A 57,671-nucleotide genomic window follows, 5' to 3' on the forward strand; every position below is an offset into this window, starting at 1 on the left:
GTTCGTGCTGTTTTTCGAAGTCGATCCGGCCGGTGTCGACGTCAACGTGCACCCGACCAAACACGAAGTACGCTTCCGTGACGGACGGATGGTTCACGATTTTCTTTATGGCACCTTGCACCGCGCTTTGGGCGATGTACGGCCGGATGATCATTTGGCGGCGCCGGTGGCGACGGCCATTGTTCGCCCGACCGGCATCGATGCGGGGGAATTCGGTCCCCAAGGCGAAATGCGCCTGGCGGCCAATGCGCTGCTGGAACAGCCTCAGGCACAACCGTCATTCAACACCGCTGCGGGTTCCGGCGCTGGCGCCGGTTATCAGTATCAGTACACGGCGCGTCCCCAGTCGGGCGTGCCTGCGGCTGAAGCCCAGGCGGCGTATCGTGAATTTTTTGCGCCGTTGCCTGAAGCCAACGCCGTCGCACTTCCGGCCGGTCAGGACGATATTCCTCCGCTGGGTTATGCGCTGGCGCAGCTCAAAGGCATCTACATTCTTTCGGAAAACGCCCAGGGCCTGGTGCTGGTGGACATGCACGCCGCGCACGAGCGGATCATGTACGAACGCCTGAAAGTCGCCATGGCCAGCGAAGGCCTGAGCGGTCAACCGCTGTTGGTGCCGGAGTCTTTGGCTGTGAGCGAGCGCGAAGGTGACTGCGCCGAAGAAAACGTCGCGTGGTTCCAGCGTCTGGGCTTTGAATTGCAGCGTCTGGGCCCGGAAACGCTGGCCATCCGGCAGATTCCAGCCTTGCTCAAGCAGGCGGAAGCCAATCGATTGGTGAGCGACGTGTTGTCGGATTTGATGGAATACGGCACCAGCGACCGGATTCAGGCGCACCTGAACGAATTGCTCGGCACCATGGCCTGCCACGGCGCGATTCGGGCGAATCGGCGTCTGGCCCTGCCGGAAATGAACGGTCTGCTGCGTGATATGGAAAACACCGAGCGCAGCGGTCAATGTAACCATGGCCGGCCGACCTGGACCCAATTGGGCCTGGACGATCTGGACAAACTGTTCCTGCGCGGTCGTTGATGAGCCAGCTCCCTCCTGCGATTTTCCTGATGGGCCCGACAGCAGCGGGCAAGACCGACCTGGCCATCGAGCTCACCAAAGTCTTGCCTTGCGAGTTGATCAGTGTCGATTCGGCGCTGGTCTATCGCGGCATGGACATCGGCACCGCCAAGCCCTCGAAAGAGATTCTGGCCGAATTCCCCCACCGTCTGATCGACATTCTCGATCCGGCAGAGAGCTATTCCGCTGCGGATTTCCGCCGTGACGCCCTCGAAGCCATGGCCGACATCACCGCACGCGGCAAAATTCCGCTGCTGGTGGGTGGCACAATGCTCTATTACAAGGCTTTGGTTGAAGGTCTGGCGGACATGCCAGCCGCGGATCCTGAAGTCCGCGCGCAGATTGAAGAAGAAGCCGCACGCCTTGGCTGGCAAGCCCTGCATGACCAATTGGCACTCATCGACCCGCAATCCGCGGCACGTATTCACCCGAACGATCCCCAGCGCCTGAGTCGAGCACTGGAAGTTTATCGCGTCAGTGGTCAGAGCATGACCGAGCTGCGGCAGCGACAAAGTGCGCAAAGTACTGAAGCAGCCGCTTCGGGACTGCAACAATTGCCCTATACTGTCGCGAACTTGGCCATTGCTCCGGCAAATCGCCAGGTACTGCACGAGCGAATTAAACAAAGATTCACTTTAATGTTGGAACAGGGATTCATTGACGAGGTCGTAGCCCTGCGTGAGCGAAGTGACCTGCATTCAGGGTTGCCGTCTATACGTGCGGTAGGCTACCGACAAGTCTGGGACTACCTGGATGGCAAGCTGACGCAAGCCGAGATGCAGGAGCGTGGAATCATTGCCACGCGCCAATTGGCAAAGCGTCAGTTCACCTGGCTGCGCAGTTGGGCTGATTTACACTGGCTGGACAGCCTGGATTGCGACAATCTGCCGCGCGCCTTGAAATACCTGGGGACCATCTCCATATTGAGCTGAGTCCTTGCAATTGCCGTCTATCCTTGGGGGTGTGACGGCCACAAGCCATCTGTTTACCTATTTTTTTATATTGAATCCTTAAAGGAGTGCGGCACATGTCAAAAGGGCATTCGCTACAAGACCCTTACTTGAATACTTTACGTAAAGAGAAAGTTGGGGTGTCGATCTACCTGGTCAACGGGATCAAACTGCAAGGCACGATCGAGTCTTTCGACCAGTTCGTTATCCTGCTGAAAAACACCGTCAGCCAGATGGTTTACAAACACGCTATCTCTACAGTGGTGCCGGTTCGTCCAATTCGTCTGCCTAGCGCAACCGAATCCGAGGCAGGCGACGCTGAGCCAGGTAACGCCTGATAGGAGTCTCCTTTGTTCTTTGAGCGCCACGGTGGTGGTGAGCGAGTGATCCTCGTTCACTTGGATGGACAGGACCCTGAGGCGCGCGAAGACCCGCAGGAGTTTCAGGAATTGGCTAATTCGGCCGGCGCCGAGACCGTTGCGTTTTTTAACGTGCCGCGTCATCGGCCAACCGCCAAATACCTGATCGGTAGCGGCAAGGTCGAGGAACTACGCGACCTGGTCCATGCCGAAAAGGCAGATCTGGTGATCTTCAATCACATCCTCACGCCCAGTCAGGAACGTAACCTCGAACGTGTTTTCGAGTGTCGCGTGATCGACCGCACCGGCCTGATTCTCGATATTTTCGCCCAGCGCGCCCGTACCCATGAAGGCAAGCTCCAGGTAGAACTGGCCCAGCTTGACCACATGAGTACCCGTCTGGTTCGTGGCTGGACTCACCTTGAACGTCAAGGTGGCGGTATCGGCATGCGTGGCCCGGGTGAAACCCAGCTGGAAACTGACCGCCGCTTGCTGCGGGTTCGCCTGCGACAGATCAAGGGCCGGTTGGAAAAAGTGCGCAGCCAGCGCGAACAGTCGCGACGTGGTCGTACGCGTGCGGATATCCCTACCGTGTCTTTGGTGGGGTATACCAACGCCGGTAAATCCACTCTCTTCAATAACTTGACGAAATCCGACGTGTACGCGGCTGACCAGTTGTTTGCCACGCTGGACCCGACCTTGCGCCGTCTGGAACTGGACGACCTGGGGCCGATTGTCCTGGCTGACACTGTGGGTTTCATTCGCCACTTGCCCCACAAGCTGGTCGAGGCATTTCGGTCTACCCTCGAAGAGTCGAGCAACTCCGACCTGCTGTTGCACGTGATCGACGCGGCCGAACCGGATCGCATGTTGCAGATCGAGCAGGTGATGGTGGTGCTGGGCGAGATTGGTGCCCAGGACTTGCCGATCCTCGAGGTCTATAACAAACTCGATTTGCTTGAAGGCGTTGAACCACAAATCCAGCGCGACGAAAACGGCAAGCCTCAACGGGTCTGGCTGTCGGCGCGTGATGGCAGTGGTCTGGAACTGCTTGAACAAGCCATTGCCGAGTTGCTGGGCAGTGAGTTGTTTATCGGTACCTTGCGCTTGCCGCAACGATTCGCTCGCCTGCGTGCGCAGTTCTTCGAACTCGGAGCGGTGCAGAAAGAAGAACACGACGAAGAAGGTGTCAGCTTGCTGGCCGTTCGATTGCCGCGCTCGGAGCTCAATCGGCTGGTCAGCCGTGAAGGCGTTGTGCCGACAGAGTTCATCGAGCAACACACTTTGCAATAAAAGCCTGAGAAAGCGGTTGTGCCGTGGTGACAGGCATTCTGTAGCATTGGTCGGCGCGCCGTGGGTGCGTCTTTGCTTTATCAGATGGAGAGCGCTATGGCTTGGAATGAGCCGGGTGGCAACTCGAACAATCAGGATCCTTGGGGTGGCAAGCGCCGCAATAACGGCGACCGCAAGGGACCACCGGATCTCGACGAGGCCTTCCGAAAGCTGCAGGAAAGCCTGAATGGGTTGTTCGGTGGTGGTAAGAAACGTGGTGACGACGGCGGTGGTTCGGGCAAGAGTGGCGGCTTCGGCGGCCTGCTCGGCATCGGCCTGGTCGTATTGGCGGCCGTGTGGCTGTACAGCGCGGTCTACGTGGTCGACGAGCAGGAGCAAGCCGTGGTGCTTCGCTTCGGCAAGTACTATGAAACCGTCGGCCCGGGCCTGAACATCTATTTCCCGCCGCTCGATCGAAAGTACCTGGAAAACGTCACGCGTGAGCGTGCCTATACCAAGCAGGGTCAAATGCTGACTGAAGACGAAAACATCGTCGAAGTGCCGCTGACCGTGCAGTACAAGATCAGCAACCTGCAGGACTTCGTGCTGAGCGTAGACCAGCCGGAAATCAGTTTGCAGCACGCGACTGAAAGTGCCTTGCGCCATGTGGTGGGTTCCACTGCGATGGACCAGGTGCTGACCGAAGGTCGTGAATTGATGGCCAGTGAAATCAAGGAGCGTCTGCAACGCTTCATGGATACATACCGCACCGGCATCACCATTACCCAGGTCAACGTACAGAACGCAGCGGCACCGCGTGAAGTGCAGGAAGCTTTCGATGACGTGATTCGCGCCCGTGAAGACGAGCAGCGTTCGCGCAACCAGGCTGAAACCTACGCCAACGGCGTCGTGCCGGAAGCCCGTGGCCAGGCCCAGCGCATCCTTGAAGATGCCAATGGTTACCGCGATGAAACCGTCTCGCGCGCCAAGGGTGAGGCCGATCGCTTCACCAAACTGGTCGCCGAGTATCGCAAGGCACCTGAAGTCACCCGCGAGCGTCTGTATCTGGACACCATGCAGGAAGTCTTCAGCAATACCAGCAAGGTTCTCGTGACCGGCAACAAGAATGGCCAGAGCAATCTGCTGTACTTGCCGCTGGACAAGATGGTCGAAAGTGGTCGCAACACCAGCACGTCCGTGCCTGGCGCGGCTGCCACCAGCAATGAAGCGAATGCACGTGCGGCAGCTGATCTGCAGCAACAGCCAGCACGTACCAGGGAGAGTCGCTGATGAGCAATAAATCGCTGATCACCCTTATTGTCGTCGTCGTTGTAGCGATCGCAGCCTGGAACTGCTTCTACATCGTGGCTCAGACCGAGCGTGCGGTGCTGCTGCAATTTGGTCGTGTGGTTCAGGCCGATGTTCAGCCTGGCCTGCATGTGAAAGTGCCTTACGTTAACCAGGTGCGTAAATTCGACGCGCGTCTGATGACGCTGGATGCACCGACACAACGCTTCCTGACGCTGGAAAAGAAAGCGGTCATGGTCGATGCCTACGCCAAGTGGCGGGTGAAGGACGCCGAGCGCTTCTACACCGCAACTTCCGGTCTCAAGCAGATCGCTGACGAGCGTCTTTCCCGTCGTCTGGAGTCGGGCCTGCGTGACCAGTTTGGTAAGCGCACGCTGCATGAAGTGGTTTCTGGTGAGCGCGACGCGTTGATGTCCGATATCACTGCCTCGTTGAACACGATGGCGGAAAAAGAGCTGGGCATCGAAGTGGTCGATGTTCGGGTCAAGGCCATCGATCTGCCGAAAGAAGTAAATCGCAGTGTGTTCGAGCGCATGAGTTCCGAGCGTGAGCGTGAAGCTCGCGAGCACCGCGCCAAGGGTAACGAGCTGGCGGAAGGCATTCGTGCCGACGCCGATCGTCAACGCCGCGTGCTGCTGGCTGAAGCCTATCGTGAATCCGAAGAGGTTCGCGGTGATGGCGATGCCCAGGCCGCTGCGATCTACTCCAAGGCCTACGGCCAGGATCAGGAGTTCTACGGTTTCTACCGTAGCCTGCGCGCCTACCGTGAAAGCTTCGCGAACAAATCCGACGTCATGGTCCTGGACCCAAGCAGCGACTTCTTCCGTTACCTGGAAAAAGCCAAGCCTTGATACGACGTTGACCTGAATCATCCCCCGCCTGGCGGCTAAAGCCTCGGGCGGGGTGATCCTTTGGGAAAACGTGTGTATGATGCGGCAGCCGGGAAATTCCCGGCTTTTTTGCGTCTGCACGTTTGATTGCTGTTGTTTATGCAGGCGCCCGAGTCGAATGACTCGACAGGTTTTTCGAGGAAAGTGATTGGCGAAGCTTATTTTCAGGCTTTTCGCCGCGTTGTTCATGCGTGGCTTGTCAACAAGGCCGATCATTTTCTGCTTCACTCAAGGCTCGCCCAAAGGCTGGCCGCCCGGACCATAGGGGAATGGCGTAATGGCAACGGTAGACCGCTGGCTGCTGCCAGATGGCATCGAAGAAGTACTGCCACCGGAAGCGGCGCGCATTGAAGTCGCGCGTCGTCAGGTGTTGGATCTGTTCCAGAGCTGGGGTTACGAGTTTGTCGTGACTCCCCATATCGAGTACCTGGAATCCCTGCTGACCGGTGCCGGCCAGGACCTCGATCTGCGTACCTTCAAGGTCATCGACCCGCAATCGGGTCGGCAGATGGGTTTCCGTGCCGACATCACGCCGCAAGTGGCGCGCATCGACGCGCACACCCTGCGTCGCGAAGGTCCGAGCCGCCTGTGCTATGCCGGCAGCGTGCTGCACGCTCAGCCACGCGCCTTGTCGTCCTCGCGCAGCCCGATTCAGCTGGGCGCCGAGTTGTACGGCGATGCCAGCCCGAGCAGCGACGTGGAAGTCATCAGTCTGATGCTGGCCATGCTGCAACTGGCCGATGTGCCGGATGTGCACATGGACCTCGGTCATGTGGGGATCTACCGCGGCCTGGCCCGCGCGGCCGGTTTGTCCGGTGAAGTTGAACAACAGTTGTTCGATGCGTTGCAACGCAAGGCCATCGACGAGGTCATTACCTTGACCGAAAGCTTGCCTGCCGATCTGTCGGGCATGCTGCGGGCGTTGGTTGACCTGTGTGGCGGCCGTGAAGTGCTGGAAGCTGCGCGCGTACGTCTGGCAGATGCACCGGCGCCAGTGTTGGCGGCTCTGGATGACTTGCTGGCGATTGCCGAGCGTCTGTCCACGCGTTTCCCTGAATTGCCGCTTTACTTCGACCTTGGCGAGTTGCGCGGCTACCACTACCACACCGGTGTGGTGTTCGCGGTGTTCGTGCCGGGCGTTGGCCAGTCCATTGCCCAGGGCGGTCGTTACGACGACATCGGCGCCGACTTCGGTCGTGCCCGTCCGGCAACCGGCTTCTCTACCGATTTGAAAACCCTGGTGACCCTGGGGCGTGCTGACATCGAGCTACCGTCTGGCGGTATCTGGATGCCTGACAGTACGGATGCGGCACTCTGGCAGCAGGTTTGCCAGTTGCGCAGTGAGGGTCAGCGTGTCGTTCAGGCCTTGCCTGGACAACCTTTGGCCGCCGCCCGTGAAGCGGACTGCGACCGGCAATTGATTCAGCAGAACGGGCTTTGGCAAGTATCGCCACTGGCTTCTTGAGTTTTCCTGTCGGCCCGTGGCCGGCACCAAGTTTGCGCGAATGAGGACAAGTGTTATGGGTAAGAATGTCGTAGTCCTGGGCACCCAATGGGGTGATGAGGGCAAAGGCAAGATCGTTGATCTGCTGACCGAACATGCTGCCGCCGTAGTGCGCTACCAGGGTGGCCACAACGCTGGCCACACCCTGGTGATCGATGGCGAAAAAACTGTCTTGCACCTGATCCCGTCGGGTGTACTGCGCGAAGGCGTGCAGTGCCTGATCGGCAACGGCGTGGTGGTTGCACCGGACGCCTTGCTGCGCGAGATCGTCAAGCTGGAAGAGAAAGGCGTGCCGGTGCGTGAGCGCCTGCGTATCAGCCCGTCCTGCCCGCTGATCCTGTCCTTTCACGTTGCGCTGGACCAGGCCCGTGAAAAGGCCCGTGGCGAGCTGAAGATCGGTACCACCGGTCGCGGCATCGGCCCGGCCTACGAAGACAAGGTTGCTCGTCGTGGCCTGCGTGTTGGCGACCTGCTCAACATGCCGCGCTTTGAAGACAAACTGCGTGAACTGGTGGATTACCACAACTTCATGCTGGTGGGTTACTACAAAGAGCCAGCCATCGAATTCGACAAAACCCTGGCCGAATGCAAAGCATACGCTGAGCTGCTCAAGCCGCTGATGCTGGACGTGACGGCCGAGCTGCACGATCTGCGTCGCGCAGGCAAAGACATCATGTTTGAAGGCGCCCAGGGTTCGTTGCTGGACATCGACCACGGTACCTATCCGTACGTGACCAGTTCTAACACCACCGCTGGCGGCGTTGCTACCGGTTCGGGTGTTGGCCCGATGTTCCTGGACTACATCCTGGGCATCACCAAGGCTTACACCACGCGTGTAGGCTCGGGTCCATTCCCGACTGAACTGTTCGACGAAGTCGGTGCGCACCTGGCCAAACAAGGTCACGAGTTCGGCGCGACGACCGGCCGTGCCCGTCGTTGTGGCTGGTTCGACGCCGTTATCCTGCGTCGCGCTATCGATGTGAACAGCATCTCGGGCATCTGCCTGACCAAGCTGGACGTGCTCGACGGTCTGGAAACCATCAACATCTGCGTCGGCTACAAAGATGCAGAAGGTAAAGTTGTTGCCCCGACTGATGCTGACAGCTACGTGGGTCTGCAGCCTGTGTACGAAGAAGTGCCGGGCTGGACCGAGTCGACCGTGGGTGCCAAAACCCTGGAAGAGTTGCCAGCGAACGCACGTGCCTACATCAAGCGTGTTGAAGAGCTGATCGGTGCGCCGATTGACATTATTTCGACGGGCCCGGATCGCAACGAAACCATCGTTCTGCGTCACCCGTTCGCTTAATAAGCCGTTGATGTAAAACACAAAGGGCCCTTAATCGGGCCCTTTGTCGTTTTTGCCTGTTGGACGGCATGACCTTTGCTGTGATCTTCATTAAGAGCACGTCTTCTGGCGTGCCATCAATTTAATGGCGTCCAGGCAGAGGGATATCAAGTGTCGGCGGTTCTCTCATTGTTACAAAGCCGTCTATTGCGGCCGGTGTTCGTTACCCTTGGTATCGCCCTTTTGGTGCAGGTGCTGGTGGCTGTTGCTCTGACTCGAAGCACAGTGACTGCACTGGAAGCCGATCTGGGTGTGCGCCTTGGGGCGGACAGTCAAAAGCTCTCTGGTGAGCTGGAGCAGGCAGGGCGTGAAGTCACGTCGAGCCTCGACAACCTCTCCACCAGTACACGCCAGCGCCTCACGGCCGGTTTGTCCTCGAAGCTGGAGGAAGAACAGGCTCAGCTGCGTGCCACGCTGGAAAAGGATCTGAAGGATTCCGCCAATGATATGGCGCAGCTCCTGGCCTCGGTCGCACCCCGCGCCATGTGGGACAGCGACGTGCCAACCCTGTCCGAATTCGCCCGCCGCGCCCAGCGCAATCCGAACGTGCTGTTCGTGGTTTATGACGACGCAACGGGGCAGCATCTGACGCGCTACCTCAATCGCGAAAACCCGATCAACAAGGCCCTTCTGGAGAAAGGCCAGGGCGAGCGCGCACTGGACAAAGTGCTGGATGCGGCGAAGAACGATCCTTCGGTCTACTACCTCGAAGCCTCGATCAACCCAAATGGCGTGGAAATCGGCAAGGTTTTGATGGGCGTTTCCACCGCCTCGGTGGAAACCGATCTGGCCGCGTTGGACAAGCGCTTCTCGGCGCTGATCGCCAGCAGTGATCAACTGGTCGGCGATAGCCTCAAAGGTGCGGCAGCTGACAGCGCCACCGCGATGCGGGCTCGCCTGACCTCCGCTCAGTCGACCGCCTCGGAAATGAAAGCCAACACCACCAGTACCGTGCAGGAAGCTGCAGCGACCTTGCGCTGGCGCATCGGCATGGGTCTGGCGCTTGTGGGTTTCGGCGTACTGCTGTTGCTGGCCGTGGTCCTGGGTCGTCGTGTGGTCAACCGCTTGAAGATGCTGATTGCCGCGATGGACGACCTGGCGGCAGGCGAGGGTGATCTGACCAAGCGCGTGCAGATCAACAGCAAGGACGAGATTGGCGACATGGCGTCGGCGGTCAATCGCTTTGTGGACAAGTTGCAACCCATCGTGCGTGAGGCGGGCGATGTGGCCCAGCGCACGGGCGTTGAAATTGGCGCCATGACCTTGCGTAACGCTGGTGCCGACGCGGCCGCGGGCATGCAGCGTGACGAGGTTGCCGAAAGTCTGCGCGCGTTGTCGCAGATGGCTGATGAAGCGCAGTCTGAAAGTCATGCCATGCAGGCAGCCTTGCAGCAGGTGGTGGACATCCGTTCTGCGACCGATGAAAACACCCGGACCTCGGCGAAAGTCGGCAGCTTGATCGAGGCGTTGGCCGGACAGGTCGATACCGGGGCGAAAGTCATCGAGCGACTGGCGCAGCAGAGTGAACAGATTGAAGTGGTGCTCACCGTGATTCACGGGATCGCCGAGCAGACCAACCTGCTGGCGCTGAACGCTGCCATTGAAGCAGCGCGTGCCGGCGAGACCGGCCGCGGCTTTGCCGTAGTGGCGGACGAAGTACGGGCATTGGCGAGCAAGACCCAGAGTTCCACGGGCGACATTCAGGCGCACATCGTGGCCTTGCAGCAAGGTGCACGTGAGGCGGTTGCCGCGATCGGTCAGGCCGGGCGTCAGGCCAGCGAAGGTCTGCTGGTATTGCGTGACAGTGCGCGGTTGCAGCAGTCGGTGCAGGTGTCGGTCGAGCAGGTGCATGCGGCCATTGGCCTGGCAACGCAGGCAGCAGCGCATCAGGCGCAAGGCGCGCAGGCGGTGCGGGGTCGGGTTGAAACCATTCACGCGCAGGCTGAGAAAGCAGCTCAGGCGGTGGTGGAGACTACGGCGAGCGGCAAGGTGCTGGACGGGTTGGCAGCGCAGTTGAAGGCGAGCCTGGGGCAGTTCAGGGCCTGATAAGGTCTGAAGATCAAGAGATCGCAGCCTTCGGTAGCTCCTGCACAGGAATATGCGTTTCCCTGTAGGAGCTGCCGAAGGCTGCGATCTTTTTTGCTTTGTTAGCGGCTCAGGTACATTCGCGTTGTAAGCAGATAAACCGGTAGCCCCGACACCAATATCAACAACGCCGCATAAGGCGCCGCCGCCGCAAACTCTACGTTCGCGGTATGCGCCCAAACTTCCGTCGCCAACGTATTAAGTCCGGTCGGACTCAGCAGCAACGTCGCCGTCAGCTCCTTCATCGCGTCCAGAAACACCAGCGCAAACGCCGCGCCGAGTGCCGGGAAAATAATCGGCAGGGTCACCCGGCAAAACGCACTGAAGGATGAGGCCCCCAGCGTGCGAGCCGCCTCTTCCAGCTGCGGCGCAGCCTTGTTCAATGCCGTACGAATCGGCGCCTGAGCCAGCGGCAGAAACAGCAGCGCATAAGCGATCAGCAGCAACGCCGAGGTCTGGTACAGCACCGGCACGTAGTGCAGCGCGAAATACACCAGCGTCAGCGCAATCACCAGTCCTGGCAGCGCATGCAGGAGATACGGCAATCGCTCGGCCCAGATCGCCAGTTGGCCTTTGTAGCGCACCACCAACAAGCCCACCGGCACCGCCAGCACCAGGCACAACGCTGCGCCACCCAGCGATAGCGCCAGAGAAGAAAGCAGTGCCTCGCTGATCGCTGCCACCGGGAACGCCGCTGAAGAACCGACCGCCAGCCAGTACGCCAGCATCCCCAAGGGAATCCCGCTGCCGATGATCGCCAGTGCCAGGCAATAAATTTGTCCGGCGACAGCCCAGGGCCCTAATCGAACCTGTTCCGCTTGTCGTGCGGCGCCCTGGCCGGTGCGCACGTGCCGGCCTTTACCGCGGACTCGCAGTTCAAGCCATAGCAGCATCAGGCATAGCGCGAGCAACACAGCGGAAAGCATCGCCGCGTTGGCGTTGCTGAATTCCAGTTCGAACTGCTGATAGATCGCCGTGGTGAATGTCTGCAAGCCGATGATCGACAGCGCACCGAATTCCACGAGCATGTGCAGGGCAATCAGCAACGAGCCGGCAAGCAGCGACGGCCAGAGCAGTGGCAGGGTGATTTTGAAGAATACACCCCAGCGATTCTGTCCAAGCGTCCGTGCGGACTCCTCGAGAGAGGGGTCAAGATTGCGCAGGGTCGCCGCAACCGGTAAAAAAATCAGCGGATACTTGGACAGGGTCATCACCAGGATCGCCCCGCCCAAACCTTCGAAGTGGGCGCTCAACGAAACCCAGGTGAAGCTGCTGACAAAGGCCGGCACCGCGAACGGCAGGCACAGGATCACGCCCCACAAACGCCGTCCGGGCAAGTTGCTGCGCTCAAGCAGCCAGGCCAGCGAGAGGCCGATCACGCCACAGGCAACCGTCACGCCCACCATCAATGCCAGGGTATTGCGCAGCAGGCCGAACACATAAGGTCGCCACAACAGATGCAGTGCCTCGGCCCAGCCGGCCTGCCAGGTCTTGAGCCCGACGTATGCCAGCGGTAAAAGACTGAGCACCACCAGCAGCAAAACCGGTAACAACAGCCAGATCGAAGGCCGCTTGCGCCGTGGCACGTAAGCCCCGCGAGACGCAGGGGCTGATAACGATGCGCCCATCAGTTCAAGCCAACGTCACGTTCCAGGTCCAGGGCTTCTTCGGCGTTGCCAAGGTCGGCCGGCGTGACTTTCGGCGCTTGCAGTTCGCTGAACGGCTTGAGGCCGCGATCCGATTGCATGCCTTTGTGCAGCGGGTATTCGGCGGTGGTCTGGGTGATCACGCGCTGACCTTCTTCGCTGGCCATGTAGGCGAGGAATTGCTGGGCTTCTTTTGGGTGTTTGCTGGATTTCAGGACGGCAGCGCTGGAAACGGTGATCAGTCCGCCGACGTCGCCGCCGGTGAAGTAGTGCAGTTTCGAGTCGAGCTGGCCTTTTTCACGCTGCAAGGCGAACCAGTAGTAATTGTTCACCAGCACGGTGGCGACTTCGCCGTTTTCCACGGCTTTCAGCGCCACCATGTTATTGCTGTAAGTCTTGCCGAACGCACGCAGGCCGGTCAGCCATTCTTCGGCTGCGTCCATGCCGTGCACCTTGATGATCGCCACGGCTTGTTCCTGGAACGCGCCGCTGGTGGGCACGAAGCCGACCTTGCCTTGCCATTTCGGGTCGGAGAATTCCATCACCGATTTCGGCAGGTCTTTTTCATCGATGAGCTTGGGGTTGAATGCAACGACGCGGACTCGTGCAGTAATTCCGATCCAGGTGCCATTGCCGGCGACGTAGTCTTTGGGCAGGACGGCGAGGGTGGCGGCATCGGTTTGTGCCAGCAGGCCCTGTTCGCCCAGTTTGTTCAGCGGCGGCGATTCTTCGGTGTAGATCACGTCGGCGGGGGAGCGATCGCCTTCTTCGACGACCTGGCTGGCAAGCTGGTTGCTGCTGCCTTTGCGCACATTGACGTGGATGCCGGTCTTGGCTTCAAAGGCTTTGGCGACGGCGTCGCCGACTTCCTTGTGTTGGCCGTTATAGAGTGTCAGGGAAACTGGATCAGCCGCCTGGGTGAGGGAGGTGGCGAGTGCCAGGCCGAGCAGGGTGAAGGTCAGGCCGCGGCGCAGGGTATTTCGAAACATCATTCGCAGGGTTCCTCACTGTCGCATTGCAAAATCTTGCAACAATGATAAACGATATTGGTTCTCAAGTGCGCCTTGCGGCGCTGGAAGGGTTTTGCTAGAGGGGGCTGGTTCAGATCTGTGTGGCGAGGGAGCTTGCTCCCCTCGGCTGCCAAGCAGTCGTTGATCCTGAGCGCGCGGTGTCAATTTTGAAATAGGTCGGGAGCGCTTCGCTCTCCAGCGGGAGCAAGCTCCCTCGCCACAAAAGCCTTCATGTATTTTCGAAAGCCAGAAACGCAAAAACCCGCTTTCGCGGGTTTCTGTGAAATTCAAGGTCGTGACCTTGAATTTGAATTGGTGCCCAGAAGAAGACTCGAACTTCCACGACCTTGCGGTCACCAGCACCTGAAGCTGGCGTGTCTACCAATTTCACCATCTGGGCATAATCTTCAGCGTTGCCGCTGTTGATGTGGCGCACTATACGGAGAGCGTTTTGATCTGTAAACCCCTGATTTGGTTTTAATAAATCAGAAGCCTGGAATGCAAAAACCCGCTTTCGCGGGTTTTTGTGTGAGCCTTGAAATTGAACTAATCTCAAGCTCGAAATTGGTGCCCAGAAGAAGACTCGAACTTCCACGACCTTGCGGTCACCAGCACCTGAAGCTGGCGTGTCTACCAATTTCACCATCTGGGCAGTATCGACAGCGCTAGTGCGTCGTCGATGGCGCGCACTATACGGAGCGTCTTTTTAACTGTAAACCCCTGGCATCAAAAAAACCTGAAAAATATTACCAGTGGCATTCAAGTAAGCTTTTCGGTGTCGATAAAGGGCTTTAGATGGGCGCTCATAGCCTGAAATTTCCCGTTTCATTACGCCTATGCCAAACTAACCCGCATATAGACAAGGTGAAAACTCTCTAATGGCCGATTGGCAGTCCCTCGATCCCGAGGCCGCTCGTGAAGCGGAAAAATACGATAACCCTATTCCTAGCCGCGAACTGATCCTTCAGCACCTTGCTGATCGGGGTTCGCCTGCTAACCGCGAGCAACTGGTCGAAGAGTTTGGTCTGACCACAGAAGACCAGATCGAAGCCCTGCGCCGCCGCCTGCGCGCCATGGAGCGCGACGCTCAACTCATCTATACCCGTCGCGGCACCTATGCGCCGGTGGACAAGCTCGACCTGATCCTGGGCCGCATCAGCGGTCACCGTGACGGCTTCGGTTTCCTGGTCCCGGACGACGGCAGTGACGATCTGTTCATGAGCCCGGCGCAAATGCGTCTGGTGTTCGATGGTGACCGTGCCCTGGCGCGTGTTTCCGGCCTGGACCGTCGCGGTCGCCGTGAAGGCATGATCGTCGAAGTGGTCTCCCGCGCTCACGAAACCATCGTCGGCCGTTACTTCGAAGAGGGCGGTATCGGCTTCGTGGTGGCGGACAATCCGAAGATCCAGCAGGAAGTGCTGGTCACGCCGGGCCGCAATGCCAACGCCAAGATCGGTCAGTTCGTCGAAGTGAAGATCACTCACTGGCCGACCCCACGCTTCCAGCCGCAAGGCGACGTGGTCGAGGTCGTGGGCAACTACATGGCGCCGGGCATGGAAATCGACGTTGCCCTGCGCACCTACGATATTCCTCACGTCTGGCCTGAGGCGGTGCTCAAAGAAGCCGCCAAGCTCAAGCCTGAAGTTGAAGAGAAAGACAAAGAGAAGCGCATCGACCTGCGTCATCTGCCGTTCGTGACCATCGACGGTGAAGATGCGCGCGACTTCGATGACGCGGTTTACTGCGAAGCCAAGCCTGGCAAGCTGCGCCTGTTCTCCGGCGGCTGGAAGTTGTACGTGGCGATTGCCGACGTTTCCAGCTACGTGAAGATCGGTTCGGCACTGGATAACGAATCCCAGGTTCGCGGCAACTCCGTTTACTTCCCGGAGCGCGTCGTGCCGATGCTGCCCGAGCAGCTGTCCAACGGCCTGTGCTCGCTGAATCCGCACGTCGATCGCCTGGCCATGGTCTGCGAAATGACCATCTCCAAAACCGGTGAGATGACCGACTACTGCTTCTACGAAGCAGTTATTCACTCCCATGCCCGCCTGACCTACAACAAGGTCAGCGCGATGCTGGAAACGCCGAAACTCACCGAGGCGCGTCAGCTTCGTGGCGAGTACAACGACGTTCTGCCGCATCTGAAGCAGCTTTACTCACTGTACAAAGTGCTGCTGGCCGCTCGTCACGTGCGTGGCGCGATCGATTTCGAAACGCAGGAAACCCGGATCATCTTCGGGACCGAGCGCAAGATTGCCGAAATCCGCCCAACCGTTCGTAACGATGCGCACAAGCTGATCGAGGAATGCATGCTGGCGGCCAACGTGGCCACCGCCGAATTCCTGAAGAAGCACGAAATTCCTGCGCTGTATCGCGTCCACGATGGTCCGCCGCCGGAGCGTCTGGAAAAACTGCGTGCCTTCCTTGGTGAGCTCGGCCTGTCCCTGCACAAAGGCAAGGATGGCCCGTCGCCGAAGGATTACCAGGCCTTGCTGGCGAGCATCAAGGACCGTCCGGATTTCCATCTGATCCAGACCGTCATGCTGCGCTCGTTGAGCCAGGCGGTGTACAGCGCTGATAACCAGGGCCACTTCGGCCTGAATTATGAAGCCTATACCCACTTCACCTCGCCGATCCGTCGCTACCCGGACTTGCTCACGCACCGGGCGATCCGCAGCGTCATCCATTCCAAGCAGAACACCCCGCACGTTCGCCGTGCCGGCGCGATGACCATTCCGAAAGCGCGCATCTATCCGTACGACGAAGCGGCGCTGGAACAGCTCGGCGAGCAATGCTCTATGAGCGAACGCCGTGCCGACGAAGCGACCCGCGACGTGGTGAACTGGCTCAAGTGCGAGTTCATGAAAGATCGCGTGGGCGAATCGTTCCCGGGTGTGATCACTGCCGTGACCGGTTTTGGCCTGTTCGTCGAACTGACCGATATCTACGTCGAAGGCCTGGTGCACGTCACCGCGCTGCCGGGCGATTACTACCACTTCGACCCTGTGCACCATCGCCTCGCCGGTGAGCGTACCGGTCGCAGCTTCCGCCTTGGCGACACCGTTGAAGTGCGCGTGATGCGCGTCGACCTCGACGAGCGCAAGATCGACTTCGAGATGGCTGAAAAAACCATCAGCGCACCGATCGGCCGCAAGAAGCGCGGGACTGAAACCGCTGCACCTGCTGCGAAAACGGCTGCTGAGCCGGCGCCGGCGAAAACCGGTCGTCGTCCTGCCAAGGAAAAGGCGGTCGAAGCCTATCGCCCGAGCGATGCTGCGGCGAAAAACGCTGAGCTGCGTAAAAGCCGTGAACTGAAGCAGGCGTTGCTGTCTGAAGCGAAAAGCGGTGGTAAAGCGGCGTCTGGGGGAAAGACCGGGCGGTCGGCGCCTGACAAGGCTCCCGGCAGCAAGCCAAGCAAGCACCGTAAAGGCCCGCCGAAAGCGGGCTCGGCCCCAGCCAAAAGCGGCGGGGCGCGTAAACCTAAGGCCAAGTCATGAGTCAGTTGGAAAAAATCTACGGCGTACATGCGGTAGAAGCATTGCTGCGTCACCACCCGAAACGCGTCAAGCAGATCTGGCTGGCTGAAGGCCGCAGTGATCCGCGGGTTCAGACGCTGATCCAGCTCGCTGCGGAAAATCGCGTAGCTGTCGGCAACGCCGAGCGTCGTGAACTCGATGCCTGGGTTGAAGGTGTGCACCAGGGCGTGGTGGCGGACGTGAGCCCGAGCCAGGTCTGGGGTGAGGCGATGCTCGACGAGCTGCTCGATCGTACCGACGGGGCGCCGCTGCTGCTGGTGCTTGACGGCGTGACCGATCCGCACAACCTTGGCGCTTGCCTGCGTTCGGCCGATGCGGCCGGCGCGTTGGCGGTGATCGTTCCGAAAGACAAGTCGGCCACGCTGACCCCGACGGTACGAAAAGTGGCCTGTGGCGCAGCGGAAGTGATTCCGTTGGTCGCGGTGACAAACCTGGCGCGTACCCTGGAAAAGCTCAAGCAGCGCGGCTTGTGGGTCGTCGGTACGGCGGGCGAGGCTGAGCAGAGTCTGTATCAGCAAGACATGACCGGCCCGACCATTCTGATCATGGGCGCGGAAGGCAGCGGCATGCGTCGCCTGACTCGCGATCTTTGCGACTACCTGGTGCACCTGCCGATGGCCGGCAGCGTCAGCAGTCTCAACGTGTCCGTGGCGACTGGCGTTTGCCTGTTCGAAGCCCAGCGCCAGCGCAGCGTCAAGGCTGCAGCGGGCGGCAAAAAGTCTTAAAGCGGTTGTAATCCCTGTGGGAGCGGGCCTGCTCGCGATAGCGGTGTAACATTCAGCATAAATATTGAATGTTGCGTCCTCATCGCGAGCAAGCTCGCTCCCACAGTGGTTTGTGTCAGGGCGAAAAGGAACGGTGTGAACGAACTGTTCAAATAATCACCAATTGCCTTGCACCTCTTCTGTCCCTTCTCTACAATTGCGCCCCTTGCTGTGACGGCAGGCACGCATGTGTCTATCGCAGGCAAGTCCATAAGTGTCATTCACTCCTTGTCTGACCGCTTTTGAGCGGCAGGCTACAACCCGTAAGGAGCATTCATGCGTCATTACGAAATCATCTTTTTGGTCCACCCGGATCAAAGCGAGCAAGTCGGCGGCATGGTTGAGCGTTACACCAAGCTGATCGAAGAAGACGGCGGCAAAATCCACCGTCTGGAAGATTGGGGCCGTCGTCAACTGGCCTACGCAATCAACAATGTTCACAAGGCTCACTACGTGATGCTGAACGTTGAGTGCACTGGCAAGGCCCTGGCCGAGCTGGAAGACAACTTCCGCTACAACGATGCAGTGATCCGTAACCTGGTCATCCGTCGCGAAGAAGCCGTTACCGGCCAATCCGAGATGCTCAAGGCTGAAGAAAACCGCAGTGAGCGCCGTGAGCGTCGCGACCGTCCTGAGCACGAAGGCGCTGAAAGCGCTGATAGTGATGACAGCGACAACAGCGATAACGCTGACGAGTAATCCACGGACCTTTTAAGGAGCCTATCAAATGGCACGTTTCTTCCGTCGTCGTAAATTCTGCCGCTTCACCGCTGAAGACGTGAAAGAGATCGATTACAAAGATCTCAACACTCTGAAAGCCTACGTATCCGAGACCGGCAAAATCGTTCCAAGCCGCATCACCGGTACCAAAGCACGTTATCAGCGTCAGCTGGCCACCGCTATCAAGCGCGCCCGCTTCCTGGCCCTGCTGGCCTACACCGACAGCCACGGCCGCTGAGACCGGGCAGTCGACACGTAGCAAAGGATTGAAAGCATGCGTGCCTTAGCTGAGTTCATCATGCGCGGCCGTATGCAGGCCACTCTCGTAGTGGCTGGATGCGCAACATTGCCGTTGTTGTATTGGTTGGGTGCTGCCGCCGGATGCCTTGTGCTCCTGCGGCGCGGATTGAAGGACGCCCTTGGCGTACTTGCTCTGGGACTGCTGCCGGCGTTGATCTGGTGGCTTTACTCCGATGACCCACGGGCACTTCTGGTGCTGCTGGGGTCTTCGAGCCTTGCGTTGGTTTTGCGCGCAAGCGAGTCCTGGAACCGCGTGCTGCTGGTCAGCATAGCGATGGGAGTGGTGTTTGCAGTGGTGCTGGGGACAGCTTTTGCTCCCCAAATCGAGATGCTGGCGCAGGCCTTGATAAAGGTCATGCCGTCGCTACTCGGTGATGTTTACCAGAAGTTGTCGGTAGACGAGCAAGCGCATTTTGCGTCCCTGATTGCACCGGTCCTGACCGGCCTGATTGCGGCCTTGTTGCAAATCGTCAGTGTGCTGAGCCTGATTGTCGGGCGCTACTGGCAGGCGTTGTTGTACAACCCGGGTGGTTTTGGTCGCGAGTTTCGCGCCATCCGATTCCCGCTTTTACCAGCGATGTTGCTGCTGGCGTGCATGCTTCTGGGGCCGAACATCGGTCCACAGATGGCCATGTTGACGCCGTTGTGCAGCGTACCGCTGGTGTTCGCCGGGCTGGCCCTGATTCACGGGCTGGTGGCGCAAAAGCGACTGTCCAGGTTCTGGCTGGTGGGGTTGTACGTCACGCTGTTGCTGTTCATGCAGCTGATCTATCCGTTGCTGGTGGTTCTGGCCATCGTCGACAGCCTGATTGATTTTCGCGGTCGTCTGGTGTCGAAAGACCCCGATAACGCGAACGGTGAAGGTTAAAAGTTAAGAGGATTTTCACATGCAACTGATCCTTCTGGAAAAAGTCACCAACCTGGGCAACCTGGGTGACAAAGTGAACGTTAAGGCTGGTTACGGTCGTAACTACCTGCTGCCTTACGGCAAAGCTACCGCCGCGACCCCAGCCAACCTGGCTGCGTTCGAAGAGCGTCGCGCTGAGCTGGAAAAAGCCGCAGCAGACCGTAAAGCATCGGCTGAAAGCCGTGCCGCCCAACTGGCTGAGCTGGAAGTGACTATCACTGCCACCGCTGGTGACGAAGGCAAGCTGTTCGGTTCGATCGGTACTCACGACATCGCTGATGCACTGACCGCCTCTGGCGTTGAAGTTGCCAAAAGCGAAGTTCGTCTGCCGAACGGCACCATCCGCAACGTAGGCGAATTCGACGTAGCCGTGCACCTGCACGCCGAAGTTGAAGCCACCGTACGCGTTGTCGTGGTAGCAGCTTAAGCAGCACTTGTCGGCTGGCACCCTCGGGTGCTTGTCGGTAACATCGGGCACGATCCTGTTTACAGGTCGTGCCCTTTGTCTTTCTGAACCCCCCCCAGCTTTTCTTAAATAAACCTAGTGGCCATGAACGATATCTCCGCTCCCGAGCAATACGATCTGCAAACCGCTGCCCTGAAGGTGCCGCCGCATTCCATCGAGGCCGAACAGGCTGTGCTCGGTGGTCTGATGCTGGACAACAACGCCTGGGAACGTGTGCTCGATCAAGTCTCCGACGGCGATTTCTACCGGCATGACCACCGCCTGATCTTCCGCGCGATCGCCAAGCTCGCCGACCAGAACTCCCCGATCGACGTCGTGACCCTTGCCGAGCAATTGGACAAGGAAGGTCAGACTTCGCAGGTCGGCGGCCTCGGTTACCTCGGCGAGTTGGCGAAAAACACGCCGTCCGTCGCCAACATCAAGGCCTATGCGCAGATCGTCCGCGCGCGGGCAACGCTGCGGCAACTGATCGGCATCGCGACCGAGATTGCCGACAGCGCCTTCAACCCGGAAGGCCGCACCGCTGAAGAGATTCTCGACGAAGCCGAGCGTCAGATTTTCCAGATCGCCGAGGCCCGGCCTAAAACCGGCGGCCCGGTGAGCGTGAATGACCTGCTGACCAAGGCAATCGACCGCATCGACACCCTGTTCAACACCGACAACGCCATCACTGGCCTGTCGACGGGTTACACCGACCTTGATGAAAAGACCAGCGGCCTGCAGCCAGCCGACCTGATCATCGTCGCCGGCCGTCCGTCCATGGGTAAAACCACCTTTGCGATGAACCTGGTGGAAAACGCCGTGCTACGCAGCGACAAGTGCGTGCTGGTGTACTCGCTCGAGATGCCAGGTGAGTCGCTGATCATGCGTATGCTCTCGTCCCTCGGCCGCATCGACCAGACCAAGGTCCGTGCCGGTCGACTGGACGACGACGATTGGCCGCGCCTGACCTCGGCGGTCAACCTGCTCAACGACCGCAAGCTGTTCATCGACGATACGGCGGGTATCAGCCCTTCGGAAATGCGCGCGCGGACCCGGCGCCTGGTGCGTGAGCACGGCGATGTCGCGCTGATCATGATCGACTACCTGCAATTGATGCAGATTCCGGGTTCCGGTGGTGACAACCGGACCAACGAGATTTCCGAAATCTCCCGTTCCTTGAAAGCCCTGGCCAAGGAATTCAATTGCCCGGTGGTGGCGCTGTCACAGCTCAACCGCTCCCTGGAGCAACGACCGAACAAACGCCCGATCAACTCCGACCTCCGGGAATCCGGAGCGATCGAGCAGGATGCCGACGTCATCATGTTCGTGTACCGGGACGAGGTGTATCACCCGGAAACCGAGCACAAAGGCATCGCCGAGATCATCATCGGCAAGCAGCGGAACGGCCCGATCGGCACGTCGCGACTGGCGTTCATCGGCAAGTACACCCGCTTCGAAAACCTGGCGCCGGGCAGCTACAACTTCGACGACGAGTAACCCGGCAAAAACCTGTGGCAAAGCAGCTTTTGTGGCGAGGGAGCTTGCTTCCGCTTGAGTGCGCAGCGCTCACAAGATCTTGGGGCCGCTTCGCAACCCAGCGGGAGCAAGCTCCCTGGCCACAAAGGCGTGACTTAAGATCGGCGCTCAAAACAACCACCGACATTTCCGACCATAGCCGTCGGAATTGGTTATTTTTTGTGCTATATTCCGCGCCCGCGATTTTTCATCTCAACACCGGTCATCGTCATGCAAACAGCCAAGCCGTTATTTGACTATCCCAAGTACTGGGCCGAATGTTTCGGTCCAGCGCCATTCCTGCCAATGAGCAGGGAGGAGATGGATCAGCTTGGCTGGGATTCGTGCGACATCATCATCGTCACCGGTGATGCCTACGTTGACCATCCGTCGTTCGGCATGGCGATCATCGGCCGGCTGCTGGAGTCGCAAGGCTTCCGCGTCGGGATCATTGCCCAGCCGAACTGGCAGTCCAAAGACGACTTCATGAAACTCGGCGAGCCGAACCTGTTCTTCGGCGTCGCGGCCGGCAACATGGACTCGATGATCAACCGCTACACCGCCGACAAGAAAATCCGTTCCGACGACGCCTACACCCCCGGTGGCCTGGCGGGCAAACGTCCGGATCGTGCGAGCCTCGTTTACAGCCAGCGCTGCAAGGAAGCCTACAAGAACGTGCCGATCGTGCTTGGCGGCATCGAAGCGTCCCTGCGCCGCATCGCTCACTACGATTACTGGCAGGACCGGGTGCGCAACTCGATCCTGATCGACGCCTGCGCTGACATCCTGCTCTACGGCAACGCCGAGCGTGCGATCGTCGAAGTTGCCCAGCGTCTGTCCTACGGTCACAAGATCGAAGACATCACCGACGTGCGCGGCACCGCGTTCATCCGTCGCGATACGCCGAAAGACTGGTACGAAGTCGATTCCACGCGCATCGACCGTCCGGGCAAGATCGACAAGATCATCAACCCGTACGTGAACACCCAGGACACTCAGGCCTGCGCCATCGAGCAGGAAAAGGGCCCGGTTGAAGACCCGAGCGAAGCCAAGGTCGTGCAGATCCTGGCGAGCCCGAAAATGACTCGCGACAAGACCGTGATTCGTCTGCCATCGGTTGAAAAGGTCCGTGGCGACGCGGTGCTTTATGCTCACGCCAACCGTGTGCTTCACCTCGAAACCAACCCGGGCAACGCCCGTGCACTGGTGCAGAGGCATGGCGAAGTCGACGTCTGGTTCAACCCGCCGCCGATTCCGATGACCACTGAAGAAATGGACTACGTGTTCGGCATGCCTTACGCACGTATCCCGCACCCGGCGTACGGCAAGGAAAAAATCCCGGCCTACGACATGATCCGTTTCTCGGTGAACATCATGCGTGGCTGCTTCGGTGGCTGCACGTTCTGCTCGATCACCGAGCACGAAGGCCGGATCATCCAGAACCGTTCCGAAGAGTCGATCATTCGCGAAATCGAAGAGATCCGCGACAAGGTCCCAGGCTTTACCGGCGTCATTTCCGACCTCGGCGGCCCGACCGCGAACATGTACCGAATCGCCTGCAAGAGCCCGGAAATCGAATCCGCGTGCCGCAAGCCATCGTGCGTGTTCCCGGGTATTTGTCCGAACCTGAACACCGACCACTCGTCGCTGATCCAGCTGTATCGCAGCGCCCGTGCCTTGCCGGGTGTGAAGAAGATTTTGATCGCGTCCGGCCTGCGTTATGACCTCGCGGTCGAGTCGCCGGAATACGTCAAGGAGCTGGTGACCCACCACGTCGGTGGTTACCTGAAGATCGCCCCGGAACACACCGAGGAAGGTCCGCTCAACCAGATGATGAAACCGGGCATCGGCAGCTACGACAAGTTCAAGCGCATGTTCGAGAAGTACTCCAAGGAAGCCGGGAAAGAGCAGTACCTGATTCCGTACTTCATCGCCGCTCACCCGGGCACCACCGACGAAGACATGATGAACCTGGCCCTGTGGCTCAAGGGCAATGGCTTCCGCGCCGACCAGGTGCAGGCGTTCTACCCGTCGCCGATGGCCACCGCCACCGCGATGTACCATTCGGGCAAGAACCCGCTGCGCAAGGTCACTTACAAGAGCGACGCCGTGACCATCGTCAAGAGCGAAGAGCAGCGTCGTCTGCACAAGGCGTTCTTGCGTTACCACGACCCGAAAGGCTGGCCGATGCTGCGTGAAGCGTTGACCCGCATGGGCCGCGCCGACCTGATCGGGCCAGGCAAGAACCAGCTGATTCCGCTGCATCAGCCGGCGACCGACAGCTATCAGAGTGCCCGTCGCAAGAACTCGACGCCGGCGGGCAGCCATAAAGTGGCGGGTGAGAAGACCACCAAGATCCTGACCCAGCACACTGGCCTGCCACCGCGTGCCAGCGATGGCGGCAACCCGTGGGACAAGCGTGAACAGGCCAAGGCGGCGGCATTCGCCCGCAACCAGCAGGCAGCCAAGGAGCGCAAGGATGCGGCCAAAGGCAAAGGACCCAAGCCTGCGCGCAAGCCGGTGGTACCACGGTAAACACTGACCGCTGACAACAGAACGCCAACCTTCGGGTTGGCGTTCTGCGTTTCTGGATCGGTGATCACCTGTGGCGAGGGCGCTTGCTCCCGCTCGACTGCGAAGCAGTCGCAAACCAGCTGGCACGTCTTGATGGAAGGGACTCATTACCTGATTCAGGGCCGCTGCGCGCCCCAGCGGGAGCAAGCGCCCTCGCCACAATGACGGCGTACACTCACTCCTGCGCCACAAATGCGTGCAACTCCCCCAAACCAATTCTCCGCATTGCCCGATTTTGGTGCTGTACTGCCTAAGCAAATCTATGAAAGCGCCAGCGCCACTGGATGGCATAAGTCTTGCGCGCTTTCGAATACGCTCAAGGCTCGCAGGAGGCACGCCGTGTCGATTCATGTCGCATTGCACCACGTCACGCATTACCGCTACGACCGCGCCGTCGAGCTCGGGCCGCAGATCGTTCGCCTGCGCCCGGCCGCCCACAGTCGCACGCGGATACTGTCGTACGCGCTGAAAGTCTCGCCCGAGCAGCATTTCATCAACTGGCAGCAGGATCCCCAGGGCAATTACCTGGCGCGGTTGGTGTTCCCGGAGAAAACCGCGGAACTGCGGATCGAAGTCGATCTGCTGGCAGAGATGGCGGTGTTCAATCCGTTCGACTTTTTCCTCGAGCCTTACGCCGAACAGATCCCTTTCACCTACGCTGCCGACGAGCGCAAGGAACTGGCGCCGTACCTGGAAACCTTGCCCCTGACGCCGAAGTTCAAGGCGTATCTGGACGGTATCGACCGCACGCCGTTGCCAAGCGTGGATTTCCTTGTCGCGCTGAACCAGCGGCTGAGCGAAGACATTGGCTACCTGATTCGTATGGAGCCGGGTGTGCAAACGCCTGAACACACGCTTGAGCATGCCTCCGGTTCCTGCCGCGACTCGGCGTGGTTGCTGGTGCAATTGCTGCGCAATCTCGGGCTGGCCGCTCGTTTCGTCTCCGGCTACCTGATTCAACTCACCGCCGACGTCAAAAGTCTGGATGGCCCTTCTGGTACCGAGGTGGACTTCACTGATTTGCACGCCTGGTGCGAAGTCTATTTGCCGGGGGCCGGCTGGATCGGCCTGGACGCGACGTCGGGGCTGTTTGCCGGTGAAGGACACATTCCGTTGGCGTGTAGTCCCGATCCGGGCTCTGCGGCACCGATCAGTGGCTTGGTGGAACCGTGCGAGTGCGAATTCACCCATGAAATGTCCGTGGAGCGGATTTGGGAAGCGCCGCGGGTCACCAAGCCCTACACCGAGGATCAATGGCTGGCGATCCAGGCGCTGGGCCGGCAGATCGATGCCGACCTGCTGGAAGGCGACGTTCGCCTGACCATGGGCGGGGAGCCGACCTTCGTCTCCATCGATGATCCAGACGGCGCCGAGTGGAACACTGCTGCGCTCGGGCCGGACAAGCGTCGCCTGTCCGCCGAATTGTTTCAGCGCATGCGCAAGCGTTACGCGCCCAAGGGCCTGGTGCACTTCGGTCAAGGCAAGTGGTACCCCGGCGAGCAACTGCCGCGCTGGTCGCTGAACTGTTACTGGCGTCGGGACGGCGTGCCGATCTGGCACAACAGCGCGCTGATTGCCGACGAGCAGGAAGACTACGGCGCCGATGGCGAGCTGGCGGGGCGCTTTCTGGCAAGTGTCGCCGAACGTTTGAAAATTCCGACACGTTTTGTGTTCCCGGCTTACGAAGACAATTTCTATTACCTCTGGCGCGAAGGCACGTTGCCGCAGAACGTCAGCGCCGAAGACTCACGACTGGAAGAGCCGCTGGAGCGTGCGCGTCTGCGTAAAGTCTTCAGTCAGGGGCTGGATAAAGTAATCGGCCAGGTCCTGCCGCTGGCGCGCACCGCCAAGGGCGATCAATGGCAAAGCGGTCGCTGGTACCTGCGCGACGAGCACTGCCGCTTGGTGCCGGGGGATTCGCCGCTGGGCTATCGCTTGCCGCTGGGATCGCAGCCGTGGGTCAAGGCCGCCGAGTATCCGTTCATCTATCCCAACGACCCTAACCAGGAATTCCCGGCGCTTCCGGACACCCAGCAGCTGAACAGCCCCGGAGCCGCGGCTGAAGCGGTCGAGCGGGATCTGGAGGTCGACGAATCCGCCGACTGGCTGACGCGCACCGCGTTTTGTGCCGAGGCGCGGGAAGGGCGCTTGTACCTGTTCATGCCGCCGCTGGAGCGGGTCGAGGATTATCTGGAACTTGTCACCGCGATCGAGGCCACGGCGCAGGAGTTGCACTGCCCGGTGTTGCTGGAAGGCTATGAGCCGCCGAGCGATCCGCGTCTGAGCAACTTCCGCATCACCCCGGACCCGGGCGTGATCGAGGTGAACGTGCAGCCGTCCGCCACATGGGACGAACTGGTCGAGCGCACCGAGTTTCTCTACGAAGAGGCGCGCCAGACCCGGCTGACCACCGAGAAATTCATGATCGATGGCCGACACACTGGCACCGGCGGCGGTAACCATTTCGTACTGGGTGGCGCGACGCCGGCTGACTCACCGTTTCTGCGTCGTCCCGACCTGCTGCGCAGCCTGATCAGTTACTGGCACAACCATCCGTCGTTGTCCTACCTGTTCTCCGGGCTGTTCATCGGCCCGACGTCCCAGGCACCGCGCGTCGATGAGGCACGCAACGATGCGCTGTACGAGCTGGAAATCGCCTTTGCACAAATGCCTGAACCGGGCGAAGAGTGCGCGCCATGGCTGGTGGATCGGTTGTTGCGCAACCTGTTGATCGACGTGACTGGCAACACCCACCGCGCCGAGTTCTGCATCGACAAGCTTTATTCACCGGACGGCGCGACGGGGCGCCTTGGTTTGCTGGAGTTGCGTGCCTTTGAAATGCCACCGCATGCGCGCATGAGTCTGGCGCAACAGTTGTTGCTGCGAGCGCTGGTCGCGCGATTCTGGCGCGAGCCTTATGCGCCGCCGAAACTGGCGCGCTGGGGCACTGAATTACACGACCGGTTCCTGTTGCCGCACTTTATCGAACAGGATTTCGCCGATGTCATCGTTGATCTCAACGCCTCGGGTTACCCCGTGCGGGCCGAGTGGTTTGCCGCGCATCTGGAGTTCCGCTTTCCCAAGGTCGGCGACTACGCCGTCAGCGGCATCGAACTGGAAGTGCGCCAGGCGCTCGAGCCGTGGCATGTGCTGGGCGAGGAGGGCGCCGTTGGTGGCACGGTACGGTATGTGGATTCTTCCCTTGAGCGTTTGCAGGTCAAGCTCACCGGCCTGCCGCCGCAACGTTATTTGCTGACCTGCAACGGCGTTCCGGTGCCCTTGCAGCCCACCGGGCGGGTTGGCGAGTTCGTGGCCGGCGTGCGTTTCCGCGCCTGGCAGCCGGCCAACTGCCTGCAACCGACCATTGCGGTCCATGCGCCGCTGGTGTTCGACCTGCTCGACACCTGGATGCAGCGGTCGCTGGGGGGCTGTCAGTACCACGTCGCCCATCCGGGCGGGCGCAACTATGACAGCTTGCCGGTGAACGCCAATGAAGCCGAAAGTCGGAGAATGGCGCGTTTCTTCCGCATCGGACACAGCCCAGGGAAACTTCCTATCCCGATTCTGGAAGTTAACGACGAGCTGCCGATGACTCTCGATTTGCGACGTTTCTAAACCGTACGCGACGCTCGGATTTTTCGTATATCCGGGCGTCATGAGCCTGCGTTAGTCTGACCGTTCCTTGCTGTCTGCCGAGCTTTCCATGCCTGACCTGCTAGACCGCTACCCGCTGACGGCGGGCACTTATCACGAACTGCTCGACAACAGCGGCGCGGTGCGTTTGCACTGGCGTCGGCTGTTCGACCAGTTGCAACGCAGTACGCCCGCGCAGCTGGTGCAGCGTCAGGCACTGCTGACCCGGCAGATCCAGGAAAACGGCGTGACCTACAACGTCTACGCCGATCCCAAGGGCGCGGATCGACCGTGGGAGCTGGACCTGCTGCCGCATGTGATCGCCGCGGATGAGTGGGCGCTGTTGTCAGCCGGGATCGCACAGCGGGCGCGTCTGTTGAATGCCGTCCTGGCGGATTTATACGGGCCGCAGCGGCTGATCGCTGAAGGCTTGCTGCCGGCTGAACTGGTGTTCGGTCACAACAACTTCCTCTGGCCCTGTCAGGGCATCACGCCGCCCGACGGGGCCTTTCTGCATCTGTATGCCGTGGATCTGGCGCGCACGCCCGACGGGCGCTGGTGGGTCACGGCGGATCGGACTCAGGCACCGTCCGGCGCGGGTTACGCCCTGGAAAACCGCACGATCGTGTCCCGGGCCTTCCCCGAGTTGTACCGAGATTTGAAGGTGCAGCATCTGGCCGGGTTCTTCCGCACGCTGCAGGAAACCCTGGCCCGTCAGGCTCCGAGCGATGATGAAGCGCCGTTGGTGGTACTGCTGACACCGGGGCGTTTCAACGAAAGCTACTTCGAACATCTGTACTTGGCACGGCAGCTCGGTTATCCGCTGGTGGAGGGTGGCGACCTCACGGTGCGCGATGCCACGGTGTACCTGAAAACCCTGAGCGGCCTGCGTCGCGTCCACGCGATCATGCGTCGCCTCGACGACGACTTCTGCGATCCGCTGGAATTGCGCACCGACTCTGCGCTGGGCGTGCCGGGCCTGCTCGAAGCCGTGCGGCAGGGGCGAGTGCTGGTGGCCAACGCGCTGGGCAGCGGCGTTCTCGAGTCGCCAGGACTGTTGGGCTTTCTACCGAGGATCAATCAATTCCTGTTCGGCGAAGAGCTGATTCTGCCCTCCATCGCCACATGGTGGTGCGGCGAAGCGCCGGTGCTGGCCCAGGCATTGGAAAAGTTGCCGGAGCTGCTGATCAAACCGGCGTTTCCTTCGCAGAGTTTTGCGCCGGTATTTGGCCGTGACTTGAGTGAAAAACAGCGCCAGACCCTTGCTGAGCGCATGCAGGCGCGACCTTACGCCTATGTGGCGCAAGAGCTGGCGCAATTGTCGCAGGCGCCGATCTGGCAGGCTGAGGACGGTCAGTTACAGCCTCGGGCGATCGGCATGCGCATGTATGCGGTGGCCAGTCGCGATGGCTATCGGGTGCTGCCCGGTGGTTTGACCCGTGTGGCCGCCGAGGCCGATGCCGAAGTGGTGTCGATGCAACGTGGCGGCGCGAGCAAGGACACCTGGGTGCTGGGGGATCGGCCACCGAGCGGCGAGCAGTGGAAAGCCCAGCGCAGCATCGGCGTGCACGACCTGGTGCGGCGCGATCCGTATCTGCCGTCCCGGGTCGTGGAAAACCTGTTCTGGTTCGGCCGCTACTGTGAACGCTGCGATGACAGCGCTCGGTTGCTGCGGATCATGCTGGCGCGCTACGTCGACGGCGATGACCCGCAAGCTCTGGAGGCGGCTGTCGAACTGGGCGAGCGGTTGATGTTGCTGCCCGATGAAGGCGAATTGCCTGAACGGTTACTGGCGGCGCTGCTCGGCGACGACTGGCCGTTCAGCCTGCGTTCCAACCTGCAGCGCTTGCAGTGGGCGGCTTCGCAGGTGCGCGGCAAGCTCTCGCGGGAAAACTGGCAGGCGCTGGTGGAGTTGCAGCGCGAGGCAATCGAGCTGGAAACCGAAGAGCCGGATTTCGGCGAGTTGCTGGATTTCCTCAACCGTCTGGTGATGTCGCTGGCGGCGCTGTCGGGTTTTGCCCTCGACGACATGACCCGGGACGAAGGCTGGCGCTTCCTGATGATCGGCCGGCGGATCGAGCGCCTGCAATTTCTCAGCGGCAGCCTGGCGGCGTTCCTGCGCGGTAGTGGTGCCTTCGACCAGGCCGGACTTGAATGGCTGCTGGAACTGGGCAACAGCAGCATCACCTACCGCTCGCGGTATCTGGCGGTGGCGCAATTGATTCCGGTGCTGGACCTGTTGCTGCTCGATGAGCAGAACCCTCACGCCGTGTTGTTCCAGCTGAAACTGGTCACTCGCACCCTCAAGCGGTTGAACGATGATTTTGCTGTGCCGCGCGAAGCGGGGCTGCCGCACTTGGTGGAACGGCTGGCGCGCTTCGATCTGGGGTGCCTGGAGAATTCGTTGTTCGGCGATGCCAGCGTTCGTGCCGCCATAGAGGGTCTGGCCGATCTGCTGCAAGAGATCGCTGACGCCAGCGGACAAGTGTCGGATCGTCTGGCGTTGCGCCATTTCGCCCATGTCGATGATGTCAGCCAGCGCACGGTGTCCGTCTGATGAGCGCCCGTTACCAGATTTTCCACGACACCCATTATCACTACGACAGCCCGGTGTCCCTCGCCCAGCAATTGGCACACCTGTGGCCGCGATCGTGTGCCTGGCAGCGCTGCACCGAGCAGCAATTGCAGATCAGCCCCGATCCGACATCGCGCCGGGACGAGCTGGATGTGTTTGGCAACCCGCTGACCCGACTGGCATTCGAGCGGCCGCACGATGAACTATTGGTCAACGCCCGGCTCACCGTCGAAGTGATGTCCCGGCCAACGCTGGATTTCAATCAATCCCCGGCCTGGGAAGACACTCGCAACGCACTGACCTACAGCAGTCAGCCGCTTTCTCCTGAATTGCTGGAAGCTTGCCGTTACCGGTTCGAATCGCCCTATGTGCATCTGAAGCGCAACTTCGTCGAGTTCTCGGAAAGTTGTTTCCCCGCGGGCCGTCCGTTGTTGCTCGGCGTTCAGGCGCTGATGGAGAAAATCTTCAGCGAGTTCACCTTCGACGCCGAAGCGACGCAGGTGGCAACGCCACTGGTGGAAGTGCTGGAGCGCCGGCGCGGGGTTTGCCAGGACTTCGCTCACCTGATGCTCGCTTGCGTGCGTTCCCGCGGGTTGGCGGCTCGTTACATCAGCGGTTACCTGCTGACTCAGCCACCGCCCGGCCAGCCACGGCTGATCGGTGCCGACGCCTCGCATGCCTGGGTTTCGGTTTTTTGCCCGATGCTGGGCTGGGTGGATTTCGATCCGACCAACAATGTGCAGCCGGCGCTGGAACACATCACCCTGGCCTGGGGCCGGGATTTCTCCGATGTCTCGCCGTTGCGGGGGGTGATTCTGGGGGGCGGTAATCACGACCCGGAAGTCCGCGTCACCGTAATGCCACTGGAGTAACGCAGGGCCAGCAGCGTAACTGCTGACCCTGGACACAGATCCGGTGGGCCTGATCAGATCATCGGGCCCTGAGGGTCTCAGGCGTCGGGCGCCTGATCTTTCGGTGCTTCAACATCACTTTCTGCGGCCACTTCACCGTCTGTTTCCGGGTTCAGTGCGGCGGCTTCTTCTTCAGCTGTAGCTTTCTTGCGCTGAAGCTTTTCCTCTTTCTTCTGCTCCTTGGCCAAGTCTCTCTGACGTTTGGCGAAGGAATAATTAGGTTTAGCCATGGGCGATCCTCTGGGGTCGAAGGTGAGGTTGAGCGGCGCATATTCTGCCCTGTATCGGTGCCGAGCCGTTAGCTGGGTTTTTGCTCTGTCCACTTTGGCACCACGGTCGGCTGCCAGGCATCCAGGGCATCGAGCAGGGTTTGCGGCGATTCGCTCAGTTGCAGCATGTCACGGTGCGCTTCGCGAACGAAGCCTTCGCCGACGATATGATCAAGAAAACCAGTCAATTTGCTGTAGAAGCCGTTCACTTCCAGCAGACCCAGTGGTTTGCCGTGGTAGCCGAGCTGGCCCCACGTCCAGACTTCGAACAGTTCCTCCAGAGTGCCCAGGCCGCCGGGCAATGCGATAAATGCGTCGCTGAGCTCAGCCATCCGCGCCTTTCGCGCATGCATGCCGTCGACCACTTCGAGGCGAGTCAGGCCGCTGTGGCCGATTTCCTTGTCCTTGAGGCTTTGCGGGATGATCCCGATCACTTCACCGCCGGCTGCCAGTGCGGCATCGGCCACAATCCCCATCAACCCCACGGCGCCGCCGCCATAGACCAGGGTCAACCTGCGCTCGGCCAATGCTCGCCCCAGGGCGACAGCCGCTTCACGATAAGCCGGGTTGGTGCCGGTGCTGGCACCGCAAAATACACTAACGGATGCTAAAGACATGCCTTGCTCCAGGGTCAGGATGGCCACAGAGTAAAGGCTGAGGCGCTGCGCTCCAAGGTCTAAACTTCGCGTTGGGACGTTTCACAGGTACCACTGGCGCCACAGGCATAAGCGGCGAGCAAACTGCACAAAAAGCTGTTGATCGACATGACAGACGCTCCATATTGGTGATGACGACCTGATGATAGGGCCGCCCTGGACGTCTGGCTGGTAGATTATTTGGATAGGTGTCATAGCTCTAAAGTTGTATACAATTTTTGATTCAGGTCATAGGAACTTGCGAAGTTTTCAGGCAGTCTTCTGTCCATTCGCACTTTTGTTTACCCCCGCCTTGGAGATTCACCATGTTTGCCAAACTTGTTGCGGTATCCCTGCTGACACTGGCCAGCAGTCAATTGATGGCTGCCGAGTGCAAGACGACCATCGACTCCACCGACCAAATGTCCTTCAACACCAAGGCCATTGAAATCGACAAAAGCTGCAAGACCTTCACCGTTGAACTGACCCACTCCGGCAGCCTGCCGAAAAATGTGATGGGTCATAACTGGGTGCTGAGCAAAGAGGCTGACATGCAGCCGATCGCCACTGACGGCCTGGCTGCCGGTATCGACAAGAACTATCTGAAGGAAGGTGATGCGCGCGTTATCGCCCACACCAGAATCATCGGTGCCAAGGAAACCGACTCGGTGACCTTCGACGTGTCGAAGCTTGATGCTGCCGAGAAATACGGCTTCTTCTGCTCGTTCCCGGGCCACATTTCGATGATGAAAGGTACGGTTACGCTGAAGTAAGCGAATCGGGTTCATAAAAAAAGCGTCCTGCGAGGGACGCTTTTTTTGTGCCTGACATTTGACCGAGTCATCGTTCATCGCTAGCAGGCTAGCGATGTGGTCGGTTCAGGCGCCGCCCTTGCTTATGGTGCAAACGGCATCACGCGCTTGTGGTGGGTCTTTTTGTACGTATCGCAGATGATCTTGAACGCTTCCTCACGCACCGGCTCACCGTGCAGGAACGCATCGATCTCGGCATACGTCACGCCGTGGGACGCTTCGTCCGGCTTACCCGGCGACAGGTCTTCCAGGTCGGCAGTCGGGACTTTCTCCACCAGTGCTTCAGGCGCACCGAAACTGCGGGCAATGGCCCGGACCTGGTTTTTCACCAGGCCGCTCAACGGGGCCAGGTCGCAAGCACCGTCACCGAACTTGGTGAAGAACCCCATCACCGCTTCTGCCGCGTGGTCGGTGCCGATCACCAGGCCATGGGCCGCGCCAGCGATGGTGTACTGGGCGACCATGCGCATCCGCGCCTTGGTGTTGCCGAGGACGAAATCCACTGACACCGCGTGCTTGCCTTCGAAGGCTGCCACTTCATTGGCCAGGGATTTGACTGCCGGGCCGATGTTCACGGTGTGACGCTCGTCCGGCTTGATGAAATCCACCGAAGCCTGGGCGTCGTGTTCATCGAACTGGGTTTCATACGGCAGGCGCACGGCGATGAACTTGTAGTTGTCATCACCGGTGCGGGTGCGCAGTTCACGCATGGCGCGCTGGGCCAGCAGGCCGGCGGTCAGGGAATCGACCCCGCCGCTGATGCCGAGCACCAGGGTCTTGAGCCCGGAATTGACCAGGCAATCCTGGATGAAGGTAATGCGCCGGGCGATTTCCGCCTCGAGGGCGGCCTTGTCGGCGAATGGCGGTTGAACCTTGAGCTGCTCAGCAATCTCACGCTGTACGGCTTGCATGAATTCACTCCTTGCTTGGTGTGCTGGAAAGGGCGGCAGGAACTTTGAAAACGTGTCGCAAGTAGGCGACGAAATTCGGGTCTTTGCAGTGAGTCTTGCCAGGCTCGTCGGAGATCTTTGCCACCGGTTGGCCATTGCAGGCCGCCATTTTAAGCACGATGCTCATCGGTTCAACACCTGGAATATCGCACGTCAGGTTGGTGCCGATGCCGAAGCTGACATTGATCCGACCGCGTAATGCGCGAAATATTTCCAGCGCCTTGGGCAGCGTCAGACTGTCGGAGAACGTCAGGGTCTTGCTCATCGGGTCGATGCCCAGCTTTTGATAGTGGGCGATCGCCTTTTCTGCCCAGATCACCGGATCCCCGGAATCATGGCGCAGGCCGTCGAAGAGTTTGGCAAAGTACAGGTCGAAATCGTTGAGGAAGGCATCCATGGTGATGCAGTCAGTCAAGGCGATCCCCAGCAGGCCGCGGTATTCGCGGACCCAGCAATCGAGGGCGGCAATCTGGCTGTCGATCAGTCGCGGACCGAGTTGCTGGTGGGCCATGATCCATTCGTGGGCCATGGTGCCCAGCGGTTTCATGTCCAGTTCCCGGGACAAATGCACGTTGCTGGTGCCGACGAAACGTCCGGGGAAATCGTGCTTGAGCACGTTTACCACTTCTTCCTGCACACGGTACGAAAAGCGACGGCGGGTGCCGAAATCGGCTACTTGCAATTCCGACAATTCGTCGCTGCTGGCGTTGGCGGTCAGCCAGTCGAACTTGCGATAAAGTTGCTCGCGCGCTTGCTCCAGAACGATGTCCCGGTAGCGATAGCGGTTGCGCACTTCGCTGACGATGGACAGCAGCGGGACTTCAAAAAGAATCACATGCAGCCAGGGCCCGCGCAGGCGGATAAACAGCTCGCCGTTTTCGATGCCGGTGTGGACGTAGCGCAGGTTGAAGCGGAACAAGCCGAGGAAGCGCAGGAAATCCGGCTTCATGAAGCTGATGCGCTCCATGAAACTCAACTGGTCGGCGCTCAGGTTCAACTCGGCGAGGCGCTCGATCTGAAAGCGGATTTCCGCCAGGTACGGGCGCAGGTCTTCACTGTTGCGGCAACGGAACTCCCATTCGACGTCCACGTTCGGGTAGTTGTGCAGCACCGCCTGCATCATCGTCAGTTTGTAGAAGTCGGTGTCGAGCAGGTTCTGCACGATGCGATCGGCAAACACACTCTCGCTCATAACGGGGTTCTCCAGGCTGGCCGCGGCCCGTGGCAGTGGCGTTGCAGCTGTTTCAATGAATGGGGCTAGTGGCGCATATCCGCGCGGGGTATTGCCAGCGATTTTTGCATCGCAGCAGATCCCTGTGGCGAGGGAGCTTGCTCCCGCTCGGTTGCGCAGCAGCCGCAAAACGGTAAACGCAGCTTTTCAGTTTGAACGTAGCGGCTGTAGGGGGGCGCTTCGCACCCCAGCGGGAGCAAGCTCCCTCGCCACAGTGATGGTGCTTTGCCACAGGTCTTGGTGAAGCCTTAAGTTTGCGGTACTTCCGGGCTATCAATCTGCTCCAGCATCCACTTCACAAAGTCCCGCACCTTGGGCACTTCCGCCGAATGTTCCGGGTACGCCAGGTAATAGGCGTCGGAACTGGGCATCGCGTGCTGCCAGGGTATGACCAGTTTGCCGTCGGCCAACTCCTCTTCCACCAGAAACCGCGGCAACAGCGCCACGCCACAGCCGACCTGCGCGGCGCGGATGCACATGTAGAAGGTCTCGAAGCGCGGCCCGTGGTAGCTGTGTTCGGTGTGGTAACCCTGACTGTCGAACCAGTCGTGCCAGGCCTGCGGACGGGAGGCGTTTTGCAGCAGGACCAGGTCGGTGAGTTGGGTGGGATCAGTGAACGGTGTCGCCGGCAGGCTACCCGGTGCACACACGGGAACAAGCTCTTCGCCGAACAGCTTCAGGCATTCGGTACGGGGGCGTGAGCCCTGGCCGAAATAGAACGCCAGATCGCTGCGACCTTGCAGCAGGTCATCGGCTTCCTGCTCGCTGCACAGGTCCAGGTGGATCGATGGGTGACGCAGGCGCCAACCTTTCAAGCGGGGCACCAGCCAGCGGGCGCCGAAGGTCGGAGGGGTCGAGACGCGCAGGACTTCGGTTTCCCCGCCGTAGGAACGCAGGTAGTGGGTCGACATCTCGACTTGCGTGAGGATTTTTCGTACCTCAACCAGGTACAAATCACCGGCCGGGGTCATTTGCAGGCGTCGACGCACCCGGCGAAACAACAGGTGTTGCAACAATTCTTCCAGTTGCGCGACCTGTTTGCTGACCGCGCTCTGGGTCAGGTTCAGCTCTTCGGCCGCCCGTGTGAAGCTCAAATGCCGGGTCACGGCCTCGAAACACTGCAATGCGGTGATCGACGGCAGGTAACGTTTATTCAGCATGGGGTTGTCCTTTTTCTTGTTTCTTTCTGACCAGCAATTCGCAGCATGAATAAACGGAATGATATCTCTCTTAAAGGTCGTTTGTTGGGTAACCTCCGGCAAGCTAAAACTACAGGTCTGATCAGTCGTGATTTTCCGGCTGCATGTTTTGTGTTTTTTGCTCGAGGAGTGACCCATGGTTGCCGCATTGCTTGATCGTCTTGGTGTGAATCCGGCCCTGTACCAGAACGGCAAAGTGCCGGTGCATTCGCCAATCGATGGCAGCAAGATCGCCTCTGTGAACTGGGAAGGTGCCGCTGAAGTCGAGCAGCACATCAGTCGCGCAGATCATGCGTTCGAATTGTGGCGCAAGGTCCCGGCCCCGCGCCGTGGCGAACTGGTACGCCAGTTGGGCGACATCCTGCGTGAATACAAGGCCGATCTCGGCGAGCTGGTGTCCTGGGAAGCGGGCAAGATCACTCAGGAAGGCCTGGGTGAAGTTCAGGAAATGATCGACATCTGCGATTTCGCCGTCGGCCTGTCCCGTCAACTGTACGGCTTGACCATCGCTTCCGAGCGCCCGGGCCACCACATGCGTGAAACCTGGCACCCGCTGGGCATCGTGGGCGTGATCAGTGCGTTCAACTTCCCGGTGGCGGTCTGGGCCTGGAACACCACGCTGGCGCTGGTCTGCGGCAACCCGGTGATCTGGAAACCCTCGGAGAAAACCCCGTTGACCGCACTGGCCTGCCAGGCGCTGTTCGACCGCGTACTGAAAAACTTCAGCGACGCACCTCCGCACCTGAGCCAAGTGATCATCGGCGGCCGCGATGCCGGCGAAGCGCTGGTCGATGACCCGCGTGTCGCGCTGATCAGCGCCACCGGCAGCACCCGCATGGGCCGCGAAGTGGCACCGAAAATCGCCGCACGATTCGCCCGCAGCATCCTGGAGCTGGGTGGCAACAACGCCATGATCCTCGGCCCAAGCGCTGATCTGGACATGGCTGTTCGCGCGATCCTGTTCAGCGCCGTCGGCACCGCCGGCCAGCGTTGCACCACGTTGCGTCGCCTGATCGCTCACGAATCGGTGAAAGAAGAAATCGTTACCCGCCTCAAGGCCGCTTACTCGAAAGTGCGCATCGGCAATCCGCTGGAAGGCAACCTGATCGGCCCACTGATCGACAAGCACAGCTTCGACAACATGCAGGACGCGCTGGAGCAAGCCTTGAGCGAAGGCGGCCGGGTCTTCGGCGGCAAGCGTCAGCTGGAAGACAAATACCCGAACGCTTACTACGTCTCGCCGGCCATCGTTGAAATGCCGGAACAGAGCGATGTGGTCTGTCACGAAACCTTCGCGCCGATCCTGTACGTGGTCGGTTACAAGGACTTCGCTGAAGCGCTGCGCCTGAACAACGCCGTTCCACAAGGCCTGTCCTCATGCATCTTCACCACCGACGTGCGTGAAGCCGAGCAGTTCATGTCGGCGGTGGGCAGCGACTGCGGCATCGCCAACGTCAACATCGGCCCGAGCGGTGCGGAAATCGGCGGCGCGTTTGGTGGCGAGAAAGAGACGGGCGGTGGTCGTGAGTCGGGCTCCGATGCATGGCGCGGGTACATGCGCCGCCAGACCAACACCGTGAACTACTCGCTGGAGTTGCCGTTGGCTCAAGGGATTACGTTCGACTGATCGGGCCCCATCGCTGGCAAGCCAGCTCCTGCACGGCCTGTGTCGTGGCGCATAACCTGTAGGAGCTGGCTTGCCAGCGAAGCTTTTTCTGTTTGTTAGGTTTCTGTTGGAGTCTGGCAATGCCGTTACGCGAAGAGTGTCTGTGGGAAAAACTGACGCCGCAAAGGCCTGATAACGCGGCGCTCAAGGGTGAAGTCACGGTCGACGTCTGCGTCATCGGCGCCGGTTTCACCGGTCTGTCGGCGGCGGTGCATCTGCTGGAACAAGGCAAAACGGTGTGTGTGCTGGAAGCCCATCGTGCCGGTCATGGCGGTTCGGGGCGCAACGTCGGGCTGGTCAATGCCGGCATGTGGATTCCGCCGGACGACATCGAAGCCGGGTTTGGCGAAGCGGTGGGCAGTCAGCTCAATCGCATGCTGGGGGCGGCACCTTCGTTGGTGTTCAGCCTTGTGGACAAGTACAACATCGATTGCCAGTTACGCCGCGAAGGCACGCTGCACATGGCGCATAACGCTCGTGGTGAAGCGGACTTGCGCAGTCGTGAAGAACAATGGAAACGTCGCGGCGCACCGGTCGAACTGCTGACCGGTCAAGCCTGCGAACAGGCAACCGGCACCCAAAAAATCGCCGCCGCACTGCTGGATCGGCGTGCTGGCACGATCAACCCGATGGCTTACACCACGGGGCTGGCCAAAGCGGCCATCGGCCTCGGCGGTCAGCTGTTCGATCATTCCCCCGTGACCCGGCTCGAACGTCAGGGCCAGAAGTGGTCAGTACAGACCGCGCAGGGTTCGGTGCTTGCCGAGCAGGTTGTCATCGCGTCCAACGCTTATACCGAAGGCGACTGGACAGAGCTTCGGCGCAATTTCTTCCCCGGTTATTACTATCAGGTGGCATCGGTGCCACTCACTGAAGAAGCCGCCCGGCAAATCCTGCCCGGTGGCCAGGGTTCCTGGGACACCCGTCAGGTGCTCAGCAGCATTCGCCGCGATAAAGACGGTCGCCTGTTGCTCGGCAGCCTGGGTAATGGCAATCAGAAGCCGACCTGGTTCCTCAAGGCCTGGGCCGATCGCGTTCAGCAGCACTATTTCCCCTACCTCAAACCGGTGGAATGGGAGTGCACCTGGACCGGTTGCATCGCCTTCACCCCCGATCATTTGATGCGCCTGTTCGAGCCAGCGCCCGGTTTAGTGGCAGTCACTGGCTATAACGGTCGGGGCGTGACCACTGGCACTGTAGTCGGCAAAGCCTTTGCCGATTATTTGTGCAACGGAAATCCGCAGGCGTTGCCGATCCCCTTCGCTCCGATGCAACCACTGGCCGGGGCTGGCCTGCGTAGCTGTCTGTATGAAGCGGGATTTTCGCTGTATCACGCGGGCCAGTGCTTGCGGATCGTGATTTGATTGTTGAAATTTGTTGCGGGGAGCGGCGCTTTTCGGCGCAGCGACTAGCCTGTAAAAGGTGCGGGTTGTAGCAGTACCGCACCAGCAGTGTGCACTTCGGTGACGCGCGTTGTTACAGGCTGGTTGCACGTCGTTTGGCGCTGCGGTTGCAATGATGGCGCGCACGGGTTGCGCCTTGATAAATAAATGGTTTTACCTTCAGCGGTTTAGACGGTTGCACGTCCAATGAAAATGGGCTCGAAACAGTCGATATAACAATAAAGCAGCGACTTTTTTCAGAATAAAAAACCGATGGCACGGCCCTTGCTCTGAGCATTCAGTGAAGTTGCAGTGCCAATTAAAAAAAAACCTTGGAGCACCACCTCATGTCCCAGACGTTTTACAAGAAAGGCTTTCTGGCCCTCGCAGTGGCAACTGCGCTGGGTGTTTCTGCGTTTGCACAAGCTGACGTAAAAATCGGTGTGGCGGGTCCAATGACGGGCGCCAACGCGGCATTTGGCGAGCAGTACATGAAGGGTGCACAGGCCGCAGCCGATGCCATCAACGCATCGGGCGGCGTTAACGGGGAAAAAATCGTACTGGTCAAGGGCGATGACGCCTGCGAACCGAAACAGGCTGTGACGGTCGCCAAGGACCTGACCAACCAGAAAGTGGCAGGCGTGGTCGGTCACTTCTGCTCCTCGTCGACCATTCCGGCCTCCGAGATCTATGACGAAGCAGGCATCATCGCAATCACTCCGGGCTCCACCAACCCACAGGTGACCGAGCGCGGCCTGAGCGCCATGTTCCGTATGTGCGGCCGTGACGACCAGCAGGGTATCGTGGCCGGCGACTACATCGTCGACGTGCTCAAGGGCAAGAAAGTCGTGGTTCTGCACGACAAGGACACCTACGGTCAAGGTCTGGCGGATGCCACCAAGGCCCAACTGGCCAAGCGCGGCGTGACCCCGGTGCTGTACGAAGGTCTGACCCGTGGCGAGAAAGACTTCAGCGCCGTGGTGACCAAGATCCGTGCAGCCGGTGCCGATGTCGTCTATTTCGGCGGCCTGCACCCGGAAGCCGGTCCACTGGTTCGTCAACTGCGTGAGCAAGGCCTCAAGGACGTCAAATTCATGTCCGATGATGGCATCGTGACTGATGAACTCGTGACCACCGCCGGTGGCCCGCAGAACGTTGATGGCGTGTACATGACCTTCGGCGCCGACCCACGCCTTCTGCCAGACAGCAAGACCGTGGTAGACACCTTCCGCAAGGCCGGTACCGAGCCTGAAGGCTACACCCTGTACGCCTACGCTTCGGTTCAAACCCTGGCGGCTGCTTTCAACGGCGCCAAGTCCAACAACGGCGAAAAAGCGGCCGAGTGGCTGAAGAAAAACCCGGTTAAAACCGTGATGGGCGAGAAGACCTGGGACGCCAAGGGCGACCTGAAAGTCTCCGACTACGTGGTTTATCAGTGGGACAAGGATGGCAAATACCACCAACTGGAAAAACAGAAGTGATATGAGCTGCTGAATTGCCCGGTGCCTTGTGCACCGGGCAGTCAACCAACATGTCCGTGCAGTACCTGTCTTTTCTCGTAGAGCTGCACACAACCGTGTTGCGCGGGTGGCTGAACCCCGGTCCGTCGCACCCGGCTTCTGTGCAGTCTCTCAAATGCGTGAGATTGCGTTATGGATGGTATTTTCCTGCAGCAACTGGTCAACGGCCTGACCCTCGGGTCGGTCTATGGCCTGATCGCCATCGGCTACACAATGGTCTATGGCATCATCGGCATGATCAACTTCGCCCATGGTGAGGTTTACATGATCTCCGCTTACCTCGCGGCGATCAGTCTGGCTCTGCTGGCATACTTCGGTATTGAATCCTTCCCTTTGCTGATGCTTGGCACACTGGTCTTCACCATCATCGTCACGGCGGTGTATGGCTGGGTCATCGAGCGTGTCGCCTACAAACCCCTGCGTAACTCAACCCGACTGGCACCGCTGATCAGCGCCATCGGTATTTCCCTGATCCTGCAAAACTATGCACAGATCGCCCAGGGCGCCCGCCAACAAGGCGTACCTACCTTGCTGACCGGTGCATGGCGAGTGGAAGTCGGAAGCGGCTTCGTCCAGCTCACCTACACCAAGATCTTCATTCTGATCGCCGCATTCGCCGGCATGGCCCTGCTGACCTACGTCATCAAGTACACCAAGCTCGGCCGCATGTGCCGCGCCACCCAGCAAGACCGCAAGATGGCCTCGATCCTGGGGATCAACACCGATCGCGTGATTTCCTACGTGTTCATCATCGGTGCAGCAATGGCGGCCCTGGCCGGTGTGCTGATCACCATGAACTACGGCACGTTCGACTTCTACGCAGGCTTCGTTATCGGTATCAAGGCGTTCACCGCTGCGGTACTTGGCGGAATCGGCTCGCTGCCTGGCGCGATGCTCGGCGGGATCATCCTCGGCATTTCCGAGTCGCTGTTCTCGGGTCTGGTCAACTCGGACTACAAAGACGTTTTCAGCTTCTCGCTGCTCGTTCTCGTTCTGGTCTTTCGGCCCCAAGGCCTGCTCGGCCGTCCTCTTGTGTCGAAGGTGTAAGCGATGTCTTCAACCACTAAAAAAACCATTGATCTCAAAAGAAGCCTGGTTGACGCGATTCTTGCCGGTCTGGTCGCCCTCATTGTGTTCGGCCCGATTGTTGGCGTAGTCCTCGACGGCTACGGCTTCAATCTGGAAACGACTCGAGTGGCGTGGATTGTCGCCATCGTCATGGCCGGCCGCTTTGCCCTGAGCCTGTTCCTGCAAACGCCCAAAGGCCTGAGAATTCTCGAAGGTTTTGAAAGCACAGGCTCCGGGGTACATGTACTGCCGCCTGACTACAAGACCCGGTTGCGCTGGATCATTCCAGTGGTGATCGTCGTCGCCGTGGTGTTCCCGTTTTTCTCCAACTCCTACCTGCTGGGCGTGGTCATCCTCGGGCTGATCTACGTGCTGCTGGGGCTTGGCTTGAACATCGTGGTCGGCCTGGCCGGCCTGCTCGACCTCGGCTACGTGGCGTTCTACGCCATCGGGGCCTATGGCCTGGCACTCGGCTATCAATACCTGGGGCTTGGCTTCTGGACGGTGCTGCCACTGGCAGCGATCACCGCCGGCCTTGCCGGTTGCATCCTCGGCTTCCCGGTATTGCGCCTGCACGGTGACTACCTGGCGATCGTGACCCTGGGCTTCGGTGAAATCATTCGCTTGGTCCTCAACAACTGGCTGAGCCTGACGGGGGGCCCAAATGGCATGGCGGCGCCGCTGCCAACCTTCTTCGGCCTGGAGTTCGGCAAAAGGGCAAAGGACGGTGGCGTTCCGTTCCATGAGTTTTTCGGTATCGCCTACAACCCGGACGTGAAGTATTACTTCATTTACGCGGTGTTGTTCCTCGTGGTACTGGCCGTGCTGTACGTCAAGCACCGTCTGACCCGTATGCCGGTCGGTCGCGCCTGGGAGGCCTTGCGTGAAGATGAAATCGCCTGCCGCTCCATGGGTCTGAACCACGTGCTGGTCAAGCTTTCGGCGTTCACCATCGGTGCGTCGACGGCGGGTCTGGCGGGTGTGTTCTTCGCCACCTACCAAGGCTTCGTCAACCCGACCTCGTTCACCTTCTTCGAGTCGGCCCTGATCCTCGCCATCGTGGTACTCGGCGGCATGGGCTCGACCATTGGCGTCGTCATCGCAGCCTTCGTGCTGACCGTGGCCCCGGAACTGCTGCGTGGCTTCGCGGAATACCGCGTGCTGCTGTTCGGCATCCTGATGGTGTTGATGATGATCTGGCGACCGCGCGGCCTGATTCGGATCAGCCGTACCGGTGTGACCCCGCGTAAAGGAGTAGCGCCATGAGCGAAGTCGTACTCTCGGTCGAGAAACTGATGATGCACTTCGGCGGCATCAAGGCGTTGAACGATGTCAGCCTGAAGGTCAAGCGCAACTCGATCTTCGCCCTGATCGGCCCCAACGGCGCCGGCAAAACCACGGTGTTCAACTGCCTGACCGGTTTCTACAAGGCCTCCGGTGGCAAGATCGAACTCAGCGTGCGGGGCGAGCAGACCAACGTCATCCAGTTGCTGGGCGAATCGTTCAAACCGGCGGATTTCGTTTCGCCAAAATCCTTTCTCAGTCGGCTGTATTACAAGATGTTCGGCGGTACCCACCTGGTGAACCGTGCCGGGCTGGCGCGGACCTTCCAGAACATTCGCCTGTTCAAGGAAATGTCGGTGCTGGAAAACCTGCTGGTTGCCCAGCACATGTGGGTCAACCGCAGCATGCTCGCCGGTATCCTCAACACGAAGGGCTACCAAAAGGCTGAAAGCGATGCGCTGGACCACGCCTTCTACTGGCTGGAAGTGGTGGACCTGGTGGACTGCGCCAACCGTCTGGCCGGTGAACTGTCCTACGGTCAGCAACGCCGTCTGGAAATCGCCCGGGCCATGTGCACCCGGCCGCAGATCATCTGCCTCGACGAACCGGCCGCCGGCCTCAACCCTCAGGAAACCGAAGCGCTGAGCGCGATGATCCGGCTGCTGCGCGACGAGCATGATCTGACCGTGGTGCTGATCGAACACGACATGGGCATGGTTATGAGCATTTCCGACCACATCGTGGTGCTGGACCACGGCATCGTCATTGCCGAGGGCGGGCCTGATGCGATACGCAACGATCCGAAAGTGATTGCGGCCTACCTGGGTGCCGATGAAGAGGAAGTGGCGCTATGAGTCAACCTATCCTCGAACTGAAGGATCTGGACGTGTTTTACGGGCCAATCCAGGCCCTGAAAAAAGTCTCGCTGTACATCAACGAAGGGGAAACCGTCAGTCTGATCGGCTCCAACGGTGCCGGGAAGTCGACCCTGCTGATGTCGATCTTCGGCCAACCGCGGGCGGCTGACGGGCAGATCATCTATCAAGGGGTGGACATCACCCACAAGTCGTCGCACTACATCGCGTCCCACGGTATCGCGCAATCGCCGGAAGGACGGCGGGTGTTCCCCGACATGACTGTCGAGGAAAACCTGCTGATGGGCACCATCCCGATCGGTGACAAGTACGCCAAGGAAGACATGCAACGCATGTTCGAGCTGTTTCCGCGGCTCGAAGAGCGACGCACCCAGCGCGCCATGACCATGTCCGGTGGTGAACAGCAAATGCTCGCCATCGCCCGTGCGCTGATGAGTCGGCCCAAACTGTTGTTGCTTGACGAGCCGAGCCTGGGTCTGGCACCGATCGTGGTGAAACAGATCTTTGCCACGCTGCGGGAACTGGCCAAGACCGGGATGACCATCTTCCTGGTCGAGCAGAATGCCAACCACGCGCTCAAGCTGTCGGACCGGGCGTATGTCATGGTCAACGGCGAGATCCGCATCACGGGCACCGGCAAGGAGTTGCTGGTTAACGAGGAAGTGCGTAACGCCTATCTCGGCGGCCACTGATTTCGCTGTTGTAACACCAAGCCCCGGCGCGCAATCGCCGGGGCTTTTTTACATTTTCAATACTCCTACAGGTGTCCGCGGTGTGCTTTCTGGAAATTGTGGAAAACAAATTCATCAAGCTCTCAAAGCGCGACATAAAGCCGCTGCAAATAGTTGTTTTGTCACGCTTTTGACTTGTCCCCGTTTGCTGTGGAGCTGGCTGTGAATAACGTGGGAGTAGCTGGCTGAGGGCCTTTGGATACGTGGCTTGCAGCGATGTGGTTGTTTTTTGATCAGGTGTTTTTACGCGACTGGGGCTCGGCTTTGTCAACCTTTTTATTGGCTGGGAAATCAGTCCGGAACGGAGGGGTGATGCCTGTGGATAAGTCTGTGGTTAAACTCTGGAAAGAGTCGGCTGAGGGCCGTAGTTACTGGCTCGGCGCCATCGCTGGTTTACCGGGTCGATCGTGCAAAATGCCACGGGCTACACAGTGAGCGCTTCAGGGTCAAGCAAAAAACTTTGTAATTTGCCCGCAAAGCCTTGTGCACAGCGGCTTTCAGCTTTTTCACTTGCCCCCGGAAACTGTGGACCGGCCTGTGGATAACGTGCGCGTACATGGCTGCAGGCCACGGGGGATAAGGCGCCGCTGACATTGATCGTTTTTCATACAGCTTTTGTGGTGGTTGCCGCTGTCGGCAAGGCCGGGCATGCTGCCAGCTGATTTTCTATTCCAATGGCTGCCCGTCGGCCGAAGCAAGGAGAACACGATGTCCAACACCCTGTTTATTACCGGCGCGACTTCCGGTTTTGGTGAAGCCTGTGCCCGTCGTTTTGCCGAGGCTGGCTGGAAACTGGTGCTGACAGGTCGTCGTGAAGAACGCCTCAATGCCCTGTGCGCCGAGCTGTCGAAGCAGACCGAGGTCCATGGCCTGGTGCTCGACGTGCGTGATCGCAAGGCCATGGAGGAGGCGATTGCCAACCTGCCGCCATCCTTCGCCAAGCTGCGCGGGCTGATCAATAACGCCGGCCTGGCGCTCGGCGTGGACCCGGCGCCGAAGTGCAACCTTGATGATTGGGACACGATGGTCGACACCAACATCAAGGGCCTGATGTACAGCACTCGCCTGCTGCTGCCACGCCTGATCGCCCACGGCCGTGGCGCCAGCATCGTCAACCTCGGTTCCATCGCCGGCAACTACCCGTATCCGGGCAGCCACGTGTATGGCGCGAGCAAGGCGTTCGTCAAACAGTTCTCGCTGAACCTGCGCTGTGACCTGCAGGGCACGGGCGTGCGAGTCAGCAACATTGAACCGGGCCTGTGCGAGAGCGAATTCTCGCTGGTGCGTTTTGCCGGTGATCAGGAACGCTATAACGCGACCTACGCCGGTGCCGAGCCGATCCAGCCACAAGACATCGCCGAGACCATTTTCTGGGTGCTCAATGCGCCGGCACACATCAACATCAACAGCCTTGAGCTGATGCCGGTGAGCCAGACGTGGAGCGGGTTTGCGATTGAGCGTAACGGAGCCAAGGCGTAATTATGGCGAGGGAGCTTGCTCCCGTTGGACTGCACAGCAGTCCCTTTCTTTTCAGGGGTAAGCGGGGCCGCTTCGCGGCCCAGCGGGAGCAAGCTCCCTCGCCACAGAGGATTTAGCCGAGATAATCGGCCAATCCGCGATAGCAGGTCGCCAAGTGATAAGGCGTGGTCGAAGGCATGTCCTGGCGGCTCACTTCACCGTTCTCATTGCGACACTCATACCAGCCCTCCGCATGCAGGGAGCGCTGTTGCAGTGCCTGCAATTGGCGCAATACCGATGCCTTGCTGTGCGGACGCAAGGTCAGCGCACGCAGGTATTCAGCCTGGGCCCAGATGCGTTGGGTGCCATCCTTCGATTGCCCATCGAGCGTGAGCATTGCCCGCACCGCCCCACTCGATTGATCGACACCCAGCTGCTCTGTGTACGCAAAGGCGCGTTCCAGGGAGGCGTGCAGTTTGGAGCCGCGCAACAACGGTGAAGACTCCAGCAGGAAATACCACTCGAACTGATGCCCCGGTTCAAACCAGTTATCCACAGTACCCAACGGTTTTTCCATCAGCACACCGTGCTGCGAATCGATAAAGCGCTTCTGCATGGCTGTGCATAACTCGACGAGCGCGCGCTGCACGACGAGGTCTTCACGCACCGACAGCGTGGCGAGGAAGGCTTCGGCCAGGTGCATCAGCGGGTTTTGCAGCGGCCCGGTATTCAGCGACGACCAGTCACGTTCAAGGCAAGCTTCGTACAGGCCGTCGCCCGTGGCGAAACGCTGCGCAACCACTTCCAGCACGGCGTTGAGCACTGACTCCACCAGCGGCTCGCGAACCTTGTCCCAGTAATGGGCGCAGGCGAAGAGAATGAAGGCGTGGGTGTAGAGATCCTTGCGCTGATCCAGCGGCGCGCCTTGCGGATCGATGCTGTAGAACCAGCCACCGTGTTCGGCGTCATGGAAATGTTGCTGCAACGAGCGGAACAGCGCCGCGGCACGCTCTTCGGCGCCGGGTACCTGGCCGATCAGACTGGAAAACAGATACAACTGCCGCGCGCAGGCCATGGCCCGGTAGCGTTGAGGTGGCAAGGGCAGATGCCCGGCGTCCAGCGCCTCGTAGGGCAGGGCCAGTTCGGCATTCCAGCCCGGGCCTTGCCAGAGGGGCACGATCACGTCCTGGAAATGCTGATGCACTGAGGAGAACAGAGCGATCAAGTCAGGCTGGGAGGCGGAGCGGGGAGAATGAGGCATTGGCTGGCGTCGTCACGGCAGGGTCGATTGCGCGCCATGTTAACAGGCCTGAGAGTTGCGGTGTCTGTCAGGCCGCCTTCGCGGGCAAGCCCGCATTGGTTCTGCGCACACGCATCTCAAGCCCGCTCCCGACATTGGTTCTGTGTACACGTGTGTGCGGGCTTGCCCGCGAGGGGGCCATCACTGACGGTAGAAAATCAACCCGCCAATAACCACACTCCAGCCGCCGCCGAAACCGCGCCCGCCAGCCGAACCAACGGTGCCGCCGCCTGCGGCAACACACGAACCACCGCATAACCCGCCGCGTGCAAGGCTGCCGTCGCCACTACAAACCCTGCGGCATACGCCCACGGGCTCGACATTTCCGGCAATTCCAGCCCATGCGCCACGCCATGGAACAGCGCAAACAGCGCCGTCGCACCCACCGCCATGCCCAATGGCGGACGCACCGCCAGTGCCACCGCCAGGCCCAGCGCCAGCACCGATGCGGCGATCCCGCTTTCCAGCGCCGGCAGGTTGAGCCCTTCAAAACCCAGCAGTCCGCCGATCAACAGGGTGCCGACAAACGTGCACGGCAGCGCCCAGCGTGCGGCGCCTTTCTGCTGCGCCGCCCACAACCCGACCGCAACCATCGCCAGCAAGTGATCGAGGCCGCCGATCGGATGGCTGATACCGGCGATCAAACCATTGTCGCCGTGCCCGGGGTGGGCAAAGGCGATGGCCGGGGTCAGCAGCAGGGCCATGGCGCCGAGAATGCGTTTAAAAGACATGGATAAGCTTCCTTGTTGATAGGTGTGGTCGTGATCAGGCTGCGGTCAGCAGGCCCTGGCGTTCGATGAATGCGATGATTTCTTCCAGGCCCAGCCCGGTTTTCTGGTTGCTGAAGACAAACGGTTTGCCGTTGCGCATGCGCTGGGTGTCGCTGTCCATCATCTCCAGCGACGCGCCCACCAAGGGGGCGAGGTCGATCTTGTTGATCACCAGCAGGTCGGATTTACAGATCCCCGGCCCACCCTTGCGCGGCAGCTTGTCGCCGGCCGAGACGTCGATCACGTAGATCGTCAGGTCCGACAGTTCCGGGCTGAACGTGGCCGACAGATTGTCGCCACCGGACTCCACCAGAATCAGGTCCAGCCCGGGAAAGCGGCGGTTAAGTTGATCCACGGCTTCGAGGTTGATCGAGGCGTCTTCGCGGATCGCCGTGTGCGGGCAGCCGCCGGTTTCCACGCCGATGATCCGCTCCGGCGCCAGGGCTTCGTTGCGCACCAGAAAGTCAGCGTCTTCGCGGGTGTAGATGTCATTGGTCACGACGGCCAGGTTGTAGCGGTCGCGCAGCGCCAGGCACAGGGCCAGCGTCAAAGCGGTTTTGCCGGAACCGACCGGGCCGCCGATGCCGACGCGCAGAGGTTGTGTGTTCATGTGATTCTCCAAAGTAACAGGCCCTAGGAACGGAACAGGCGGCTGTACTGGCGCTCATGGGCCATGCACGCCAGGGACAGGCCGAAAGCGGCGCTGCCGTAGTGTTCGGGGTTGATTCGGGTGGCGTTCTGCTGGGCTTGCTGCAATAGCGGCAGCAATTCGCTGGTCAGGCGTTGCGCGGCTTGCTGCCCCATCGGCAGGGTCTTCATCAGCACTGCCAGCTGGTTTTCCAGCCAGCTCCACAGCCAGGCCGCCAGCGCGTCCTGCGGACTGATGCGCCAGGCGCGCGCGGCCAGTGCCCAGCCGAGGGCCAGGTGTGGTTCGGGACGCTGATCGAGAAAGGCGCGGGCCGGGGCATCGAGTTCCGGCAAGCCGTTGAGCAGTTGCTGCAAGGAATAACCCATCTGCCGGCTTTCCTGATGCAACTCGCGGGTTTCCCGGCTGGCGCGGTGTTCCTCGCAGCGTTGCAGTAATTCGCCCCAGTTTTCTTCGGCGGCGGCCACGCAATGGGCGAGTAGCAGCGGCGCTTCGAAACGCGCGAGGTTCAGCAGCAACTGATCGCTGATCCAGCGTCGGGCGCTGTCGGAATCCTTCACCCGACCGTTATCCACCGCCATTTCCAGGCCTTGGGAATAGCTGTAGCCGCCAATCGGCAATTGCGGACTGGCCAGGCGCAGCAGCGCCCAGGCCGGGTTCATAGGCGTACGCCGAACTGGTGCAGTTTCGGCGGATAGTTGAAATCCTCGTCGCCATGCCGCGAATGGTGATGGCCACCGCCATAGGCGCCGTGCTCCGGCTGGAACGGCGCCTCGATGTTTTCGACCCTGGCATCAAGTTGCTCGAGCATCGCCTTGAGCACGTAGTCATCGAGCAGACGCAACCAGCCATCGCCGACTTGCAGGGCGACGTGGCGATTGCCGAGGTGATAAGCCGCGCGGGTCAGCTCGAAAGCGTTGGCGCAGGTGACGTGCAGCAGGTGTTCGGGGTGGGCACAGACGCGGACGATGCGACCGTCTTCAGCCTGTAGGCATTCGCCGTCATACAGCGGCGACTGACCGCGCTCCAAAAACAACCCGACGTCTTCACCCTCGGCACTGAAACAGCGCAAGCGGCTTTTGCTCCGGGCTTCGAAGGTCAGGTGCAACTCAGCGGCCCAGACGGGTTGAGGGTCGATTCTGCGGTGAATCACCAGCATCGGAAGGCTTCCAGCAATGGACATTGCTGTGGTTAGAGCAAGGGGCTTGCCAATCGGGGGATGTGTAGGAAATGCCTGTCGGAGCGACGGTTATGTTTCAGATTGTTGTAGTAATTTGGTGCGCGGCATTGTTGGGCGCACCAAATGATGGCGCGCGGTGTGCTCCAGATTAGTCGCGCGTTGCACAACTGGGTAGGGACCGGCTTGCTGGTGTTAGGTGTTGTGATGAAAGCGGGGTTATTCGGTACTGCCGAGTCCCTGCCAATGCTTCAGCCCGATAAAGATAAACCGCAACTGCTGAGTGATTTTTGCCTGCGGCGTCAGATGCTCGGGCAATGCTTCTGCCGGTGGATCAATGATGTCGGGCAAGGTTGCGAACACGCTTTTAACAATCAGGTCGGCCATGACACTCAGGCCGGCGATGTCCAGGTGTTGCAGCTTTGGCATCAATGACAAGTCGGCCGCCAGGTCCGAGCTGATGTCTTCGCGCAACCGTCCGATGGCCAGGCGCACCGGCAGCGAACCGCCGTACTGCTCGCGGGCGAGAAACAGGAATTGCGAACGATTGGCCGACACCACGTCGAGAAAGATCCGCACCGAGGCATCGATGATGCCGCCCATCACGAATTCGTTGTGGCGCACCAGGCGGATGGTTTCGCGAAAGGTCTGACCGACTTCGCTCACCAGTACCAGGCCCAGTTCATCCATATCGGAAAAATGCCGGTAGAAACCGGTGGGAACGATGCCGGCGGTTTTCGCCACTTCGCGCAGGCTCAGGCTGCCGAATCCTCGGCCGCATTCCATCAAATGGCGGGCAGCGTCCATCAGGGCGTTGCGGGTTTGTTGTTTCTGTTCGGCGCGGGGCAGCATCGCAAGGGTGTTTTTCTGGACAAGACAGCGACGCACTCTAGCAAATCGGCTTTGCTGGCGTCGAACGACGATCGGGGGACACCTAAAAGAGGGGCAGGTAGAGAAGGGGTGCTTCTATAAAATCAAAAGCCCAATCCGTGGATTGGGCTTTTTTTCAGGGCCGCCATGGGCTCAGCTCAAAGCGCTGTTGCGTTGGATCACGCGGTCACCACCACCTTCAGCGAGGATTTGACCTTGTGGGGTGCGATCGGAACCGTCAGCAGCCAGGGTTTGACCTTGTGGAGTGCGATCGGAACCGTCAGCAGCCAGGGTTTGACCTTGTGGAGTGCGATCGGAACCGTCAGCAGCCAGGGTTTGACCTTGTGGGGTGCGATCGGAACCGTCAGCGGCCAGGGTTTGACCTTGTGGAGTGCGATCGGAACCGTCAGCGGCCAGGGTTTGACCTTGTGGAGTGCGATCGGAACCATCAGCAGCCAGGGTTTGACCTTGTGGGGTGCGATCCGAACCGTCAGCGGCAAGGGACTGGCCTTGTGGGGTACGGTCCGAGCCATCTTGAGAGATCAGGCCTTTTTCTTTCAGGCGATCGTTACCGCCTTCGGCGACGGTCTGGCTGAACACCGAGTGGGCGGCTTTCACTTGTGGGGTTGCCTGGTCAGCAGCTGGCAGAGCGAAAGCGGTGCTGGCCAGCAGTGAGAGGGAAAGGCTAAGCAGTAATTGGCGTTTCATGATTGGGTGCTCCGTGGGAGGGCGATAAAGTGGGTACGAGGGCAATGCTACTCTCGATAAGTCGATATAAAAGTTCATAAACGCAATGGTAATAATCAACAGAATTGATTGTTCCCTGGGAAGGCTCTAGAACGGGCCTCTCCGGCGAGGCTTTTTGCACTGGTGTGGGTATTTTCGACCCACTCGTGCCGCGCAAAAGTGCGGGGTCGGTAACGCCGGGTTTGCGAGAGCAGGGTGTCCCCGACCGATTATTTGAACGTTAAGCCCATTTCGGTTAAACCTGCGCGCCGTTTCCCAGTCCTAGATTTCATGGCAGGCCGGTTCTGGCCTAACGTTTCACACGTGCGTCGCAGTCAGGGCGCTCAGTCGTATTCAGGAGCCCTGTGCAATGACGCGCCCCCCCAAGATTTTTGCCTGGACCTTTGCCAGCCTGGTTGTGTTGCTGGCGATACTGGTTCTGATCATCGTGTTCTTCGATTGGAACCGGATCAAACCGACCATCAACTCCAAAGTCTCCGAAGAACTGCATCGACCGTTTGCCATCAATGGCAACCTGGCGGTGGTCTGGCAGCGCGAGCTCGACGAAGGTGGTTGGCGGGCGTGGGTGCCGTGGCCGCATGTGGTGGCAGAGGACCTGAGCCTCGGCAACCCTGAGTGGTCGAAGCAGCCGCAGATGGTCACGCTCAAACGCGTCGAGCTGCGCCTGTCGCCGCTGGCATTGCTGGCTCAACGCGTGGCGATCCCGCGCATTGACTTGACCGAACCGAACGCAGACCTCCAGCGTCTGGCCGATGGCCGCGCGAACTGGACGTTCAAGTTTGACCCGAAAGACCCGAACGCCGAGCCTTCAAATTGGGTGGTCGACATCGGCGCAATCGGCTTCGACAAAGGCCACGTCACCCTTGACGACCAGAGCCTGAAAACGCAGCTCGACCTGATCATCGACCCACTGGGCAAACCGATTCCGTTCGGCGAAATCGTCGGCGACAAAGCGGCGAAAACCGCGCTGGAGAAGGGTGCTGCACCCCAGGATTACGCGTTTGCGCTGAAGGTCAAAGGCCAATATCACGGCCAGAAACTCGCTGGAGACGGCAAGGTCGGCGGTTTGCTGGCGTTGCAGGATTCGGCCCGACCGTTCCCGCTCCAGGCCCAGGTCAAGATCGCTGACACCAGCGTCGAACTCGCGGGCACGCTGACCGATCCACTCAATCTCGGCGCATTGGACCTGCGACTGAAACTGGCCGGCAGCAGTCTGGGCAACCTCTATCCGCTGACTGGCGTGACCCTGCCGGATACGCCGCCCTACGCCACCGACGGTCACTTGATCGCCAAGTTGCACGAGGCCGGCGGCGCGGTGTTCCGTTATGACGCGTTCAACGGCAAGATCGGCGAGAGCGACATTCATGGCAGCCTGGCCTACGTCGCCAGCGAGCCACGGCCGAAACTCAGCGGTTCACTGCTCTCCAATCAACTGTTGTTTGCTGACCTTGCACCCTTGATTGGCGCCGACTCCAACGCCAAACAAAAGGCCCGTGGCGGTGAAAGCAAGCAACCGGCGGACAAAGTGCTACCGGTCGAAGAGTTCAAGACCGAGCGCTGGCGTGACATGGACGCCGATGTCGAATTCACCGGTAAACGCATCGTCCACAGTGAAAAACTGCCGTTCAATGACCTTTATACCCACCTGGTGCTGACCGACGGCGTGCTCAGCCTCGAGCCCCTGCGCTTCGGTGTGGCCGGCGGCAAGCTGGATGCGCAGATTCGCCTCAACGGACGTACCGAGCCGTTGGAAGGCAATGCCAAGCTGACCGCGCGCGGGTTCAAGCTCAAGCAGCTATTCCCCACCTTCGAGCCGATGAAGACCAGTTTCGGCGAGCTCAATGGCGATGCCGACATCAATGGTCGTGGCAACTCGGTGGCAAATCTGCTGGGTTCGGCCAACGGCAATCTGAAAATGCTGATCAACGACGGGGCGATCAGTCGCGAGCTGATGGAGCTGGCCGGACTCAACGTCGGCAACTATGTGGTCGGCAAGATCTTTGGTGACAAGGAAGTGAAGATCAATTGCGCGGCGGCCGACTTCGACATCAAGACGGGCCTGGCCACCACGCGGCTGTTCGTCTTCGATACCGAGAACGCAATCATCTACATCGACGGCACGGCGAACATGGCCACTGAGCAACTGGACCTGACGGTGACGCCGGAATCCAAGGGCTGGCGTTTGATTTCGCTGCGTTCGCCGCTGTATGTACGGGGCAAGTTCATCAAACCCGATGCCGGTGTGAAAGCGGTGCCGCTGATGTTGCGTGGCGCGGGGATGGTGGCGCTGGGTGTGATCGCGGCGCCGGCGGCGGGGTTGTTGGCACTGGTGGCGCCGAGTGGTGGCGAGCCGAATCAGTGTGCGCCGTTGTTGCAGCAGATGAAGGCGGGGAAGGCGCCGGTGACCGTTAAACCCACCAAGTAAAATCTTCGGTGTCTATCAAGACGCCTTCGCGGGCTTGCTCGCGAAGGCGGTCTGTCCGGCGCTACAAATCTTTCAGAATGTCCGCCATATCATCCGCATGCTCTTCTTCCTGAGCCAGGATGTCTTCGAAGATGCGCCGGGTGGTCGGGTCTTTCTCGCCGATGTACTGAATGATCTCACGGTAGCTGTCGATGGCGATGCGCTCGGCGACCAGGTCCTCGTAGACCATCTCTTTGAGCGAGTTACCGGCCACGTACTGTGCGTGGGAGTTTTTCGACAGCAGGTCAGGGTTGAATTCAGGCTCGCCGCCCAGCTGCACGATGCGCTCGGCCAATCGGTCGGCATGCGCCGCTTCCTGATTCGCGTGCTCAAGGAACTCGTCGGCGGCGACATGGGCTTTGAGGCCGTTGGCCATGAAATAGTGGCGTTTGTAGCGCAAGACGCAGACCAGTTCGGTGGCCAGCGATTCGTTGAGCAGGCGCAGCACTTCGTCGAGGTCGGCGCTGTAGCTTTCGGTCACCGCGCCATTCTCGACGTTCTGGCGGGCCCGTGCGCGAAGGGTCGTTACATCAGACAAATGCATGTCACTCATCTCGTTCTCCTTGGAGGCTGATCCGGGTTTGCGTCACCTTCTGGGGAAGTGATCACTACCTAGTTGTGAGTGATGAGCGTGGCGAAAAGTTTGATGTAATTTCCATCGAGAAAGATCGCAGGCTGAGCCAGCGCCTACAGGGGAATGCGTTTTCCTGTAGGCGCCGGCGCAGCCTGCGATCCTGGCAGTAGGCCAGACAATCGAGCTTCTTCCTGCAGCCAGGCAAAGAATGCACGCACGGGCGGATGGCGCTCGCGGCCCGGAACGCAAAGCGCGCTGTAACCGGCGCCCTGCACTTGAATGTCACTGCGGTAAGCCACCAGCAAGCCACTGGCCACACTCTCCGACAGCAGAATATTGCTCGCCAGCACCAGGCCTTGCCCGGCGATGGCGGCTTGCAGGGCGTAATGTTCTTCATCGTATTCCCGGACAACCGGTTGCCCCGTCAGCCAGGTTTCGCCGGACTGCGCGCACCACGCCGCCCAGCCATGGGCGTAGAGCTTCGAGTTGTGCCAGCGCACGCTGATCAACGTGGGGGCCTGGCCACTTCGGGCCTGCGCGACCTGTCCAGGCGAGCCATAAACGCCAAACGCCTCATCGAACAGGCACAGACCATAAAGGTTCGGATAGTCATCCAGGCTGTAGCGCACCACCAGATCGACACTGGCGTCCTGATGCAAATCGATCACTTCGCAATGGGTGTCCAGGCGCAGGCTGATGGTCGGATGCCGGGCGTAAAACCGCCCAAGCCGAGGCACCAGCCACAGCGCGGCAAACGCGGCCGTGGTGGAAATCGTCAGGCTCGCGCCGCTGCGTTGCGGGCGCAGGGTGTCGACGCTCTGGGCCACTTCCAGAAAAGCGCCGTGCAGGCTGTGGAACAGACGCTCACCGCACTCGGTCAGGCGAACCTGCCGTGGCAGGCGCTCGAACAGCGGCACGCCGAGCCAGCCCTCCAACGAACGAATCTGATGGGAAACCGCCGTTGGCGTCACGGACAGTTCTTCGGCGGCGGCCTTGAAGCTCAATAGGCGAGAGGCCGATTCAAAGGCGCGCAGGGCGGTTAATGGCAGCGAGGCAAACATGGGTTACTCCATGGATGAAATGAATTCATCCAGACTGATTTTTATTCATTTGAGACGAGTCAGCGGCGAGCTCAATCTGCACGCCACAAGCCGTTTGAGTTTAGTCCCCAGGAGATTCAGATGAACAGAGTTCTTGCCATTCACGCCAGCCCACGGGGCGAACGTTCCCACTCCCGGCGCTTGGCCGAAGTGTTTCTCAGCGCCTGGCAGGCGCGTCACCCGCAATCACAATTGACCCGCCGCGAAGTCGGTCGGGCCTTGATTCCACCGGTCAACGAAGCCTTTGTGGCCGCCGCGTTCTACCCCGAACCCGAGGCACGGCCACTGTCAATGCAGGCCGATCTCGCGTTCAGCGATCAACTGGTGGGTGAATTGCTGGGCCACGATGTGCTGGTGATCTCCACGCCCATGCACAACTTCAGCGTGCCCAGCGGCCTCAAGGCGTGGATCGATCAAGTGGTGCGGCTCGGGCTGACGTTCAACCACACGCTGGACAACGGCGTCGCTCAATACGAGCCGCTGGTAAAGGGCAAGAAAGCGCTGATCGTCACCAGCCGTGGCGGGTTCGGCTTCGGCCCCGGGGGCGAACTCGAAGCGATGAATCATGCCGATACCCTGCTGCGCACGGCGTTGGGTTTCATCGGCATTACCGATGTCACCGTGGTCGCCGCCGAGGGCGAAGAATCCGCCGAGCGCACCTTTGAAATCTCCGTCGCCGAGGCCGAGCAACGTTTGCTGACGCTGGCCAGGGAGTTCTAGATGGCCTGGGTGTTTTTGCTGATCGCCGCCGGGTTTGAAGTCACCTTCGCCATGGGCATGAAGTACGCCGAAGGTTTCACCCGGCCCTGGCCGTCGCTGATCACGGTCGTGGCGGCGGTAGGCGGGATCTACTTCCTGACCCTGGCAATGCGTGAGTTGCCAGTGAGCATCGCTTACCCGATCTGGACCGCCATCGGTTCGCTGGGCACCGTGTTTCTCGGGTTTGCGTTGCTCGGCGAAAGCCTGACGGTGGTCAAACTGGTGTCGGTGGGGCTGATCGTGGCGGGGGTGGCAGGGCTGAAGTAGGACGGATGTCATAGACTGGTCGTCGTGTTGTCATTTTTGATGACGATGCTTGGCTGATGTCTTGCATTCAGCCTTGCTTCACCTCACCGATCACAAGGACGTCCACCCATGTCGCAAGGTTCTGCCCCGCGTTATCCGTTGGTGCTGGTCCCGGGAATGCTCGGGTTTATCCGTCTGGTGCTTTATCCGTACTGGTACGGGATTGTCGGAGCGTTGCGCCAAGAAGGGGCGACGGTGATTGCGGTGCAGGTTTCACCGCTCCACTCGACCGAGGTGCGCGGTGAGCAATTGTTGGCGCGCATCGACGAGATCCTGCAGGAAACCGGCGCCGAGAAGGTTAACCTGATCGGCCACAGCCAGGGCTCGCTGACCGCCCGTTACGCCGCCGCGAAACGCCCGGATCTTGTGGCGTCCGTCACGTCGGTGGCAGGGCCCAATCACGGCTCGGAACTGGCGGATTACCTGCACGAGCATTACCCGGCAGACAGCGTGAAGGGACGGCTGCTCGCCTTTTTTCTCTGGATCATCGGTGCGTTGATGAGCCTGCTGGAAACCGGCTATCGCGGGCCGAGGCTGCCGGTGGATATTCACGCTTC

Annotated in this window: 49 protein-coding genes and 2 tRNA genes (2 of these 51 running past the window's edge); 33 read left to right on the forward strand and 18 right to left on the reverse strand. The window is 60.0% G+C overall.

What is annotated here, in order from left to right:
• The 9 genes from mutL to ACM6I5_RS27030 all read left to right on the forward strand — a co-directional run.
• Positions 1-1,030, forward strand: the 3' portion of a protein-coding gene (gene mutL, locus ACM6I5_RS26990; RefSeq protein WP_017336251.1) for a DNA mismatch repair endonuclease MutL. 881 nt of this gene lie to the left of the window's left edge; 1,030 of the gene's 1,911 nt are visible here — the last part of the coding sequence; its start codon lies beyond the left edge, outside the window; it ends in the stop codon at positions 1,028-1,030.
• Entirely contained in the window at positions 1,030-2,001 is a 972-nt protein-coding gene (gene miaA, locus ACM6I5_RS26995; RefSeq protein ID WP_017336252.1) for a tRNA (adenosine(37)-N6)-dimethylallyltransferase MiaA, read from the forward strand. Before mutL ends, miaA begins: the two co-directional genes overlap by 1 nt.
• A gap of 95 nt (positions 2,002-2,096) precedes the next feature.
• On the forward strand, positions 2,097-2,357 hold the full coding sequence (gene hfq / locus ACM6I5_RS27000) for an RNA chaperone Hfq (protein WP_007902656.1): 261 nt from the start codon (positions 2,097-2,099) through the stop codon (positions 2,355-2,357).
• Positions 2,358-2,369: 12 nt separating this feature from the next.
• The gene (gene hflX, locus ACM6I5_RS27005) at positions 2,370-3,671 is read left to right on the forward strand and encodes a ribosome rescue GTPase HflX (RefSeq protein ID WP_017336253.1); all 1,302 of its coding nucleotides are present in this window, start codon (positions 2,370-2,372) and stop codon (positions 3,669-3,671) included.
• 96 nt (positions 3,672-3,767) lie between these two features.
• Positions 3,768-4,940 carry an FtsH protease activity modulator HflK gene (gene hflK, locus ACM6I5_RS27010; protein ID WP_017336254.1) on the forward strand — a complete coding sequence of 391 codons (1,173 nt, stop codon included), beginning with the start codon at positions 3,768-3,770 and terminating at the stop codon, positions 4,938-4,940.
• Entirely contained in the window at positions 4,940-5,809 is an 870-nt protein-coding gene (hflC, locus tag ACM6I5_RS27015) for a protease modulator HflC (RefSeq protein WP_017336255.1), read from the forward strand. The genes hflK and hflC overlap by 1 nt, the downstream gene beginning before the upstream one ends.
• 316 nt (positions 5,810-6,125) lie before the next feature.
• Positions 6,126-7,313: an ATP phosphoribosyltransferase regulatory subunit gene (locus ACM6I5_RS27020; protein ID WP_414878173.1), complete on the forward strand. Its 1,188-nt coding sequence runs from the start codon at positions 6,126-6,128 to the stop codon at positions 7,311-7,313.
• Between the two features lie 55 nt (positions 7,314-7,368).
• Complete coding sequence (locus tag ACM6I5_RS27025; protein ID WP_017336257.1) at positions 7,369-8,658, forward strand: adenylosuccinate synthase; 1,290 nt, start codon at positions 7,369-7,371, stop codon at positions 8,656-8,658.
• A 150-nt stretch (positions 8,659-8,808) separates the two neighbouring features.
• Complete coding sequence (locus ACM6I5_RS27030; RefSeq protein WP_017336258.1) at positions 8,809-10,743, forward strand: methyl-accepting chemotaxis protein; 1,935 nt, start codon at positions 8,809-8,811, stop codon at positions 10,741-10,743.
• Positions 10,744-10,844: 101 nt separating this feature from the next.
• On the opposite strand, the gene ACM6I5_RS27035 is transcribed toward ACM6I5_RS27030, so the two are convergent.
• From ACM6I5_RS27035 to ACM6I5_RS27050, 4 genes are all read right to left on the reverse strand, one after another.
• On the reverse strand, positions 10,845-12,410 hold the full coding sequence (locus ACM6I5_RS27035; RefSeq protein ID WP_414885026.1) for an ABC transporter permease: 1,566 nt from the start codon (positions 12,408-12,410) through the stop codon (positions 10,845-10,847).
• Positions 12,410-13,420 (reverse strand): extracellular solute-binding protein, encoded by a 1,011-nt coding sequence (locus ACM6I5_RS27040; protein WP_414885027.1) that lies wholly within the window; start codon positions 13,418-13,420, stop codon positions 12,410-12,412. The genes ACM6I5_RS27035 and ACM6I5_RS27040 overlap by 1 nt, the downstream gene beginning before the upstream one ends.
• A 331-nt stretch (positions 13,421-13,751) precedes the next feature.
• Positions 13,752-13,838: transfer RNA gene (locus ACM6I5_RS27045), tRNA-Leu, on the reverse strand.
• Positions 13,839-14,003: 165 nt separating this feature from the next.
• A tRNA-Leu gene (locus tag ACM6I5_RS27050) sits at positions 14,004-14,090 on the reverse strand.
• 226 nt (positions 14,091-14,316) lie between these two features.
• Between ACM6I5_RS27050 and rnr the strand changes: the two genes are divergently transcribed.
• The 11 genes from rnr (at position 14,317) to ACM6I5_RS27105 (ending at position 31,282) form a co-directional block, all read left to right on the forward strand.
• The gene (gene rnr / locus ACM6I5_RS27055; RefSeq protein ID WP_017336261.1) at positions 14,317-16,935 is read left to right on the forward strand and encodes a ribonuclease R; all 2,619 of its coding nucleotides are present in this window, start codon (positions 14,317-14,319) and stop codon (positions 16,933-16,935) included.
• Positions 16,932-17,699, forward strand: coding sequence for a 23S rRNA (guanosine(2251)-2'-O)-methyltransferase RlmB (rlmB, locus tag ACM6I5_RS27060; protein WP_017336262.1), 768 nt, complete (start codon positions 16,932-16,934; stop codon positions 17,697-17,699). Before rnr ends, rlmB begins: the two co-directional genes overlap by 4 nt.
• Positions 17,700-18,014: 315 nt before the next feature.
• Positions 18,015-18,437 carry a 30S ribosomal protein S6 gene (gene rpsF / locus ACM6I5_RS27065; RefSeq protein WP_003217491.1) on the forward strand — a complete coding sequence of 141 codons (423 nt, stop codon included), beginning with the start codon at positions 18,015-18,017 and terminating at the stop codon, positions 18,435-18,437.
• A gap of 28 nt (positions 18,438-18,465) precedes the next feature.
• Entirely contained in the window at positions 18,466-18,696 is a 231-nt protein-coding gene (rpsR, locus tag ACM6I5_RS27070; protein ID WP_002551829.1) for a 30S ribosomal protein S18, read from the forward strand.
• Between the two features lie 36 nt (positions 18,697-18,732).
• Positions 18,733-19,626, forward strand: coding sequence for a hypothetical protein (locus ACM6I5_RS27075; RefSeq protein ID WP_414885028.1), 894 nt, complete (start codon positions 18,733-18,735; stop codon positions 19,624-19,626).
• A 19-nt stretch (positions 19,627-19,645) separates the two neighbouring features.
• The gene (gene rplI / locus ACM6I5_RS27080; protein ID WP_007939577.1) at positions 19,646-20,092 is read left to right on the forward strand and encodes a 50S ribosomal protein L9; all 447 of its coding nucleotides are present in this window, start codon (positions 19,646-19,648) and stop codon (positions 20,090-20,092) included.
• 123 nt (positions 20,093-20,215) lie between these two features.
• The gene (gene dnaB / locus ACM6I5_RS27085; RefSeq protein WP_017336265.1) at positions 20,216-21,610 is read left to right on the forward strand and encodes a replicative DNA helicase; all 1,395 of its coding nucleotides are present in this window, start codon (positions 20,216-20,218) and stop codon (positions 21,608-21,610) included.
• A gap of 249 nt (positions 21,611-21,859) precedes the next feature.
• On the forward strand, positions 21,860-24,163 hold the full coding sequence (locus ACM6I5_RS27090) for a YgiQ family radical SAM protein (protein ID WP_017336266.1): 2,304 nt from the start codon (positions 21,860-21,862) through the stop codon (positions 24,161-24,163).
• 378 nt (positions 24,164-24,541) lie between these two features.
• Entirely contained in the window at positions 24,542-27,817 is a 3,276-nt protein-coding gene (locus ACM6I5_RS27095) for a DUF2126 domain-containing protein (RefSeq protein WP_414885029.1), read from the forward strand.
• A gap of 88 nt (positions 27,818-27,905) precedes the next feature.
• Entirely contained in the window at positions 27,906-30,392 is a 2,487-nt protein-coding gene (locus ACM6I5_RS27100; protein WP_017336268.1) for a circularly permuted type 2 ATP-grasp protein, read from the forward strand.
• On the forward strand, positions 30,392-31,282 hold the full coding sequence (locus ACM6I5_RS27105; RefSeq protein WP_017336269.1) for a transglutaminase family protein: 891 nt from the start codon (positions 30,392-30,394) through the stop codon (positions 31,280-31,282). The genes ACM6I5_RS27100 and ACM6I5_RS27105 overlap by 1 nt, the downstream gene beginning before the upstream one ends.
• A 77-nt stretch (positions 31,283-31,359) precedes the next feature.
• On the opposite strand, the gene ACM6I5_RS27110 is transcribed toward ACM6I5_RS27105, so the two are convergent.
• Both ACM6I5_RS27110 and ACM6I5_RS27115 read right to left on the reverse strand, forming a co-directional pair.
• Positions 31,360-31,551 (reverse strand): hypothetical protein, encoded by a 192-nt coding sequence (locus ACM6I5_RS27110; protein ID WP_017336270.1) that lies wholly within the window; start codon positions 31,549-31,551, stop codon positions 31,360-31,362.
• A 68-nt stretch (positions 31,552-31,619) separates the two neighbouring features.
• Positions 31,620-32,207, reverse strand: a complete 588-nt coding sequence (locus tag ACM6I5_RS27115) for a TIGR00730 family Rossman fold protein (protein WP_414885030.1) — start codon at positions 32,205-32,207, stop codon at positions 31,620-31,622.
• 344 nt (positions 32,208-32,551) lie between these two features.
• Between ACM6I5_RS27115 and azu the strand changes: the two genes are divergently transcribed.
• Positions 32,552-32,998 (forward strand): azurin, encoded by a 447-nt coding sequence (azu, locus tag ACM6I5_RS27120; protein ID WP_414885031.1) that lies wholly within the window; start codon positions 32,552-32,554, stop codon positions 32,996-32,998.
• Positions 32,999-33,120: 122 nt separating this feature from the next.
• Here azu and nadE read toward each other — a convergent pair whose 3' ends face one another.
• The 3 genes from nadE to ACM6I5_RS27135 form a co-directional block, all read right to left on the reverse strand.
• On the reverse strand, positions 33,121-33,948 hold the full coding sequence (gene nadE, locus ACM6I5_RS27125; RefSeq protein ID WP_017336274.1) for an ammonia-dependent NAD(+) synthetase: 828 nt from the start codon (positions 33,946-33,948) through the stop codon (positions 33,121-33,123).
• Between the two features lie 4 nt (positions 33,949-33,952).
• A complete protein-coding gene (gene pncB, locus ACM6I5_RS27130; RefSeq protein ID WP_017336275.1) occupies positions 33,953-35,179 on the reverse strand; it encodes a nicotinate phosphoribosyltransferase in 1,227 nt (408 codons plus the stop codon).
• A gap of 287 nt (positions 35,180-35,466) precedes the next feature.
• Complete coding sequence (locus ACM6I5_RS27135; RefSeq protein WP_017336276.1) at positions 35,467-36,378, reverse strand: LysR family transcriptional regulator; 912 nt, start codon at positions 36,376-36,378, stop codon at positions 35,467-35,469.
• A gap of 175 nt (positions 36,379-36,553) precedes the next feature.
• Between ACM6I5_RS27135 and ACM6I5_RS27140 the strand changes: the two genes are divergently transcribed.
• The 8 genes from ACM6I5_RS27140 (at position 36,554) to ACM6I5_RS27175 (ending at position 46,422) form a co-directional block, all read left to right on the forward strand.
• Positions 36,554-38,044, forward strand: coding sequence for an aldehyde dehydrogenase family protein (locus ACM6I5_RS27140; protein ID WP_017336277.1), 1,491 nt, complete (start codon positions 36,554-36,556; stop codon positions 38,042-38,044).
• Between the two features lie 119 nt (positions 38,045-38,163).
• On the forward strand, positions 38,164-39,447 hold the full coding sequence (locus tag ACM6I5_RS27145; RefSeq protein WP_017336278.1) for an NAD(P)/FAD-dependent oxidoreductase: 1,284 nt from the start codon (positions 38,164-38,166) through the stop codon (positions 39,445-39,447).
• A 365-nt stretch (positions 39,448-39,812) separates the two neighbouring features.
• A complete protein-coding gene (locus tag ACM6I5_RS27150) occupies positions 39,813-40,946 on the forward strand; it encodes a branched-chain amino acid ABC transporter substrate-binding protein (protein ID WP_017336279.1) in 1,134 nt (377 codons plus the stop codon).
• A gap of 171 nt (positions 40,947-41,117) precedes the next feature.
• Positions 41,118-42,032, forward strand: a complete 915-nt coding sequence (locus ACM6I5_RS27155; protein ID WP_017336280.1) for an ABC transporter permease subunit — start codon at positions 41,118-41,120, stop codon at positions 42,030-42,032.
• A gap of 3 nt (positions 42,033-42,035) precedes the next feature.
• Complete coding sequence (gene livM / locus ACM6I5_RS27160; RefSeq protein WP_017336281.1) at positions 42,036-43,319, forward strand: high-affinity branched-chain amino acid ABC transporter permease LivM; 1,284 nt, start codon at positions 42,036-42,038, stop codon at positions 43,317-43,319.
• On the forward strand, positions 43,316-44,191 hold the full coding sequence (locus ACM6I5_RS27165; protein WP_414878181.1) for an ABC transporter ATP-binding protein: 876 nt from the start codon (positions 43,316-43,318) through the stop codon (positions 44,189-44,191). Before livM ends, ACM6I5_RS27165 begins: the two co-directional genes overlap by 4 nt.
• Entirely contained in the window at positions 44,188-44,904 is a 717-nt protein-coding gene (locus ACM6I5_RS27170; protein WP_149419281.1) for an ABC transporter ATP-binding protein, read from the forward strand. Before ACM6I5_RS27165 ends, ACM6I5_RS27170 begins: the two co-directional genes overlap by 4 nt.
• 747 nt (positions 44,905-45,651) lie before the next feature.
• Positions 45,652-46,422 (forward strand): SDR family oxidoreductase, encoded by a 771-nt coding sequence (locus ACM6I5_RS27175; RefSeq protein ID WP_017336284.1) that lies wholly within the window; start codon positions 45,652-45,654, stop codon positions 46,420-46,422.
• Positions 46,423-46,534: 112 nt separating this feature from the next.
• On the opposite strand, the gene ACM6I5_RS27180 is transcribed toward ACM6I5_RS27175, so the two are convergent.
• The 7 genes from ACM6I5_RS27180 to ACM6I5_RS27210 form a co-directional block, all read right to left on the reverse strand.
• Complete coding sequence (locus tag ACM6I5_RS27180; RefSeq protein WP_414885032.1) at positions 46,535-47,662, reverse strand: AGE family epimerase/isomerase; 1,128 nt, start codon at positions 47,660-47,662, stop codon at positions 46,535-46,537.
• A gap of 197 nt (positions 47,663-47,859) precedes the next feature.
• Entirely contained in the window at positions 47,860-48,432 is a 573-nt protein-coding gene (locus tag ACM6I5_RS27185; RefSeq protein ID WP_414885033.1) for a HupE/UreJ family protein, read from the reverse strand.
• Positions 48,433-48,466: 34 nt separating this feature from the next.
• Positions 48,467-49,081, reverse strand: coding sequence for an urease accessory protein UreG (gene ureG, locus ACM6I5_RS27190; RefSeq protein WP_017336287.1), 615 nt, complete (start codon positions 49,079-49,081; stop codon positions 48,467-48,469).
• A gap of 23 nt (positions 49,082-49,104) precedes the next feature.
• A complete protein-coding gene (locus ACM6I5_RS27195; RefSeq protein ID WP_414878182.1) occupies positions 49,105-49,779 on the reverse strand; it encodes an urease accessory protein UreF in 675 nt (224 codons plus the stop codon).
• Positions 49,776-50,276 (reverse strand): urease accessory protein UreE, encoded by a 501-nt coding sequence (gene ureE / locus ACM6I5_RS27200; protein ID WP_017336289.1) that lies wholly within the window; start codon positions 50,274-50,276, stop codon positions 49,776-49,778. The genes ACM6I5_RS27195 and ureE overlap by 4 nt, the downstream gene beginning before the upstream one ends.
• 237 nt (positions 50,277-50,513) lie before the next feature.
• A complete protein-coding gene (locus ACM6I5_RS27205; RefSeq protein ID WP_017336290.1) occupies positions 50,514-51,146 on the reverse strand; it encodes a TetR family transcriptional regulator in 633 nt (210 codons plus the stop codon).
• Positions 51,147-51,317: 171 nt separating this feature from the next.
• The gene (locus ACM6I5_RS27210; RefSeq protein WP_414885034.1) at positions 51,318-51,872 is read right to left on the reverse strand and encodes a hypothetical protein; all 555 of its coding nucleotides are present in this window, start codon (positions 51,870-51,872) and stop codon (positions 51,318-51,320) included.
• Between the two features lie 388 nt (positions 51,873-52,260).
• On the opposite strand from ACM6I5_RS27210, the gene ACM6I5_RS27215 reads away from it, so the two are divergent.
• Positions 52,261-54,336: an AsmA family protein gene (locus ACM6I5_RS27215; protein ID WP_414885035.1), complete on the forward strand. Its 2,076-nt coding sequence runs from the start codon at positions 52,261-52,263 to the stop codon at positions 54,334-54,336.
• A 61-nt stretch (positions 54,337-54,397) separates the two neighbouring features.
• Here the strand turns inward: ACM6I5_RS27215 and ACM6I5_RS27220 are convergent, their stop codons facing one another.
• Positions 54,398-54,928, reverse strand: coding sequence for a ferritin-like domain-containing protein (locus tag ACM6I5_RS27220; RefSeq protein ID WP_017336293.1), 531 nt, complete (start codon positions 54,926-54,928; stop codon positions 54,398-54,400).
• Positions 54,929-55,062: 134 nt separating this feature from the next.
• The gene (locus tag ACM6I5_RS27225) at positions 55,063-56,010 is read right to left on the reverse strand and encodes a LysR substrate-binding domain-containing protein (RefSeq protein WP_414885036.1); all 948 of its coding nucleotides are present in this window, start codon (positions 56,008-56,010) and stop codon (positions 55,063-55,065) included.
• Positions 56,011-56,130: 120 nt separating this feature from the next.
• On the opposite strand from ACM6I5_RS27225, the gene ACM6I5_RS27230 reads away from it, so the two are divergent.
• From ACM6I5_RS27230 to ACM6I5_RS27240, 3 genes are all read left to right on the forward strand, one after another.
• Positions 56,131-56,769: an FMN-dependent NADH-azoreductase gene (locus ACM6I5_RS27230; protein WP_414878185.1), complete on the forward strand. Its 639-nt coding sequence runs from the start codon at positions 56,131-56,133 to the stop codon at positions 56,767-56,769.
• Positions 56,770-57,075 (forward strand): DMT family transporter, encoded by a 306-nt coding sequence (locus ACM6I5_RS27235; protein ID WP_017336296.1) that lies wholly within the window; start codon positions 56,770-56,772, stop codon positions 57,073-57,075.
• Between the two features lie 108 nt (positions 57,076-57,183).
• A protein-coding gene (locus ACM6I5_RS27240) for an esterase/lipase family protein (RefSeq protein WP_414885037.1) crosses the window boundary here: on the forward strand, positions 57,184-57,671 show its 5' portion. It continues 403 nt past the right edge of the window; 488 of the gene's 891 nt are visible here — the first part of the coding sequence; its start codon is at positions 57,184-57,186; the stop codon falls past the right edge of the window.

This window comes from Pseudomonas sp. IT-P171, assembly GCF_949767765.1.
Classification (GTDB): Bacteria; Pseudomonadota; Gammaproteobacteria; order Pseudomonadales; family Pseudomonadaceae; genus Aquipseudomonas; species Aquipseudomonas fluorescens_B.

Bases quoted from the DNA above. Each gene is read 5' to 3' on its own strand.
- ACM6I5_RS27185 (WP_414885033.1), bottom strand. From the start codon at position 48,432: ATGTCTTTTAAACGCATTCTCGGCGCCATGGCCCTGCTGCTGACCCCG.
- ACM6I5_RS27195 (WP_414878182.1), bottom strand. From the start codon at position 49,779: ATGAACCCGGCCTGGGCGCTGCTGCGCCTGGCCAGTCCGCAATTGCCG.
- ACM6I5_RS27170 (WP_149419281.1), top strand. From the start codon at position 44,188: ATGAGTCAACCTATCCTCGAACTGAAGGATCTGGACGTGTTTTACGGG.
- hflC (WP_017336255.1), top strand. From the start codon at position 4,940: ATGAGCAATAAATCGCTGATCACCCTTATTGTCGTCGTCGTTGTAGCG.
- ACM6I5_RS27140 (WP_017336277.1), top strand. From the start codon at position 36,554: ATGGTTGCCGCATTGCTTGATCGTCTTGGTGTGAATCCGGCCCTGTAC.
- ACM6I5_RS27155 (WP_017336280.1), top strand. From the start codon at position 41,118: ATGGATGGTATTTTCCTGCAGCAACTGGTCAACGGCCTGACCCTCGGG.
- ACM6I5_RS27100 (WP_017336268.1), top strand. From the start codon at position 27,906: ATGCCTGACCTGCTAGACCGCTACCCGCTGACGGCGGGCACTTATCAC.
- rplI (WP_007939577.1), top strand. From the start codon at position 19,646: ATGCAACTGATCCTTCTGGAAAAAGTCACCAACCTGGGCAACCTGGGT.
- ACM6I5_RS27150 (WP_017336279.1), top strand. From the start codon at position 39,813: ATGTCCCAGACGTTTTACAAGAAAGGCTTTCTGGCCCTCGCAGTGGCA.
- ACM6I5_RS27115 (WP_414885030.1), bottom strand. From the start codon at position 32,207: ATGTCTTTAGCATCCGTTAGTGTATTTTGCGGTGCCAGCACCGGCACC.
- miaA (WP_017336252.1), top strand. From the start codon at position 1,030: ATGAGCCAGCTCCCTCCTGCGATTTTCCTGATGGGCCCGACAGCAGCG.
- azu (WP_414885031.1), top strand. From the start codon at position 32,552: ATGTTTGCCAAACTTGTTGCGGTATCCCTGCTGACACTGGCCAGCAGT.
- ACM6I5_RS27105 (WP_017336269.1), top strand. From the start codon at position 30,392: ATGAGCGCCCGTTACCAGATTTTCCACGACACCCATTATCACTACGAC.
- rpsF (WP_003217491.1), top strand. From the start codon at position 18,015: ATGCGTCATTACGAAATCATCTTTTTGGTCCACCCGGATCAAAGCGAG.
- ureE (WP_017336289.1), bottom strand. From the start codon at position 50,276: ATGCTGGTGATTCACCGCAGAATCGACCCTCAACCCGTCTGGGCCGCT.
- hflK (WP_017336254.1), top strand. From the start codon at position 3,768: ATGGCTTGGAATGAGCCGGGTGGCAACTCGAACAATCAGGATCCTTGG.
- ureG (WP_017336287.1), bottom strand. From the start codon at position 49,081: ATGAACACACAACCTCTGCGCGTCGGCATCGGCGGCCCGGTCGGTTCC.
- ACM6I5_RS27020 (WP_414878173.1), top strand. From the start codon at position 6,126: ATGGCAACGGTAGACCGCTGGCTGCTGCCAGATGGCATCGAAGAAGTA.
- ACM6I5_RS27025 (WP_017336257.1), top strand. From the start codon at position 7,369: ATGGGTAAGAATGTCGTAGTCCTGGGCACCCAATGGGGTGATGAGGGC.
- ACM6I5_RS27135 (WP_017336276.1), bottom strand. From the start codon at position 36,378: ATGCTGAATAAACGTTACCTGCCGTCGATCACCGCATTGCAGTGTTTC.
- ACM6I5_RS27040 (WP_414885027.1), bottom strand. From the start codon at position 13,420: ATGATGTTTCGAAATACCCTGCGCCGCGGCCTGACCTTCACCCTGCTC.
- rnr (WP_017336261.1), top strand. From the start codon at position 14,317: ATGGCCGATTGGCAGTCCCTCGATCCCGAGGCCGCTCGTGAAGCGGAA.
- ACM6I5_RS27145 (WP_017336278.1), top strand. From the start codon at position 38,164: ATGCCGTTACGCGAAGAGTGTCTGTGGGAAAAACTGACGCCGCAAAGG.
- ACM6I5_RS27205 (WP_017336290.1), bottom strand. From the start codon at position 51,146: ATGCTGCCCCGCGCCGAACAGAAACAACAAACCCGCAACGCCCTGATG.
- hfq (WP_007902656.1), top strand. From the start codon at position 2,097: ATGTCAAAAGGGCATTCGCTACAAGACCCTTACTTGAATACTTTACGT.
- rlmB (WP_017336262.1), top strand. From the start codon at position 16,932: ATGAGTCAGTTGGAAAAAATCTACGGCGTACATGCGGTAGAAGCATTG.
- ACM6I5_RS27035 (WP_414885026.1), bottom strand. From the start codon at position 12,410: ATGGGCGCATCGTTATCAGCCCCTGCGTCTCGCGGGGCTTACGTGCCA.
- ACM6I5_RS27175 (WP_017336284.1), top strand. From the start codon at position 45,652: ATGTCCAACACCCTGTTTATTACCGGCGCGACTTCCGGTTTTGGTGAA.
- ACM6I5_RS27075 (WP_414885028.1), top strand. From the start codon at position 18,733: ATGCGTGCCTTAGCTGAGTTCATCATGCGCGGCCGTATGCAGGCCACT.
- dnaB (WP_017336265.1), top strand. From the start codon at position 20,216: ATGAACGATATCTCCGCTCCCGAGCAATACGATCTGCAAACCGCTGCC.
- ACM6I5_RS27230 (WP_414878185.1), top strand. From the start codon at position 56,131: ATGAACAGAGTTCTTGCCATTCACGCCAGCCCACGGGGCGAACGTTCC.
- ACM6I5_RS27215 (WP_414885035.1), top strand. From the start codon at position 52,261: ATGACGCGCCCCCCCAAGATTTTTGCCTGGACCTTTGCCAGCCTGGTT.
- pncB (WP_017336275.1), bottom strand. From the start codon at position 35,179: ATGAGCGAGAGTGTGTTTGCCGATCGCATCGTGCAGAACCTGCTCGAC.
- ACM6I5_RS27225 (WP_414885036.1), bottom strand. From the start codon at position 56,010: ATGTTTGCCTCGCTGCCATTAACCGCCCTGCGCGCCTTTGAATCGGCC.
- ACM6I5_RS27180 (WP_414885032.1), bottom strand. From the start codon at position 47,662: ATGCCTCATTCTCCCCGCTCCGCCTCCCAGCCTGACTTGATCGCTCTG.
- ACM6I5_RS27210 (WP_414885034.1), bottom strand. From the start codon at position 51,872: ATGAAACGCCAATTACTGCTTAGCCTTTCCCTCTCACTGCTGGCCAGC.
- livM (WP_017336281.1), top strand. From the start codon at position 42,036: ATGTCTTCAACCACTAAAAAAACCATTGATCTCAAAAGAAGCCTGGTT.
- ACM6I5_RS27220 (WP_017336293.1), bottom strand. From the start codon at position 54,928: ATGAGTGACATGCATTTGTCTGATGTAACGACCCTTCGCGCACGGGCC.
- ACM6I5_RS27235 (WP_017336296.1), top strand. From the start codon at position 56,770: ATGGCCTGGGTGTTTTTGCTGATCGCCGCCGGGTTTGAAGTCACCTTC.
- ACM6I5_RS27165 (WP_414878181.1), top strand. From the start codon at position 43,316: ATGAGCGAAGTCGTACTCTCGGTCGAGAAACTGATGATGCACTTCGGC.
- ACM6I5_RS27110 (WP_017336270.1), bottom strand. From the start codon at position 31,551: ATGGCTAAACCTAATTATTCCTTCGCCAAACGTCAGAGAGACTTGGCC.
- nadE (WP_017336274.1), bottom strand. From the start codon at position 33,948: ATGCAAGCCGTACAGCGTGAGATTGCTGAGCAGCTCAAGGTTCAACCG.
- ACM6I5_RS27090 (WP_017336266.1), top strand. From the start codon at position 21,860: ATGCAAACAGCCAAGCCGTTATTTGACTATCCCAAGTACTGGGCCGAA.
- rpsR (WP_002551829.1), top strand. From the start codon at position 18,466: ATGGCACGTTTCTTCCGTCGTCGTAAATTCTGCCGCTTCACCGCTGAA.